Raw genomic sequence first — 56,140 nt, forward strand, 5'->3', positions numbered from 1 at the left:
GCCTCATGCTCCTTCAAAATGCCGATGATCTGTTCGTCTGTAAAACGGTTGCGCTTCATCCTCTGGTCCTCTCAATGGGCCAGAGCTTACTTCAAAATGGATTAATTCGGCGGGGCAAGGTCACAGTTAGCTTGCGTGGCGGCTTGTTGTCGCAATTTCGGACAGTAAAGGCGTCAGATTGCCTTGTGCTTCCGAATGGCTTGGCTCCACGTCATGGCGCATCAGCGCTGATCAATCCGACGACCGCTTTGGCAATGGTCGAAACGATGCGGCGGGAAGGCCATACAGCGCTGGTGAATACGGCTGCGGCCTCGGCGCTCGGGCTAATGCTCAATCGACCGTGTCAGACGGACGAGGTACCATGGGTAAACGTCGTTCGGTCGCAAGAATAGTCAGCCATGCTTCGGTCTGCCGGCGCAAGGTTTGTCGTCAATTCTTCTGATAGCGACTTTGGTGCACGGTTATTGGAAGCGATAGATCAAACAGGGGCTACACTTGCTTTTGATGCGATAGGCGGTGGACAGATGGCCTCCGACATCCTGCACGCCATGGATCGATCCAAGGCCGCATAAGTGACCGAATTTTCTCGGTACGGATCGCCGGTTCATTGGCAAGTCCACATCTATGGGCTTCTTAGTAATAAGGACCGCGTATTGCGGCAGAATATCGGTACTTCCCGGGGTGTGGGAGGTTGGCTGATGAGTTGGCAGCTGAAAAAATTTGGAGATGAAACTGAAACGCGCTTTCACCGTCGGATCGTCAACGAGTTGAAGACGACGTTCCATACTGAATATGGAGAAGAAATTGGATTGGCCGATCTCTTTCGGGCGAAAACAATTGAGCTTTACAGAAAATCAGTTTCTGGACGAAAGTTTCTTGTTGTCCCCAATGCGGTCGAGTGAAAACCTTCATTTTCGCTCCAGCCTCTATCGGTTGTCCGAACTCGATCGGCAGTATCTGGCAGTAGAGGCGCATCCATCACAAACCGCCAGGCTAATCTTTCAGCTCAGCCTTAGTTATCCACGGCTGCAGGAAGCTTGTTCAAAGATCGTACAGCTGCTCCCGATATGGGTTGCGCAGCTGCGCCGCGACAGACCGATGCGCATCAACCAACACTTTTCCACAGGTTGATAATCCTTGCTTCTGATTGCTGACGCCAAGGAACGATTGCAGGGACAATAAGACGTCTTATGGTTTCCTGTGAAGCTCCTATTTTCAAGTTGTCAACATCACAATTAAGGAATTCATCCCATGAAAATCGACTTAACCGGTAAGCGTGCGGTTGTCAGCGGCTCAACTGCTGGAATTGGCCTCGCCATTGCCACCGGCCTAGCTCAGGCTGGAGCTGAAGTCGTTGTGAACGGTCGTACTGACGAACGCGTTCGAGGCGCAATCGCACAAATTCGTACTCTTGCTCCAGGCGCGATCCTGTCCGGTGTGGCGTCTGACCTCGGTACGAGCGAAGGCGCCGCCAAGCTTGCCGCCGAAGCAGCAGAGGCCGACATACTAGTTAACAGCGTCGGTGCTGCCTTGTTCAAGCCCTTCGAGGAACTCACCGACGAGGACTGGCTGTTCATGTACCAACTTAACGTCTTGAGCGGTGTGCGCCTGACGAAGCATTATTTGCCCGGCATGATGCAACGAGGCTGGGGCCGAATTGTCTTCATCAGCAGCGAATCAGCGCTCAACCCGCCAAAGGAGATGATCGACTACGGAATGACAAAGGCTGCCCAGCTTGCTGTTTCCCGCGGCGTCGCAGAACTGGCGGCAAAGTCAGGCGTAACAGTCAATTCGGTCCTTCCCGGGCCCACGCGCTCGGAAGGCTTCGGTAACGTGCTGGAAGGAATAGCGCAGCAGACCGGCCAGTCGATCGAGGCGGTCGAAAAGGGCTTTCTTGAACAGAACCGACCCACATCCCTGCTTGGCCGCTTCTCCACGACCGAGGAGATCGCTAATATGGTCGTCTATGTCTGCTCACAGCAGTCATCTGCGACGAACGGAACTGCGCTACGGGTCGATGGCGGCGTGGTTCGCTCCATCGCATGAAGGCGTTGGCGGTCGGCCGCGATCTGGCCGCCTTTCGCCATTCTTGAAGCCAAGTTTAATCCTTCTGGAGGAAAGATCATGACAGTCGATTTTAAAGATGCCCGAGTCTTGGTTGTCGGTGCGTCAGGCGGCATTGGCGGTGCCACCGCAGACGCATTCGAAGCTGCTGGAGCGCGCGTGGAGCGTCCCGCCAGGGATGTGCTCGACATTACCAACGACCTATCCGTCGAGACATTTTTCGCCGCGCAAGAGCCGTTCGACCATGTGGTGGTTGCGGCGGCGCGCACGACAACCGGCTCGGTTGCCTCCGTCAACCTGGCAGACGCCCAGGTTTCGATGAACAACAAGTTCTTCGGTGCCTATCGCGTCGCGCGGGCTGCCCGGCTTCATGACGGCGGTTCGATCACTTTCGTTTCCGGCTTTCTGTCGCAGAGGCCGAGCGCCAGCTCAGTGTTACAGGGCGCTATTAACGCAGCGCTGCAGGCGCTGGCTCGAGGCCTAGCGCTGGAGCGCGCGCCCATACGAGTAAATGCCGTCTCCCCAGGCCTGATCGACACGCCTCTCCATGCCAAGATGACGGAAGAGGACAGGCAAACGATGTTCAGCAGGGTCGCATCCCGTCTGCCGGTCCAACGAATCGGTCAAGCGAAAGACGTCGCGCAAGCTATTCTGTTCGTCGCGGCCAATCCCTTTGTCACAGGATCGACCGTCACAGTTGATGGTGGCGGAACGATCGCACCGTAGGGATTAACGCCCGCCTCTCGTGATGGCGTCATACGGCGCCGCGAGAGGCTGTCCCTCCTAAAGGCACGATGAGAAGGAAGCGACACCGCGATGTGTCTGCGCATGCTGGGCACACGGCCTGACGCCCCTGATCATCATGGTCACACTCATAGCCGTCGCTACTATTGATGTGATGGCCACGAACAAGTCTCAGCAAATCCGCCGGCTCCGTTTTGGCGCTCCGACGGCCTGGGCTCAGGACTCGTTAAATCAGAGCCAGAAGATGACGGCGGCCGCGATGCATATGCTTGAGAAGAAGGTGTGAGCGCAACGGTCGCATCGGGTGTGAATTCGCCTCCAGTCCTTGAGCCTGCTGAACATGTTTTCGATCTTGTGCCGCTTTTTGTAGAGCGCTGGATCGTGCGGGATCGGCACCTTGCGGTTGCCCGTGATGGAATGCAGGCTGTTATGTCGCGTTGCGCCAAGGCGTCTCGAAACCAGTCGGCGTCATATCCCTTGTCGGCAAGAAGCGTCTTTGCCTTGGGAAAAGCATGCAGCATCCGCGCGGCACCTTTTTAGTCGCTCATCTGCCCTTCGCTCAAGAGCAGGATCAGTGGCCGACCGTGACCATCGCAAACAGCATGCAGCTTGGAGTTCAACCCGCCTTTGGTGCGTCCGATACGTCGGGGAACATCCCCTTTTTTAGCAGGCTGGCTGCGGTGCGATGGGCTTTCAAATGGGTCGCGTCGATCATCAATTGCTCAGGCTTGCCCCGCTTTGCGCACAGCGATACCCGCGAGGGCTAATGAAATGCTTAAAGCATTCGCTTGCATTGATCTGACCGGTTGATTTCGCAGTAGCCGGGCTACCGGTGTCGGGCAAGAGATAGATATGGCACGTCGCTGACGAGAATGATGTTCCACGGATTTAAGTGAAGAGCGAGGTGGGAAGAAGCCCGGGCTACTACTGCGCAGACGGTATTGCTATGGGGAATTCGCGATTGAGGCAAACCAAAGCGGAACGCTAGTCCAATTTGAGCGGATTTGAGCAAAACCAGAACGGCTCTTACAGTTGTAGTGATCGGGCAATGAGTCATAAGTTCCATAAGACAGATTATCCACTTTTCGTCTGTAGCGGGGGTGGGTTCAAGGATGAAGTGCGACTTGCAATAGATAACAATGGTTTATCGCTTGCAAGGAATGAGACATGGAACGCACCTACTCGCAGATTGACATGGATGAGCGGCGCAAGATCGCGCGCTGGAAGACTGCTGGCATCAGCGCCACAGTGATCGCCGAGAAACTCGGTCGCCATCGGTCGACCATTTTCCGGGAACTGCGACGCAATGCTTTTGAAGATTCCGCCATGGAAGACCTCAACGGCTATTACTGCGTCACGGCCCATGAGATGGCGCGTGACCGGCGCGCAAAGCTGCGCAAGCTTGCCCGCTTCTCCGAGCTGCGCCAGGCCGTCATCGAGCAGATCATGCATGGCTGGTCGCCACAGCAGATTGCCGGCCGGTTACAGGTCGAAGGGCAGAAAATTTGCGTCAGCCATGAGACGATCTACAAATTCGCCTATTCATCCGACGGCCAGGCGATCAAGCTCTGGCGACATCTGCCTGAGCATCGGGCCAGACGCCGCCCGAGGCACGCCAGACGCCGCCACGGTCGTCGCTTCGGCCCGGAGGTCAACATTCTCAACCGTCCGGAAGCGGTGACAGAACGCAAGCAATTCGGTCATTGGGAGTGCGATCTCATCCAGTTTCGACAGAAGTTCGGCAAAGCCAATGTAACGTCACTGGTCGAACGCGTCAGTCGATTTGCCGTCCTGTTGCGCAACAATGACCGCCAGTCGAAACCGATCATGGACAAGCTGATTGGCGTGCTCCAATCCCTACCCCATCTCGCCCGCCGCTCGATTACCTTCGACCGCGGCACCGAGTTTACCGACTGGCCGTATCTGCAGGCAGGGATCGGAGCGCAGACCTGGTTTTGCGATCCGCAATCGCCCTGGCAAAAAGGCACCGTCGAAAACACCAATCGCCGGGCCCGCAAATGGCTGTCGAGAGAGGTCAATCCGCTGTCTATCACCGAGAGCGATCTGGTCGAGATCTGCAACAGGCTAAACTCAACGCCGCGTAAATGCCTCGGCTACAAAACGCCCGCAGAGGTCTTTCGCCAGAAAGTTCTCGCCCAGATCAGGCGCGCGGGATAGCATTGGGAATGCCGCAAGTCGCGGTTCATCGTGAACTCACACCTGTTGCCGACGCGTCACCTGGTGGTTGCAAACGTCCCCATCAACTAGATCGCACGTCAGCTCGGTCGTCACCGCTCGGCCATTTACGCTAATTTAGACCAAGCGCAACAGGTTTCACGATCGCCAACGCCGGAATGCGACGGCTAATGCAATGGCTGTTGCAGCACGGTTGCCGACGGTATTGCCGAGGAGCTGCGCCGCCGGCTGAGAAAGCTGCAGCGCCAACCGACTTTGCCCACAGAGATTGTTATCCAGTTGGAGGCGTTGGTCGCCGCAACAGAATGATCGAAGCAAGGTCGACGGCCTTTAGCGTGGTGATGACCACGAGCAGTGAGAGCCGCGTATGCAACCCTCACCTCGGTCTGCACCTAGCCATGGCCGATACGACCTCCTCAAACAGCGGGACAGCCCCCAGTTCTTCGAGCGAAACGGAGAGTTTGGGTTTCCAGTTCGGGTAGCTGCTGCTGGTGCCGGGAATGTTGGTCGGCTTCGGCTCGTTGGTGAGATCGGCGAGCCGGACGGCAACGAGCATCGACGGGCTGCGCCCAATATATTGGTATGCATTTACCGCCAGGCGCAAGGCCTTCTCCTTCTCGCTGAAAGGCTCCTGCGCCTCGCCGAGTATCTCCGCGTCGGTGAAGGCACGGACCAGATCCGCCCGCTCGGCGTCTCTTTCGATCTCGTGGGCCCGTGTCATTTCCTCCGGGACCAGACCGTGCTCGGTGCGCATTGCAATGTCGTCGCCGCGCCACCAGCCGGTGAAGGTCTGGTGATCGTGGGTGGAGACGCAGGCAAGCGCCAGAGCCGGATAGGCTTCTGGCTCGACGAAGCCCTGGTTCGTCCGCTCGTAGGAGAGGATGCGGTAGGACAGGATATTGGCAAGCGCGAGATCGTCGCGCAGCCCATCAGGGATGTTGCCGAGATCCTCGCCGATGACGATCGACCCATAGTGCTGGGAGGTGTCGGCCAACACCCGCAGCAGGTCTTCCTGCGGATAGGAGACATAGGTCCCGTCAGCCGGGCCACCTTTCGTCGGAACAAGGAACAGTCGCGACAGAGCGGCGGCATGGTCGATGCGAATGGCGCCCGCATAGCGCATCGCGGCCGCCAGCAGCCTGTGGAACGGCGAAGGACTGCCGGATGCGATCGCCTGCGGCAGGAGGGCCGCCAGACGCCAGTCCTGGCCCTCGATGGCGAAGGGTTCCGGCGGGTTTCCGATGCTTGCGCCGGCGACGTAGATGTCGGGATCGCTCCAGGTGGCCGATCCGTCCAGCGCCTCGCCAACCGCAAGGTCGAGATAAAGGCCGACGCGCATGCCGGCATCCCGGGCGCGCTTCGAGGCGTTGCTGAGCTGGCTGTGCGCCAGCCACTGCAGCCATTTGTGGAAAAGCACCAGGTCGGCATGCTTTTCGGCAAAGCGTTCGACGTCGTTGTGGAAGGGGGTCTGGTAGGACGAGGGCCAGCCTTTCCATCCTGCGCTTTTGCCTTCCGCGACCATAGTGCCCGAAATCGCTTCAAACAGTGCATGGCGATGCAACTGCTGACCACCCTCCTCCGCAAAGGCAGCGAATTCGGCACTGTTGCAACCTCCCTTGCCCTCGGCCCAAAGCGCGCGCAACACTGCGAGCTTCGCCTCAGCCACCGCAACATAGTCTACCAAATCCAGGGCGCGCAGACGCTCGAGCCGCGCGGCAAGTTCAGCATTCGCTGCGAAGCCGTCCACGGCATCGACGGCGATGTAGAGCGGGTTCAGGAACTGTCGGTTCGATGGTTCGTAGGGGCTGCATCGATCGGGATCGGCGATAAAAGGCGCGTGTAGCGGGTTCAGGCCGATGAAATCGGCGCCGAGCGGCGCGAGCATGTCGCAGCACGCCTCGAGATCGGAGAAGTCGCCTATCCCCCAATTGCGGTGCGACTTGAGCTCGTAGAGCTGCAGGCTGACGCCCCAGCATGGCCGCTGCTGCAAATCCAAGGGTAGGTAACAAACGGCTTCCGTCTCGACGACGTCGGGTGCATAGAACTCGATGTGCAAGGCGGTCAGCATATCGCTAAGGGTGGCATTGGAAACGGGCACCGAATGGCCGTCGGGCGAAGGTCGGCGTAATGCGATGCCGTGCTTGCGGGCAAGGTTTTTAAGGCTTTCGTGATTTTCAGGCATGGACGTCCCAGTATTTCAGGAAGCAAGGACGTCTTCACACGTCCGGCGGCCTGGGAAAACAGAATTTGACCGCGATTGTTCCGCACTTGCATCGAGGGCGGCAGCCGCAGATGAGACAGCACCAACACCCGTCGTTGACCCGCGTGGTCCCCGGCGCTTTGCGATTGTCGGAACTTCGTGGCAAGACATCCGGATACGCAAGGTCTGCCAGACCCGAACACACCCAAGAGACAAAGAGGACGCCCCATGCAGTTTGCCCGTATCAACGATGTCATGATCCACTACCAGATCATCGGCGCCTCGGGCGACAAGCCGACGATCGTCTTTGCCAATGCGCTCGGCACCGACTTCCGCATCTGGCGCGATGTCATCATCCGGCTGGCCGGTGACTTCGCCATCATTCTCTACGACAAACGCGGCCATGGACTTTCAGACATCGGCAAGACGCCCTACGCGATCGAGGACCACGCGGCCGATCTGGAGGGTCTGCTCGACATGTTGGCTGTTGAAAGTGCCTATGTCTGCGGGCTGTCGATCGGCGGGCTTGTCGCCCAGTCCCTTTACCAGCGTCGGGCGGCACTGGTGCGTGGCCTGATCCTTTGCGGCACGGCGCCAAGAATCGGATCATCAGAAGCTTGGGATCAGCGGATCGGCGAGGTGGAAACAGGCGGTATCGAAGCCCTCGCCGAGGGCACCATGGAGCGCTGGTTCACGCCAGACTTCCGCAGCGCGGAAAGCGGCGCGATCACGGGTTACAGGAACATGCTGGTCCGCCAGCCGGTAACCGGGTACCTGGCGAGCTGCAGAGCGTTGCGCAATGCCGATTACAGCGAAACATTGACCCGGATCGCTGTTCCGACCCTATGCGTGGTCGGCGACCAGGACGGCTCGACGCCGCAGGATCTGGTCCTCGCAATGGCAAAGCGCATCCCCGGCGCGCGTTACGAGGTTGTCAAGAAGGCCGGACATCTTCTCCCGGTCGAACAGCCGGCGATGCTGACGGAGATCATCAAGGCCTTCGTTGCCGAGGTCGAGACGGCGAACTAACGGCTGGTTCGGTCAAGCCGCCACGGGCATCGCCTGCAGAGCGAAGGACCGAGCCGACTGGCGTTGCTCGGCGATGTGCAGCTTCTCCACCATGACCATCAGGTCGCGGGCAGCGCTGGAGGCGCCGTCGGCGCGGCCGAAGCTTCGCAGCAGGCGTTGCGAGACGTTTTCGAGCATGGTCTCCAGGCTGGAACGCGAGGCGTGGCGCCACAGCATCGTCGCTTCGACAAAGAGATTGCTGACATCGCGCGGCAAGCCAGCCGATTCGTAGAGCGCCCTCACCGCATGCATCCGCCCTGTGCCGAGAATCGAGCGCACTCGCCGCTCGCTGCAGCCCGACAGGTCCACGATTGCGCTGGCGAAGAAATCGATTTTGCCGGTGCAGAGCGTCTGCATCAGGAAGGCCGGTGTGAGCCGGCCGCTCTGCCGCAGGTGCTCGACAAGGCCGGCGATGTCGTCGTGATGCGCCGTGCCGGCGATGGCAACGGTTGCCGCCTCGTCCGCTTCGCGCGTGACGTGGCTGAGCCTGCGTTCGCCAAGGGTTGCCTGCACCAGGGAAAAGCCGGACAAGGCATTGCTGATCTGTTGCATCAGCATATGCCGGGCTTCGCAGGGCAACTCCGGCATGTCGAGGAGCAGGCTGCGGATATCGGCGCAGTCCCCCAACCGCTCGGCAATCCGCCGCAGTGGCGCGCGCGACCAGCAGGCGGCGGGATTCTCAAGCAGGCAAAGAACCTCTTCCCTTTCGCCGATCTCGGCGATGACGGCGACGAGGGAGACGCCAACCGTACCACGCGAGGCGATCAGGACGCGGGTGATGCCGTCGCCACGGGCTGCGAGGTCGATCAGGTCTGCCTCGGTCAGCAAGGGCGAGCAAAGAATGACCTGTGCTGCGATTTCGGGCTGGTCGGCGGCGAGCGACAGGATGACGTTGCGCGGCGCCGTCTCCGCGTGCGCCAGCGCTTCGGCCAGCGACAGGCGGACGCGCGGCGACGGATCGTCAAGCAGGTAGGTCATTGCCAGTTCCGCGGCATCACGTTCCGCGGCCGGCATGCTGGAGCCGAGATAGGCTCGCCCGAGCGCATTGGCTGCCCTCGCCCTGTCTCCAGCTTTAGCGGTTTCAGCCCAGCGAAGAAAAGCCTCTACGATCACGTGTCCGACCTCGATACTACGGGCGGCTACCGTCCGTTTTACAGTGAGTCCGAAGCTAGCGACAAAAAGTTTATGATTGGTTCACCATAGACATTAAGCCTCCGGTAATGCTGTCGAAATCGGCTGCGATGCCGCCCGGCCTGGTGCCGGCTACATCAAGAGGCTGGCCTCAGCAGTTCGAAGACGGAACTCGCTTCGCTGTAATCCATATAGCCCATTCTGCCCATCGGTCGGGCAAGCTCCATATCCAGACGGCCGTCACGGATGATGGCCTCATCGATATGGATGCCGACGACTTCGCCGAACACCATGACATTGCCGGCAGGAACACCCGCCAGCGTCATCGGATTGCGGATTTCTGTAACCCGGCATTCGAGCACGGCGAAAGCCTCCGCAACATAGGGCGCATCGATCAGCGTACCCATCCGGGCGGTCAGCCCGGCAAGCGCGAACTCGTCGACGCCGTAGGGCACGGCTGCGGAAGAGGCGTTCATTTTGTCGACGAGGTTGCGACTGACGAAATTTGCGGTGAAAGCGCCCGTTTCCTCAGCATTACGGGCGCTATCCTTGCGGCCCTGTGAGGAGAACATGATGATCTTCGGCGTATCGCAGACAGCATTGAAAAAGGAATAGGGCGAAAGGTTGAGCGAACCGTCCCTCCCCTTGCTACCGATCCAGCCAATCGGCCGAGGCGTGACGATGGCCTTGAAGGGATCGTGTGCCAGCCCGTGTCGGTTGCTGTCCGTGCTGTAGAACATCAGCCTTGCCCGCTTCCGACCCAGGTCACCGTTTCGCTGAGTTCGGGACGAGGACGTTCGGTGTTCGGGAACGTGGTCGACCCGATATGGATGAAGCCGGCTATCTTTTCGCCGGGCCGGACGCCGAGCAAGGGATGGGCGCGTTCGTCATAGGTGAACCACTCCGACAGCCAGTTGGCCACATAACCAAGGGCATTCGCCGCCATCGAGAGGTTGAGGCAGAGGGCACCTGCCGACAGGACCTGCTCCCATTCCGGTATCTTGAAATGCGGCGCAGCCGTGCTGACGACGGCAATGACGACGGGGGCGCGGGTAAAGCGCGCGCGTTCGACGGCTCTCATCTCGTCGGAAAGATCCGGCTTGGTCTTCAGCGCCATCTGCAGCAGTGCCTCGCCAATCTTGACGCGCTCGTTGCCCTGGTAGACGATGAAACGCCAGGGTGCCAGTTTACCGTGATCGGGGACACGCGAGGCAAGCCGAAGCATCTCCTCGACCTCTGCCTGGCTGGGGCCGGGTTCGCACATCTGGAACGCCGGCGTCGACCTGCGGACGGCGAGATAATCGATCAGTCTGATATCGTTTTTCATAACGAAATTCCGTAGGGGCAAACAGCCGGGTTTCACCATACATGGCGTTGCCGGGTTGTCGCTGCCGATGGCGCCGATGTCAATTCCCGTATCCGTGACAAAAGCAAGGGAATCAGCTGTACCCAGGGCCGCAAGGTCTTGAAATTGCCACCGCGTTGGTCTTCATGGTGCAGATTGATACGGGCGTCATCGATCGATTGGAATTCATGTCTGCTTCACACCATACCGGTCGGATCGGCCTGACGGCGTTGCTCTTGGTCGCCGGCAGCCTTGCCGTCCAGGCGGACGACGCATTCAAGGAGTTCAAGCAGCTCAACAGCTCGGCAAAGATGCCGAAGCTGAACGCCTTCGTCGCCCCCGGCCTCGACGGCAAGGTGGCTCCGCTCCGCGATGTTGCGCTGGATGCCAAGCTGACGACGGACGGGGCGCCGCTGCAGCAGGGCCTGTCGTGGTACGTGTTCAGTCCCGTGGCTGGCGGCGACGGCAAGCTGCCCCTGGTTGCGAGCTCCAAGGGTGGCTCGGCCGCATTCCAACTTGGCCCCGGCGACTACTTCGTCAACGTTTCCTTCGGCCGGGCCGGTGTCACCAAGAAGCTGACAGTGCCCGAAAGCGGCGAGACGCAGAAGCAGGTCATGGTGCTCGACGCCGGCGGCATCCTGCTCAACGCGGTCTCCGGCTCCGATGTGCGCATTCCGCCCGCCGAACTCAGCTTTTCGGTCTATTCCAACGAGGTCAAGGAAGACGGCACGCGCGGCCTGGTCATGTCGGACGTCAAGCCGAACACCCTGATCGGGCTCAGTGCCGGCACCTATCATATCGTTTCCGAATACGGCCAGGTGAACGCCATCATCCGCGCCGACATCCAGGTCGAGGCCGGCAAGGTGACCGAGGCGACGATCCAGCATCGTGCCGCGAAACTGACCTTCAAGCTGGTGTCGGACGCGGGTGGCGAAGCCATTGCAGACACGGCCTGGTCGGTCCTGACGGCCGCCGGCGATATCGTCGGCGAAAGCGTCAGTGCCTTTCCGACGATGATCCTCGCCGAGGGACGCTACACGGCGGTCGCTCGCAACAAGGACAAGATCTACCAGCGCGACTTCAGCGTCTCGGCCGGCAAGAACATCGACGTCGAGGTGTTGATGAAGGAGCAGCAGCCGCAGGATCTTCAGGACCCTGAAAATGGGCCCGATGAGGCTCCGCCATCAGCCGTGCCGCAGCAGCAGGTGCGTTCAGGTCCGCACCCGGCCACCACGTCACCCTCCCCGGCTTCAGCGCCCTCCGCTGCCGAACCGCCGCTGCCCGCGGGCGACGACGGAACAAGCATGGATTGAGCACGGCGGCCCGGCGTAGTGCTTGGGTCGGGTTCTGCTCAGCTTGCGCGGCTGAGAAGCGCACGCTTTTGCGGTGCCATTGAAAACACCGCGCTATAGAGGCGCGAGAGCAGGTCCTTGCGATCGCACCCTTCGCTCAGCGTGTCGAACGGGATGATGTCGCCGATGTGCGAGGTGATCGTGCTGCCGGACAGACGACGGAACTCGCGGATCAGCATGGAGATGCGCAGCGTCAGCGAGACACGGCTGGCCAGGTGGAACAAGCGGCCGTTCTGCCCCTCGAAATAGATCGGGATGACGGAAGCGCGCGCGGCCTGCACCAGCTTGGCCGGAAATATCTTCCAGGGAAGGTCTTCCGCCAGACCGAAGCCTTTCTTGGCCGTGGCGACACCGCCGGCGGGGAAGACGATGATGGTAACCCCTTCCTTCAGCAGCCGGACCGCCTCATGGCGGGTCTGCATGTTCATGGCCATCGCCTCGCGGGTTTCCTCGAAGGAGATCGGCAACGAATAGGCACTCATCTCGGGGACTTTCAGCAACTCGTCGTTGATCAGCACCCTGAAAGGCCGGCCAAGCTGCTCGGCCAGCGCCAGGATGGCAATGCCGTCGCCGATGCCGAAGGGATGGTTGGCGACGATGACCAATGGCGTGTCCGGCAGATTTGCCGGCGGCCATGCGCCGCGCACGTCCATTCTAATGTCGATGAGGTCGAGCATCTTGCCGAAGACGCGCTCGCCGCTCGCGACGATATCGCTGCGCCAGATATCGTAAAGACGCGCGTAGCGATCGCGGCCTGAAAGGCCCTCGATCGAGCGGATGAACCACCGCTTCAGGCGGGGGTCGCGTTCATTGGCATAGGAGAGGACTTTGAGCTTCACGATTGCGCCGGGGTAAACCCGCTCCTGATCAGACTGGCCTCGGTATATTACGAATCGATGTCAGTTATCTGACAGGGCCATTACGGCCCTGTCAGAGGTAGATCAGATCAGGCAGCTCTTGTCGCCTTTTCCTCAGCCTTGCGGCGGACGTCGGGCGGCGTCGCTTCCAGCGTCAGACTTTCGATTGCCGCGTCGAGCGACATCGAAGTCTGCGCCTGCGAACCAAGCCGGCGGATATTGACGGAGCGCTCCTCTGCTTCCTTTTTGCCGCAGACGATGATGACAGGCACCTTGGTGACGCTGTGCTCACGGATCTTGTAGTTGATCTTCTCGTTGCGGAAGTCGGTCTCGACCTGCAACCCGGCCTCACGCAACATCTCCGCCACCTCCATACCGTAGTCGTCGGCATCGGAAGTGATCGTCGCCACGACGACCTGCTGGGGCGAGATCCACAGCGGCATATGGCCGGCGAAGTTCTCGATCAGAATGCCGAGGAAGCGCTCCATCGAGCCGCAGATGGCGCGGTGAATCATGACCGGCTGGGTCTTTTCCGAGTTCTGGTCGATGTAGAAGGCACCGAAACGTTCCGGCAGGTTGAAGTCGACCTGCGTCGTACCGCACTGCCACTCGCGACCGATGGCATCGCGCAGCGTGTACTCGAATTTCGGACCGTAGAACGCGCCCTCACCCGGCAGGATGCCGGTCTTGATACGGCCGCCGGATTGCGCTTCGATAGTCTGGAGCACCTCCATCATCACTTCTTCGGCGCGATCCCACAGGGCGTCTGAACCGACACGCTTCTCCGGCCGTGTGGACAGCTTGACGACGATCTCCTCGAAGCCGAAGTCCTCATAGACCGAAAGAATGAGATCGTTGATCTTCAGGCACTCGGCCGCCATCTGCTCATCGGTGCAAAAGATGTGGGCGTCGTCCTGCGTGAAGCCGCGAACGCGCATCAGACCATGCAGTGCGCCTGACGGCTCGTAGCGATGGACGTTACCAAATTCCGCAAGACGAACAGGGAGTTCGCGGTAGGACTTCAGTCCGTGCTTGAAGATTTGGATGTGCCCTGGGCAGTTCATCGGCTTCAGCGCGAAGACGCGTTCATCGTCGGTCTCGTCGCCGGCGACGGTGACCTTGAACATGTTGTCGCGATACCAGCCCCAGTGGCCCGACGTCTCCCAGAGGGACTTGTCGAGCACCTGCGGCGCATTGACTTCCTGGTAGTCGCGCGCCAGGCGGCGGCGCATGTAGGACACCAGCGACTGGAACAGCCGCCAGCCCTTGCCGTGCCAGAAGACAACGCCCGGGCCCTCTTCCTGGAAATGGAACAGGTCCATCTCGCGACCGAGGCGACGGTGGTCGCGCTTCTCGGCTTCGGCGAGAATGTTCAGGTAATTGTCGAGTTCCGACTGCTCGGCGAAGGCGGTGCCGTAGATGCGCGTCAGCATCGGATTGTTGCTGTCGCCGCGCCAATAGGCGCCGGCCACCTTCATCAGCTTGAAAGCCGTGCCGATCTGCCCCGTCGAGGCCATATGCGGGCCGCGGCAAAGGTCGAACCAGTCGCCCTGGTAATAGATCTTCAGATCCTGGCCGGCCGGGATCGCATCCACAAGCTCGACCTTGTAGGCTTCGCCCTTATCGGCAAACACCTGCTTGGCCTTTTCGCGCGACCAGACCTGCTTGGTAAAGGGGCTGTTGCGCTGGATGATTTCCTTCATCTTCTTTTCGATGACGGGAAGATCGTCCGGAGTGAACGGCTCGTTCTTGGCAAAATCGTAGTAGAAGCCGTTTTCGATGACCGGACCGATGGTCACCTGCGTACCCGGCCACAGTTCCTGCACGGCTTCGGCCATCACATGGGCCGCGTCGTGGCGAATAAGTTCGAGCGCGCGGGCGTCCGTGCGGGTGATGATCTCGATCGCCCCTGTTTTGATGGGGTCCGAGAGATCCTGCACGGTGCCGTCGATGGCAATGGCCACGGCCTTCTTGGCCAGCGACTTGGAGATCGATTCGGCCACGTCACGCCCGGTAGCGCCGGCTTCGAAACCGCGCACCGAACCATCGGGAAATGTCAGGGAAATAGCGTCAGGCATCATAAGCTTCCTTATCCAGTCCCGCCAACCAATGCGGGTGGTGTGTCACAAACATGAGGGGTCGACAACGACCGATCTCGCGGCGCCTGATAGATGTTTTTGGCCTTTGAGTAAAGGAAAACCGGGCTCCGCGCTGCCTTCGAGGCGCCGACCTGCAAGCCGATTAAAGGCTACGGGCGGACTGCTTGCGGAAATACCGCCACGGCAGCCACCAATGCTGCCGGGACTGCAACTGCTCCGGCACCGGGTCGAAGCCGCTGGTGCCGCCGGGGCCGCAACGACCGACGCGAAACAGCGTCATCCAGCCGCCCGGCCAAAGGCCGTGCCGGGCGATCGCCTCGTAGCCATATTCGGAGCAGGTCGGCAGATGGCGGCAGGCGTTGCCGATGAAGCCTGACAGGGTCAGTTGGTAGAGCCGGATCAGCCCCATGCCCAAAAGCCGGTCCGGCGTCCTGCGGAACGGGCCGGTGTAGTTTCGCGATAGGGTGGCGTTCTGGCTGTGGTCGTGCGCGTCGCACATGGCTCAGGCCTCTGCAGCGACGCCGCGTTTGGCTTCAATCTGGGAGAGCGCGTCCACAACCGCCTCGAAGGTAAGCATCGTCGAGGCATGCCGCGCCTTGTAGTCCTTGACCGGACGCAGGTAACGCATCTCTGCGAACCGCCCTGCGGGACCCTCGCCGTCCTGTTGCAGCATCGCCAGCATCTCCGTCTTCGCCTGGCGCAACTCGCCAACGCTGGCACCGACGACGTGGCGGGCCATGACGGAAGACGACGCCTGCCCCAGCGCGCAGGCCTTGACCTCATGGGCGAAGTCGCTGACCACGTCACCGTCGAGCTTCAGCCAGATCTTGACGCGTGAACCGCAGAGGCGAGAATGGGCCTGCGCGCTGGCGTCAGCGTCCTCAAGCATACCGATGCGGTCAATGTTGCCCGCCAACTCGAGGATCTTGCTATTGTAGATGTCATCCATCGCACATCATGCTCCGATACGACGTCGGTCGTATCCTAACGAAAAACACACCGTATCCATGCGGACACTTTCACAGGGCTGCCGTCATACTATATGTATTTCGTTCGGCGGACACGATTTTACAACGCCCGTGTGCGAGATTGAGCGGAAACCGTATATCACGGCCGTGACAATCGGCCGAGCAGGCGGAATCTTGTCTCCGCAGTCTAGGGCAACGGATTGCACCGACAAGAGAAAAATAACGATCCGCGGCGCGGATCAGGAAACCTTAGGATGGACGCTGTGTTAAAGAATTTGGCGCTGACCGATACCCACTCGGATCGCCCGACGCAAAAGGAAGCGGAGGACGCTGTCAGGGTGCTGCTTCGCTGGGCGGGAGACGATCCGACGCGCGAAGGGCTGATCGACACGCCTGCCCGCGTTGCCAAATCCTATCGCGAGTTGTTCGCCGGCTACGACATGGATCCGGAAGACGTCCTCGGACGCACCTTCGAGGAAGTCGCGGGCTACGACGACATGGTGCTCGTCCGTGATATCCCCTTCTATTCCCATTGCGAGCACCACGTCGTGCCGATCATCGGCAAGGCGCACATCGCCTATCTTCCGAACGGCCGCGTTCTCGGTCTGTCGAAGATCGCCCGCGTCGTCGATATCTTTGGCCGACGCCTGCAGACGCAGGAAGCCATGACCGCCCAGATCGCCACGGCGATCGATGAAACCCTGCGTCCGCGCGGCGTCGCCATCATGATCGAGGCGGAGCACATGTGCATGGCGATGCGCGGCGTGCAGAAGCAGGGATCGACGACGCTGACGACACGATTCACCGGTTCCTACAAGGTCGATCCGGCCGAGCAGGCCCGATTCATGACGCTGGTGCGCGGCCGCTGATTGCGGCCGCAGACGACGATGACGATATTCAAGCAACCATCCACCGATAAGAGCGAACTCGAGGCTGACGGAGAATTCACGCCGCGCTTCGACAGCAACGGGCTGATCACCGCCATCGTCACGGATGCCCATGACGGCGTCCTGCTGATGGTCGCCCACATGAACGCCGAGGCATTATCGCTCACGCTAGAGACCAGGACGGCGCATTATTTCAGTCGCTCCCGCTCTAAAATCTGGAAGAAAGGCGAGACGTCAGGCAATCTGCAGACGGTTGTCGAAATCCGCACCGATTGCGACCAGGACGCGCTGCTGCTGAAGGTGGAAGTCGGCGGTCACGCGGCCACTTGCCATACCGGCCGCCGGTCCTGCTTTTATCGGACCGTGGAGATCGAGAACGGTAAGCCCGTCGTGCGGATCGTCGATGACCACAAGCATTTCGACCCACAGGATGTTTATGGCCATTAAACAAGTTGATGCTGCAATCGATAGGCCGGAGGCGGCCGCTCGACTATAGTCTTCAAAACAAAAGGGATGCGACGCAACAAGGGGCGCGATGCGCCCTGAAGGAAAGATAAGATGCTCAACTGGCGTTTCAATCGTCAGGGTGCCGGGCAAAGTCCGGTGAATGCCAGCGAGCCAACCGGCAACAGCCCTGCCGGGACGGCCGTCGTTCCCGTTCCGCCGATAACGGCAAAGATCGCCCTTGCCCTCGGCGGCGGGGCAGCACGGGGCTGGGCCCATATCGGCGTGCTCCGGGCGCTGGACGAGGCCGGCATCGAGGTCGGCATGATTGCCGGGACATCGATCGGTGCTTTGGTCGGTGGCTGCTATCTGGCCGGCAAGCTGGACGAACTGGAAACCTTTGCGCGCTCGCTGACCATGCGCCGCATAGCCGGGCTGCTGGACCTGACGATCGGCGGCAGCGGGCTATTCGGCGGCATGCGACTGACAAAACGCATGCAGGAACATCTTCAAGGCCTCGCCATCGAGGATCTCGACCGTCCGTTCGTCGCTGTCGCCGCCGAGCTCAACACCGGCCACGAGGTCTGGATCGCCAACGGCTCGCTGATCACGGCACTTCGAGCGTCCTATGCCTTGCCAGGTATCTTCGAGCCTGTGCGCAGCAACAATCGGACGCTGGTCGATGGCGCCTTGGTCAATCCTGTGCCCGTTTCGGTCTGCCGCTCCTACGAGCAGTCGCTGGTGGTTGCCGTGAACCTGCATTACGACCTCTACGGCCGCTCCGCCGTCGTCAAGCACAACGCCATGCTGACGCCCTCGGAAATCCACCGACAGGCGGAAGCGCCCTATTCGAGGCTCGGTATGACCGGCGTCATGGTGCAGGCGTTCAACATCATCCAGGACAGGATTTCGCGCGCGCGACTTGCCGGCGATCCGCCTGACCTCGCTTTGCATCCCCGGCTGAGCGATATCGGTCTCTCGGAGTTCCACCGCGCCGGCGAAGCCATCGATCGCGGCTATGAGGAAACTTCGGCGCGGCTGCCGGAAATTCGCCGAATGCAGCAAGCCTACGCCCGCGAGCGGTGAGGACAGCGCGTGAGTGCGCCATCCTCGCGCAGGCTCAGCCGGCAATATAGGCCTTGATCTGCTCGGCCTCGAGTTCGATTTCGCGGATATGCGCCTTGACCACGTCGCCGATCGAGATGATGCCGCTCAGCTTGCCGTCGTCTTCGACCGGTACGTGGCGGAAGCGCCTTTGCGTCATCATCTCCATGACCTCATCGACCGTGGAGTTCTCGCTGCAGCGAACAATGTTAAAACTCATGATGTCGCCGACCGCCTGATCGAGGCACTGCCTGCCATATTTGGCGACCGCCTTCACCACATCGCGCTCGGTGAATATTCCGGAAACTTCCCCGCCCACTGCGCCGATCACCAGCGCGCCGATGCGGTTCTCCGCCAGAATGGCGGCAGCTTCCATCAGCGTTGTGTCCGCACTGACCGTGACGACGGCGCGACCCTTCGAGTCCAATATGGATTTTACGGAAATTGGCATTCGATCCTCCCTGACGACATTGCAAAAATGCTCCGGCAGTGCGCCGCTCTCCTCCCAGCGCCCGTCGGAAGTCGATTTTGCACGTCGGGGGTTACGATTGCAACCGTCAGTCTTCAGCCGTCTCATCCACCAGAAGCGGACGATCGAACAGCGGGAAAAGAAAGAAGCCAAACAGAAAACCACCGACATGGGCATCCCAGGCAACCTCCTGCGACCCGTCTCCCACGAGCGGTATGCCGAACGCAATGAGGATGTTGGTCAGGAACCAGAAGAGGATGAAGATGAAAACCGTCCGGCTGCGCAGCGCGGCGACAACCGACAGGCGCGGGTTGAGATGAGCCTCCCGCCCCCGGCGTCCAAGCGTCTCCGGCGGGAATGCAAAACGACAGGCCGCCCCCATAAGCGCCGAGACGACGCCGGAGGCGCCGATCATCAGCGACATGGCACCCCAGTTGATCGCGGCGTTCAAAGCAGCGGAGGCTATGGCCGATAGGATCCAGAAGACGATGAACCGACGCAGTCCGATCCGCCGCGCCACGGGCGCGCCGAAGGCCATCAGCCACAGGCCGTTGAATACGATATGCTCGATATTGGCATGCAAGAGCGAGTAGGTTATCGGCGTCCAAAGCCATTCCCAGCCTTGCTGGGACAAAGGCACCACATAACGACCGGGCACGAAACCGAAGGTGAAGAAGAACCAGTCGAGCATGTCGCTAGAGAACAGGATCGACTGAACCAGGTATATGGCGATCAACAGCCCCAGGCTCGCGGTCAGAACCGGCGGCAGGTTGAAGATCGGCGTGCGCGGTCGTGGCCCTTCGATCATGGGCTGCTCGGTTTCAGGCGCCGGCGGCGCAGGATCTTGCATGACGTGCTCTTTGTCTGGATTTCAAAAGGCAGACATACAGGAGCACTTTCCAAAAAAGAAGCCGTCCGCTGATGCCGGACGGCTTTGGAATGCATGCTGCCATCCGATGTGGCGGATGGGGAAACTCATTCCACGAAGAGCAGGCCACGACAACCTAAACCCCTCATTAACCTTACCCACCCGGCTCTGGCATGAAAAACGCATGTTGAGGACCAAAGCGCTCGCTCATCGTCGAATCTGCGCCGAAATGGAACACGGACCGGTCATGCGCCTGAAGGCAAGCTTAGAAGTCTTTAATTATTGGGACAGCGTTCGAGGCGCGGATGACGCACCCCAGCGCGCCGACGTGGACCCTGCTGCCATCCGCCATATCCTGTCGCAGATATTCATCCTGGAAATCGCGCCGGACGACGAGCTACGGTTCCGCCTGGCCGGGACAATGGCCTGCAACCTTTTCGGCAGAGAACTGCGCGGTGACCTCTTCTCGTCCCTATGGGGGCAGGCGCACGCCAACGTGGCCGAGGCAACGGCGCGAGAGGTCATGAGCAAGATCGCTCCCATGCTGATCGACGCCATCGGCCGCACCCGACTTGAGCGCAATGTCGGCTTCGAAATCGCGCTGTTGCCGATGCGCTCCTCTACAGGTTGTTGCGACCGCCTCTTGGGATGCATCGCGCCAGACACCCATGGTGCCTGGATCGGCAGCGACGTCATGGTCGATCTCGCCGCAGAGCGACGCCACAACCTCAGCGATCAGCCATATGCTGAAACGGCCGAGGCCGTCGAGCGGCGATCGTCCGCCTGGACATGGCGGAAGAGCTCGGCCGGTCTGGAAGCCGTAGCGCGTCGGGCGCTGCATCTGATGGTGGGCGGCGAGAGATCCCTACGCTGACGCTTGCTGCCTTGGAAGTTGAACCAGAATCAGCCAGACCAGCAAAGGAACACACGGCCAGGTCCCAAACATCTGTTAAGGACTTCCTGCTACTCTACTGCGAGTAGGCAACTTCAAGAAGTCCTCCATGCATTCGTTCGAGCCAGTTCAGAAGATGCGGATCGCGCCGCGGATGGATCAGCGTACCTTTCAAAGGGTGCCGATCAACATGCAGGGTCGCCTGATGCTGGCCAACTACGATGAATTCGAATGCATGGTGATCGATATGTCGCCTGGCGACATGTACGTCACCTGCCTGGGTCGGCCACGCGCCGATGAGCGCGTCATCGCCTATATCGACCACCTCGGTCGCGTCGAGGGCCACGTCCTTTCGATCGACAGCCGAGGCTTCAACATGTCGATCAATGCCACGGACCGCAAACGCGAGAAGCTTGCCGCGCAGCTGACTTGGTTGGCAAACAAACACGAACTGGGCCTGCCTGAAGATCGTCGCCACGACCGTCTCATGCCGAAGAACGTAGCGGTCGAGCTGACCTTGGACGACGACACCGTGTTTAAATGCCGGATTCTGGATCTCTCGCTTTCGGGCGCGGCCGTCGATGTCGAGATACGGCCTGCCTTGGGCATGGCGGTACGGCTTGGCAACATGCGCGGACGTGTCGTGCGCCACTTCATGGAAGGCGTCGCCATCGAGTTCCTGACCCTGCAGTCGCGCGACACGTTGCGGGAATTTCTCTAGAACTGCCTTTACGAACACTGCCTAAAATTAATTCGGAACTTTTGGCAGCCTATTGCATTGGTGGTGTGGAACAGCCTGGGACCGGCTGCTTCGCGCTTGTTATTCGGTGACCAACAAGCTTCGGTCAGTCTCTGGGCAAAGAAATGCAGTCAAATTCCATGCGTGAAACGCACATCGATCACGCGCCCAAGAAAAGGGTGTTGATCGTCGAAGACGAACTCATCATAGCACTCGATCTCGAAGACATGGTGGCAAGTGTGGGGTTTGAGGTCGCTGGCCTTGCGAGCAGCTTGGAACACGCTCTCAATCTTGCCGCTGCCGCTGACATCGCATTCGTTGACGTAAATCTCTCTGACGGCGCCAGCGGCCCTGCCATAGGCCGAATCCTCGCGGAGGATTTCGGCATAACCGTCGTGTTCATGACTGGAAATGCAGAAGTCGTCGCCGATGGGGTGCAGGGGACGCTGGGCGTCGTGTCAAAGCCCGTCAGCCCGCGCACCGTCGAAGAGACGCTGACCTATGCTGCGGCGCGCCGCGACAATGCGGTTGCCGCCGTGCCAGGCATGCTGAAAGTCTTCACCGCTTAAACCATGCTGTTTAAAGCTGAAAAGCCCCTGCCCCCGGTAGTCCGCCGAGCGAGGGCAAGCTGTCCTGTTGAAATTTCACCATCAGCGCAAAGAAAAATGCAGGCGTCGCTTCCAAGCTTCGCCTGCACTTTTCTGTCTGCCCGTTAGAACGACTGGTAGGCCGTGACGACGGCTTCCATTTGCGTCGGGGTGAGTGCCTCGACCTGCGCAGCTGTGATTGCCTGCAGCTGGGCGCTCGACAGGCTGCCGATATCGACCGTCGACAGGCCTGCAATGGCCGACGTGCTGATCGATGCGATGTCGGCCGCCGAGAAGGCAGCAATGCCGTCCGTGCTCAAGGCCGCGATCTGCAGCGAGTTCATTCCCGCGACCTGGGCCGGCGTGAAAGCCTCGATCTGGGCCGTTGACATGGCGGCGATCTGCGCCGTGGTAAGGCCGATCATCGATCTGACGCTGAGGGCTGCGACCTGATCGGTGGACAGCGCCGTGATGCTGCCGGTTCCGAGTGCCGCAACCTGCAGGGCGCTGAGGGCACCCAACTGATCCGTGCTGAGGCTCGCCGCCTGCTGCGAGCTCAAGGCGCGCGTCTGGGCAAAGGTCAGGGCGGAGATCTGGCTCGTTTTCAGCGCCGCAAGCTGATCCGAGCTAAGCGCGGCGATATTGCCGCTCGAAAGGCCCGGAAGCGCTGCCGCACTGAGGGCGGCGATATCGTCGGTCGACAGGGTTGCAATATCGGCGCTGTCGAAGGCGCCGATCTGCGCGGCGGTGAGCACCGCGACCTGGGCCGAGGTCAGCGCCTGGACCTGATCGGTCGACATGGCCGCGATCTGCGTCGATGTCAGGCCCGCAAGCCCCTTGGCGCTGAGGCCCGCCACCTGGTCCGTGCTGAAGGCACCGACGCTGTCGCTGGACAGTGCCGAGATTTGCGTCGAACTCAGGGCGCCGATCTGCGACGAGGTCAAGGCTGCCACCTGGCTCGATGTCAGCGATGCCACCTGCCCTGTCCGCAAGGCCGCGACCTGCGCTGCACTGAGGGAACCGACCTGATCGAGGCTGAGGGCCGCGACGCTGTCGCTAGAGAGGCCCGACAGTCCAGAAGTGCTGAGTGCCGCAATGTCGTCCGGGGAGAAGGCAGAGAGTTCTGCCGTGCTCAGCGCCGAGGTCTGGTTCGATCCGAGGGCGGCGATCTGCGCGGACGTCAGTGAGTTGATCTGGTCCGTCGTCAGGGCGCCGACCTGGGCCGATGTCAGGCCGGAAATCGCCTTGGTGCCGAGTGCGGCAATCTGGTCACCGGAGAGCGACGCAACGCTTGCCGTCGCGAGCCCGGAGATGCCGGCGGCGCTGAGGGCGGCCACCTGCGCTGTTGTCAGCGATGCGATCTGAGCCGCTGTCAACGCGGCGATCTGGTCCGAAGTCAGCGACGCCATCTGGCCTGATGTCAGCGCTGCCGCCTGATCCGGCGTCAGGCTGGCGATATTCGCGCTCGACAGGCCCGACATGCCGGCGGAGCTGATGGCCGCCAGATCGGCTGCCGAGAAGGCAGCAAGATCAGCGGTGCTGAGCGCGGAGATCTGCGCCGAATTCAACGCGCCGATCTGGGCGGCGGACAGGCTGCTGACCTGGTCGGTGGTCAGGGCCGCGATCTGTGCGGAGGTCAGGCCCTTCACCGCAGCGACGGTAAGAGCGGCGACCTGGTCGTCCGTGAGGGCAGCGATGTCGGCCGTGGAAATTCCCGATATCGTAGCTGAGCTCAGAGCGCCGACCTGCTGCGTGGTGAGGCTGGCAATCTGCGCTGTTGTCATGGCCGCGATCTGCGCGGTCTTCAAGGCAGCGATCTGGCTGGTCTTCAGCGCTGCCGCCTGCTCCGGACTGAGGGCAGCGATCGCGCTCGTGGACAGGCCCGCCAGGGCCGCCGCGCCAATCGCAGCGATGTCGTCGGTCGAGAACACCGAGAGGTCGGCTGTGCTCAAGGCGGCGATCTGGGCGGAGCCGAGGCCGGCGACCTGAGCCGAGGTCAGGGCCTGGACCTGATCGGTCGAAAGACCGGCGATCTGCGTGGAGGTCAGCCCGGCGACGGCCTTGGCGCTGAGGGCTGCCACCTGGTCGTCGGAAAGGGCGTTGACGTTGGTGAGTGCCGCGACCTGCGCCGCCGAGAGCACGCCGAGCTGCGCCGTCGTCAGCGTCGACACCTGGCCAGAAGCGAGCGCCGCGACCTGAACAGTCTTCATGGCGGCAATCTGGCTTGTCTTCAGGGCGGCGATCTGGTCAGGGCTGAGCGAGGCGATGGCGGCGCTGGAGAGACCGGACAGGGCGGCGGCGCTGACGGCGGCGATCTCGTCACTGGAGAAGGCCGCAAGATCGGCGGTGGTCATGGCCGCCAGTTGCGTCGAGCCGAGGCTGGCGACCTGCGCCAACGTCAGGGCGTCGACCTGATCGACCGAGAGTGCAGCGATCTGCGTCGAAGTGAGGCCTGCGACGCCCTTTGCACTGAGCGCCGATATCTGGTCGTTGGTGAGAGCGGAAACGCTGGCGCTGGTCAAGGCGGCGACCTGTGTGGCCGAGAGCACACCGACCTGCGCCGTCGTCAGCTCGGACAGCTGGCTGGAGGTGAGCGAAGCGATCTGGCCGGTCTTCAGCGCGGCGATCTGGCTTGTCTTCAGCGCGGCTGCCTGTTCAGGCGAAAGGGCCGAGATGCCAGCGCTCGACAGGCCCGACAGGGCCGAGATAGCGATGGCTGCGATCTCGTCTGTCGACATGACCGAGAGGTCGCCAGTGGTCAGGGCGCCGATCTGGCTTGCATTGAGGTTTGCCACCTGCGCCGAGGTCAGGCCTTCGATCTGCAAGGTCGACAGGGCGGCGATCTGCGAAGAGGTGAGACCGGCGACCGCCTTGTTGTTCAGCGCGGAGATCTGGTCTTCGGAGAGCGCCGCCAGGCTGTCACTGGACAGCGCCTTGAGCTGCAGCGAGCCAAGGGCGCCCACCTGCGTCGTCGTCAGTGCCGCGACCTGGCCGGAGGTCAGGGCGGCGATCTGGCCGGACTTCAAAGCGGCGATCTGAGTGGATTTCAGCGCTGCCGCCTGGTCGGCGCTGAGCGCCGCGATGTTGTCGGTCGACATTCCGGTGAGCGCGGTGGCATTGATGGCTGCGATCTCGTCGGGCGAGAAGGTGGCGATGTCGGCCGTGCTGAGGGCGGCGATCTGCGAGGACACGAGGCCGGCGATCTGAACCGAGCTCAAAGCCTCGGCCTGGTCTGTCGAGAGCGCAGCAATCTGCGCCGAGGTCATGCCGACGATCGCACGGGCGCTGATGGCGCCGATCTGGGAGGCGGAAAGTGCTCCGATGCTGCCGCTCGCCAGCGCCTTGAGCTGGGCCGACGTCAGCACATTCACCTGCGCCGTGGTCAGTGCCGGCGTCTGGCTGCTGTCGAGGGCTGCAATCTGGTTGGTCTTGAGCGCAACGATCTGGCTGGTCTTCAGGGCGGCAAGCTGATCGGAGCTGAGAGCCGCGACATTGGCGGTGGAAAGGCCGGCGAGCGCGGTGGGCGTGATGGCCGCGACATCGGCGGTCGAGAAGGTCGCGAGATCGGCCGAACTCAGGGCACCGATCTGCATCGCGCTCATGACGCCGACGAGGGCCGGCGTCAAAGCCTGTGCTTGGCTGGTCGATAGGCTGCCGATCTGCGTCGTGGTCAGGCCGGAAACGGCCCTTGTGCTGATGGCAGCGATCTGGTCGGTGGAGAGTGCGGCGATACTGTCGGTCGTCATCATCCGCAGCTGCGAGGCGCTCAGCGCGCCGATCTGCGCCGTCGACAGCGAAGGCACCTGCCCTGCCGTCAAGGCGGCGATCTGGCTGGTCTTCAGGGCGGCAATCTGCGTTGTCTTCAACGCGGCCATCTGGTCGCTGCCGAGCCCGGCAAGGCTGGCGGCCGGAATGCCGGCGAGCGCCACGGTGCTGATGGCGGCGATGTCGGCCGTCGAGAAGGTGGCAAGCCCCGCCGCTCCGACGGCCGCGACCTGCGCGGAGGTCATCGTTGCCACCTGCGGCGATGTCAGGGCCTCCACCTGCGCCGTCGAGAGCGCGCCGATCTGGACTGTCGTCAGTCCGGCGATCGCCTTGGTGCTCAATGCGGCAATCTGGCCGGTGGACAGGACGCTGACGTCACTGGTCGGAAGCGCCTTCAGCTGCGTCGCGCTGAGGGCGGACATCTGGGTGCTCGACAGCGCCGGGATCTGGTCCGTCGTCAGGGCGGCAACCTGGCTGGTCTTCAACACGGCGATCTGGCTGGTCTTCAGCGCGGCCGTCTGGTCGGTGCTGAGGACCGCGATGTTGGCGGCTGACAGGCCGGTGATGGCGGTGGCGCTGATGGCGGCGATGTCGGCCGTCGAAAATTTGGAGATATCGTCGGTGGACAGGGCGGCAATTTGTGTGGCGCTCAGGGCCGCCACCTGGGCAGGCGTCAGCGCTTCGATCTGGCTGGCATCGAGAGCGCCGATCTGGGCCGTCTTCAGCGCCGCGACCTGGCCGGCCGCAAGGCCGCCGATCTTGTCGGTAGACAGGATGGCGAGCTGGTCCATGCTGAGGCTGGTGATCGAGGTTGCCGAGATGGCGTTCAGCTGGGCCGTTGAGAAGGCCGCGAGATCCTCGGTCTCAAGAGCTGCGACCTGCGCGCCCGACAGGGCCCTGATCTGCGTCGTCGACAAGGCCGAAATATCGTCCGTCGTCCAGGCCGCAATCGTTGTGGTTGCAAGCGAGCGGATCTGCGTGACGCTCAGCGAGGAAATGGGCGAAATCATAGGAAACCCCTTGTTCATGACAGCAAGACAACCACTTCCCGCGCCCCTCGCGGAAAATGTCGCCCACACCCCGGATCAGCACGGATCCACGGCTATTCGCACGGCTCGGCCGCCAGTCGTGACGCCTCCACCAGACTCGGTGGGGTCCCCAACTGGGGCAATCTATGGGGGCGAGAGCTTGCCTGAGGCTGTCGTTTGGGTGGGGTGTGATTGCCGAGGAGGCGAGGTCTTGCGGCAATTATTTCCGCGTTCGGACCTCAAGTTTGTGTTGAGATGGCCATAAAGCGCTCGGCGGCTTTGCGTCCTATTGTCGGCCACAAAGATCGTCGCCGTACCTGCCCGGAATCAGACATCGTCACGGAGGCGGCGTCATGTCGCCAGCGCGACAAATGCGGTTACCCGAGACTGCCGGCAAACCGCTCTGGCCAGTGATTGCGCTCTGCCAGAGCCGTCACAAAATCGATGAAGACACGGGTCTTTGCAGGGAGCTGTGATCGGCTTGCGAAGTACACCGAAATCGCGCCTGCATCGGAATACCACTGCGGCAACAGGCGGACCAGACGCCCGGCCGCCAGATGGGGTTGGGCGTCTGCCTTCGGAACCAGCGCGACGCCGACACCTAGAACGGCAGCACTGAGCATGGCAGCCGGATCGTTGACAACCAAGGTGCCGGACAAGTCCGCGACCATGGAACGACCAGCCGCATCGCGCATCGTCCATTGTCGAATGCGACCGCTCTGCCTTAAGCGCATGACAATGCTGTCCATCGCCTTCAGCCCGGTCGGGTCGAACGGCGGCAGGCGGTTCTCCATATAGCTCGGCGCCGCCACCGCAATGATGTGCGCCGGAGCCAGCGTTCGGGCGATGATGCCGGGGTTGAGATCGAAGCCTCCACCGATCGCAGCATCGTAACCATCGGCAACAAGGTCGACGGGTCTGGCATCGAAATGGCATTCCGGCTTCACGCCCGGATAGAGCGCCAGAAACTCTGGCAGATGGGGAAGGATGTGCAGCACGCCGATGGTGGGTGGGACGCTGACCTTGAGCACACCCTTCGGCTCGCCTTGAACGGCCACCCCGCCGATTGCGGTCTGGAGTGTTTCCAAACTATCGGCAACAGCCAATCGGAAGCTTTCGCCCGCCTCGGTGAGAACGAGCTTCCGCGTCGAGCGATGGAACAACCGGATCCCGAGGTTGCGCTCCAGCATGGCGACGTTGCGGCTGACCGCCGCCGGTGTCAGCGACATGCGTCTGGCCGCTTCGGAGAAGCTCCCGTGCTCGGCGCTCTGAACGAAGGACTCAAGGTTCGCCAGTGTCTCCATCGCAGCATCCTTCAAGTGATCGTTGAAGATATAACAAGCCAAGCCCCGCTAATCAAAGGGAAATGGATCGTCCATATCTGCTTCATCAAACATCGCAAGGAGCAAACAGATGACAACGACTTTTCAGCCTCTCCTGGGCAAGGTGGCTCTCGTGACCGGCGGATCGCGGGGCATCGGCGCAGCCATCGTCAAGCGCCTGGCACATGACGGAGCCGATGTGGTGTTCAGCTATTCCACCTCTGGCGACAAGGCAGAGGAGATCGTGCGCGAGATCGAAGCCTTTGGGCGTCGGTCTAAGGCTATCAAAGCGGATCAGGCCAATGCGTCCGAGGTCGCAGACCTTGTGCGACGGGCGCATGACGCGTTCGGCCGGCTGGATATCCTGGTCAATTCGGCAGGCGTGTTCATCACCGGCGGGGTCGGCGACGTGAATGCAGATATCGCGGCGTTCGATCGACAGATCGACGTCAACGTCAAAGGTGTCGCGTCCGCAGTCCGTGCCGCAGTTCCTCTGATGGCGGACGGCGGACGGATCATCTCGATCGGGACGACGGGCGCGGTTCACATTCCCTTTCCAGGTGCGGCTGACTACATCGCGACGAAAGCTGCAGTGGGCGCTTATACGCGCGGCTGGTCCCGTGACCTCGGCCCGCGCAACATCACCGTCAACCTGATCCAGCCCGGCGCGATCGATACCGACATGAACCCGGCAAACGGCCCCTTTGCAGAGACCTTGAAGGGTCTCGCCGCGCTTGGGCGCTACGGCAAGCCCGAAGACATTGCGGCGGCGGTCGCCTTCCTCGCCGGCCCGGACGCCAGCTACATCACCGGAGCAACACTCAACGTCGATGGCGGACAGACAGCCTAATCGACCATTCTCAACAGGGAGACAAATCCATGACATCCATCGGAATTATCGGCGCTGGAAACATTGGCCGCGCCATTGCGACAATTCTCGCACGGAAGGGCATCGCAGCCATGCTTTCCAACAGCCGCGGCCCTGAAACGCTTGCCGAACTTGTCGCCTCGCTCGGCCCATCGATTACCGCCGGCTCGCGCGAGGAAGCCGCATCGAAAGACATCGTCTTCATTGCCGTCAATTGGTCGAAGCTTCCCGCGGCGATGGCCGGCCTGCCCGACTGGAACGGTCGGATCGTCGTCGACACCAACAACCCGATCGAAGCGCCACTGTTCCAGCCCGCAGACCTCGGCGGCCGGACGTCGTCGGATGTCTTCGTCGAAATGGTTCCCGGTGCACGGGTCGTCAAGGCTTTTAACCATCTCCTGGCCGCCGTACTCGCCGGTGACCCGACCAGCGAAGGCGGCAAGCGCGTGCTGTTCTATTCCGGCGACGACGCCGCCGCCAAGGCGAAGATCGGCGCGCTGATTGACCGTCTCGACTTCTTCGGCATTGATCTCGGTTCCCTCGCCGTTGGCAGCCGCCTCGTCCAGTTTCCCGGCGGCCCGCTTCCGGCGCACAACCTCGTCAAATTCGGCTAAGGTTCGATATCTTCCGCGACGTCTATATTCACCAACTCAGGAGGCCGCTATGTCAGCCACATCAATCGAAATAGCACAGACGTTTTTCGACCACTGGAGCGCCAATCGGATAGACGAGGCCATCGCCATGCTGGCCGAAGACGTCCTCTACGACAACGTGCCCTTTCCCGATATCTCCGGCCGCGAGAACGTCCGAAAATTCCACCGCGATTTCGGCATCGGCAACACGTTTACTGTCGACTGGAAGGTGGTGCACATCGCGGCGGCGGGAAACGTCGTGCTGAACGAGCGGATCGACATCTTCCTCCACGAAAACGGCGGACGGATCACGCTGCCCGTCATGGGGACCGTGACCGTCGAGAACGGCATGATCACGGTCTGGCGTGATTATTTCGATCCGGCAGACTTCGACCGGCAGTTGAACGCGATCGCGAAGTAGTTGAATCACGGCACCTGACAAAGAGGTCGCCTTTGGGTCAAACTCGGACAGCGGCGCCAACAGATACTCGGATGTCCGCTATCGCCTTTCGGCACGACAACATCGGGCAGTCCGCTCCCGGCCCCGTAGCAGCGATTGCTGCGGGGCGCACGGCCATGACGAATGCCCTGTCTTTTGCCGAAGGCTGGCCACCGCGCTCGATCGGCATGGGCACCACCTTTGGGCCGAAGTTCTGGGCATCAGGTCGCCAATGATGCCAAAACAACATCAGGCGCGACTGCGAAATCAAGGAGTTTTTAAAGAGAACTGGCTGGGGAACCTGGATTCGAACCAAGATTAACGGAGTCAGAGTCCGTCGTTCTACCGTTGAACTATTCCCCAATAGAGATCCCTGTGGCATGCCTCAGGTCTTCGCCGGTGGTTGGTCATATAAAGGATTCTCTTGGCGATGCAACCCCTGTCAGCCGCTGTTTTGCGCGGTCCTGCATTTTTCTGCTAATGGGCGGCGAATGCCTTGTTCGGGCTTGGGAAAAGCAGGTTGGCGGACGGGGCTGCGAGCCCTTTCAATGTGGCATTTGCATTGATCGATGCGCCGGGCCGCGATACGTCTTGGCCTCGAGCTTTTGTCGAAACCGGATCGCACTGTAATCGCATGGCCGCAAAAACCACGTTGAATGCCAAGAACCTGGAAGCGCTGGGTGCCGAGCGGCTGGCGGCGCTTTTGATCGAGATCAGCACCGGCAATGCGGCGAGCAAGCGGCGGCTGCGGCTGGAGCTGGCCGGGGCGCAAGGGACCGGCGAGGCGGCGCGCGAGGTGCGCAAACGGCTGTCGTCGATCGACCGGGCCCGCACCTTCATCGACTGGCGCAAGATCAAGGCGCTGAAGGCGGATCTCGAGACCCAGCGCAGGGTGATCACCGGCACCATCGCTCCCAGTGACGCCGACGAGGCGATGGAGCTTCTGTGGCGGTATCTGGAGCTGGCCGGCTCTATCTTCGCGCGCTGCGACGATAGCAACGGACTTGTCATCGGCAGCTTCCACGAGGCCTGCCTCGATCTCGGCGCGATCGCCCCCAAGGCATCGAGCGCCAAGCGGCTGCCGGAGCAGGTTTTTGCAGCGATCCAGCGCAATGACTACGGCGAATACGATCCGCTGATCCCGGCCATGGCGCCGGCGCTCGGGAAGGATGGTCTGGCGCGCCTGAAGAGGCTTCTGGCCGATTGGGCGAATGAGCCGCTCGAGCAGCCGGCGGAGCGCGTCGTCATGGGCTGGGGTATGAGCGGGCCTGTCTATGAGGACGAGATCCACCGTCGCCATCGCGATACATCCGTCAGCGTCGCACTCAAACAGATTGCCGACGCTGAGGGTGATGTCGATGCCTACATCCGCCAGCAGAGCAAAGCCGCGCAGACGATGACGACGGTTGCCGCCGAGATCGCCCAGCGGCTGCTTGCCGCTGGACGCGCCGAAGAGGCGCTTGCGGCGCTCGACAAGGCGCAGGCGACGGAGCGGCCGGCCCTCGATTTCCCCTGGCAGCAGGCGCGCGTCGAGGCGCTGGAGACGCTCGGTCGACATGAGGAGGCGCAGGCCTATCGTTGGCAGTGCTTTGAGCGAGACCTCAGCGCCGAACACCTGAAGGCCTATATCAAGCGCCTGCCTGATTTCGACGATATCGAAGCCGAGGAAAAGGCCTTCGCCCATGCGCATGGATTTCCGGATGTTCATCTGGCGCTGATCTTCATGGCCCAGTGGCCGGCGCCCGCCGAAGCCGCCAAGCTGGTGCTGGCGCGGGCCGATGAAATCGATGGGGATCTCTACGAGATCCTGACGGGCGCTGCAGACTGGCTTTCGGAAAAACACCCGCTGGCAGCAACGCTGCTGCTGCGCGAAATGATCGATTTCGCGCTGGAGACGGGGCGGTCCAGCCGCTACAAGCACGTCGGCCGGCATCTGGCCACCTGCGCGGCGCTTGCCGCCCATATCGCCGATTTCGGCGCCTTTGCGGACCACGTCACCTATGCTGAGGGGCTGAAACGGAACCATGGCAAGAAGCACAGTTTCTGGAGCGCCGTCCTCTGACGCCAGGGTTGCCCGACCCGGCGCCCTCGCCTGCTTCCTGAAACGAAAGAAGGCGGGGTCTGCCCCCGCCTCCCTATCAATCCTTGTTGGGGATCTCTGTTTAGTGGCTGTCCTTGCCGACAGCATTGCCGCGACATCCCTTGAGGAAGTCGAGGTCGGCGCCGGTGTCGGCACCCTCGACATGCTGCTGGTGCAGGAAGGCATAGCCCGAGGTCGGCAGGTCGTGCTGCGGCTGCCAGGCGGCCAGGCGCTGCGCCAATTCCTCGTCCGAGATGTCGAGATGCAGGCGGCGGTTGGGCACGTCGAGCTCGATCATGTCGCCGTTCCGGACGACGGCCAGCGGTCCGCCGACGGCGGCCTCAGGCGAGGTGTGCAGCACGACGGTGCCATAGGCGGTGCCGGACATGCGGGCGTCGGAAATGCGCACCATGTCGGTGATGCCCTTCTTGAGCACCTTCGGCGGCAGACCCATGTTGCCGACTTCGGCCATGCCCGGATAACCCTTCGGGCCGCAGTTCTTCATGACCATGATGCAGGTCTCGTCGATGTCGAGCGCCTCGTCGTTGATCTTCGCCTTGTAGTCGTCGATGTCCTCGAACACGACGGCACGGCCGCGGTGGGACAACAGATGCGGCGATGCGGCCGATGGCTTCAGCACGGCGCCCTTGGGGGCCAGATTGCCGCGCACGACGACGATGCCGCCGGACTGCGTCAGTGCCTTCTCCGTCGGCAGGATGACGTCCTCGTTCCAGTTGACGACGTCTTTGACCTCGTCCCAGATTGTCTCGCCCGAGACCGTCAGCGCGTCCTTGTGAAGCAACCCTGCTTCTCCGAGACGCTTGATGACGACAGGCAGGCCGCCTGCGTAGAAGAACTCTTCCATCAGGTATTTGCCCGATGGCATCAGGTTGACGATGGTCGGCACGTCGCGGCCGCAGCGATCCCAGTCGTCAAGCGACAGGTCGATGCCGACGCGGCCGGCCATGGCGAGCAGATGGATGACGGCATTGGTCGAACCACCGATCGCCGCATTGGTGCGGATGGCGTTTTCGAAGGCGTCCTTGGTCATGATGTCCGATGGCTTCAGGTCGTCCTTGACCATCTGCACGATGCGCCGGCCCGTGAGCTGCGCCATGACCTTGCGGCGGGAATCGACACCCGGGATGGCGGCGTTGCCTGATAGCGCCATGCCGAGGGCTTCGGCCATCGACGCCATCGTCGAGGCCGTGCCCATGGTGTTGCAGGTGCCCGACGAGCGGCTCATCGAGGCTTCGGCCTCAAGGAATTCTTCCTGCGTCATTTCACCGGCCTTCACCATCTCGGAGAACTTCCAGAGATGGGTGCCGGAGCCGACGCGGTCGCCACGGAAATAGCCGTTCAGCATCGGCCCGCCGGTAACGACGATCGACGGCAGGTCGACGGAGGCGGCCGCCATGATCAGCGACGGCGTGGTCTTGTCGCAGCCGACGAGCAGCACGCAGCCGTCCATGGGCTGGCCGCGAATGGTTTCCTCGATCGCCAGTGCCGCAAGGTTGCGATACATCATAGCGGTCGGACGGAAGGTGTTTTCCGACGCCGAGAACACAGGCACTTCCATCGGGAAACCGCCGGCTTCCCAGACGCCAGCCTTCACCTTTTCGGCGAGCTCGCGCAGATGGCCGTTGCACGGCGTCATGTCAGACCAGGTGTTGAGGATGCCGATGACCGGACGTCCGTCGAACAGGTCGTGCGGATAGCCCTGGTTCTTCATCCAGCCACGGTGATAGATCACGTCGCGGCTGGTACCACCGTACCACTCCTGCGATCTCAGCCGGCGTGGCCATTCTGCTTTCTTGTGCATGTCAATCGTCCTTGGCGTGCTCCGGATCGCCCCTTTGGCGCCGGAGCCTAAAGTCTCTAGAGCTGGCGAATCGTGACGTCGGTCTCGGCGGCCACAGCCAGCGGATTGCGCAGCGGCAGGCCGAAATCGGCAACCTCGATCTCGAATACGTCGCCGGGCTGCGTCTTGATGCCGTCTGCGAAGGACAGCGTCGCGGTGCCGAACATATGGACGTGCACGTCGCCGGGGGCGCGGAACAAGCCATACTTGAAATGGTGGTATTCGAGGTTGGCAAAGGTGTGCGACATGTTCGCTTCGCCCGACAGGAAGGGCTTTTCGAAGATGATCTTGCCGTCGCGGGAAATCTTCGAAGTGCCCCGGATGTCGTCGGGAGCAGCGCCGATGCGGATTTCCGGGCCGAAGCTGGCCGGACGCAGCTTGGAATGGGCGAGATACAGATAGTTCATCCGCTCGGTAACGTGGTCCGAGAATTCGTTGGAGAGCGCGAAGCCGACGCGGAACGGCGTGCCGTCCTTGCCGATCACGTAGATGCCTGCCATTTCAGGCTCTTCGCCGCCGTCGAGCGCGAAGGACGGCGAGACCAGTGGAGCGCCGGGGGCCGCGGCTTCGTGGCCATTGCCCTTGTAGAACCACTCGGGCTGCACGCCCTTTTCGCCGGCTTTCGGCTTGCCGTTCTCGAGGCCCATCTTGAACATCTTCATCGAGTCGGTGAGGGTTTCCTCGGCCGCCTCTGAGGTCTTCTTGTGCATGGAGTCGCGCGTCGCGGCAGAACCGAGATGGGTAAGACCCGTGCCTGTCAGATGCAGGTGGGCTGCGTCAGGATGGGTGATCGGCGGCAGGAACTTGCCTTCGGCATAGGCCTTGTCGAGGTCGACGGTGTCGCCCAACCCATGGGCTGCGATGACGTCGGCCAGGCTCTTGCCGCTATCGGCGGCTTCCATGGCGAGCGCATAGACGCTTTCGGCGCCATTGACGACCTTGGCGGTTTCGCCCGGTTCGTTGCGGACGGCAACTGTTATCGCGCCGTCAGCACCTTTGATCTGGGAAATGAGCACGGACCTTGTCCTTCTATCTAATAAGCGGAAGCGGGTGTCCCGCATCACCGGCCCTTAGCGAAGAGCCCGCGAAATCACTCGCCTGACTGCAGTGGAACCGATCGCCAGAGGCGATCAGCCCTTGTTCTTGTTGTAGACGTCGAAGAAGACGGCGGCGAGAAGCACCAGTCCCTTGACCATCTGCTGGAAGTCGATGCCGAGGCCGACGATCGACATGCCGTTGTTCATGACGCCCATGATGAAGGCACCGATGACCGCACCGGTGATCTTGCCGACGCCGCCCGAAGCAGACGCACCGCCGATGAAGCAGGCCGCGATGACGTCGAGCTCGTTGCCGACACCGGCCTTCGGGGTCGCCGAGTTCAGGCGGGTGGCGACGATCATGCCGGCGAGGCCAGCGAGCGCACCCATGTTGACAAAGGTGAAGAAGCTCAGGCGCTCGGTGTTAATACCCGAAAGCTTCGTCGCCTTCTCGTTACCGCCCATGGCATAGACGCGGCGACCGATGGTCGTCTGGCGGGTGATGAAGGCGTAGGCCGCAATCAGGATGACCATGATAATGAGCACGTTCGGCAGGCCCTTGTCCGAAGACAGCTGGTAGCCGAGGAAGAGCAGCGCGCCGCAGATGATCAGGTTCTGGATGAGGAAGAAGCTCATCGGCTCGACATCGATGCCGTGGCTCTCGTTCGACTTACGACGGCGCAAGGCCATGATGAACAGCACCAGGGGCATGACGATCGACAGGATGATCGATGTCGAGTGGATCGTGCCCATGTCGAAGAAGTCGGGGATGAAGCCCGTGCTGATCAGCTGGAAGTCCTTGGGGAAAGGACCGATGTTCTTGCCGCCGAGGACAAACAGCGTCAGACCGCGGAACACGAGCATGCCGGCCAGCGTCACGATGAAGGACGGAATCTTGTGGTAGGCGATGAAATAGCCCTGCGCCGCACCGATGATGCCGCCGACGACCAGACACAGCAGCGCTGCCAGGATGAAGTTCATCTGGTATTGCACCGTCAGGATACCGGCGATGGCACCGACGAATCCGACGACCGAGCCGACCGACAGGTCGATATGGCCGGCAACGATGACCAGTAGCATGCCCAGCGCCATGATGACGATGAAGGAATTCTGCAGGACGAGGTTGGTGAGGTTGACCGGCTTGAACAGGATGCCGCCGGTGTAGAACTGGAAAAACACCATGATCGCAACGAGAACGATCAGCATGCCGTATTCGCGAATATTCCCACGCACGTAATCGAACGCGGAAACCACGTGGCTTTCCTCAGCGGCGGGGGGGGTAACAGGAGTCATTATTTCTTCTCCCCAGAGCGCATGATAGCGCGCATGATGGTTTCTTGGCTGGCTTCTTCCTTGGACAGTTCCGCAACGATACGCCCTTCGTTCATGACGTAGATTCGGTCGCATGTCCCAAGCAGTTCGGGCATTTCCGATGAGATCATCAGAACGCCTTTCCCGTCTGCAGCCAGCTGGTTGATGATGCTGTAGATTTCGTATTTCGCACCGACGTCGATACCGCGCGTCGGCTCGTCGAGGATCAGGACTTCCGGGTCGGAGAACAGCCACTTCGACAGAACGACCTTCTGCTGGTTGCCGCCCGAAAGATTGACCGCCTCCTGGAAGATGCCGGAGCTGCGAATGCGCAGCTTCGAGCGGAAATCGGTCGCGACGTCCGATTCCTTGTGGTTGTCTATAACAGTCGCATTCGAGATGCCGGCGAGATTGGCAAGCGACGTGTTGTGCATGATGCTGTCGTTCAGCACGAGGCCGAGATGCTTGCGGTCTTCCGTCACGTAGGCGAGGCCGACGTCGATCGCCTTGCGCACGGTGCTGACATCGACGAGCTTGCCGTCCATGAACACCTCGCCTGATATCCGGTGGCCATAGGATTTACCGAACACGCTCATGGCGAATTCGGTGCGCCCTGCCCCCATCAGCCCGGCGATGCCGACGACTTCGCCCCTGCGGACGTTGACGTTGATGTCATGCAGGACCTGGCGGTCGCGGTGGTGCTGGTGGAAGGCGTTCCAGTTCTTCACCTCGAGCACGGTCTCGCCGATCGCAACCGAGCGCGGCGGATAGCGGTCAGCGAGTTCGCGACCAACCATGTTCTTGATGATGATGTCTTCGCTGATCTCTTCCTCGTGACAGTTCAGCGTCTTGACCGTCATGCCGTCGCGCAGGACCGTGATCTGGTCGGCGACCTTACGCACTTCGTTGAGCTTGTGCGTGATGATGATCGAGGTGATGCCCTGGTTGCGGAACTCGATCAGCAGATTGAGCAGCGCATCCGAATCTTTTTCGTTGAGCGAAGCCGTCGGTTCGTCGAGGATCAAGAGCTTGACGCTTTTCGACAGCGCCTTGGCGATTTCCACAAGCTGCTGCTTGCCGACACCGATGTTGGTGACCAGCGTTTCCGGCGATTCCTTCAATCCGACCTTGGCGAGCAAGCCGCGTGTCTTGGAGAAGGCTTCCTGCCAGCGAATGACGCCGTTGGTTGCGACCTCGTTTCCGAGGAAAATGTTTTCGGCAATCGACAGCAGCGGCACAAGGGCCAGCTCCTGGTGAATGATGATGATGCCGATCGCTTCACTGTCCTTGATGACCTTGAAGTTGCGGACCTCACCCTCGTACACGATGTCGCCGTCATAGCTTCCGGCAGGATAGACGCCGGAGAGCACTTTCATCAGGGTCGACTTGCCGGCCCCGTTTTCGCCCACCAATGCATGGATTTCACCCTGTCGAACCTTCAGGTTCACATTCTCAAGCGCTTTAACGCCCGGGAACGTCTTGGTGATGTCCCGCATTTCAAGGATAATATTGTCCATAATCAAAATCCAACGTCGCCAGCCCGAACGTGGCACGACGATCATAAATGCGAAGTCCGGAACCCGCAATTTGCGGGTTCCGGTGGTTTATTCAGTGGTTCTTACTTCAGCTGTTCAGCCTTGTAGTAACCGCCTTCGACCAGAACCTTCTCGTAGTTGTCCTTGGTGATGACGACTGGCTTCAGCAGGTAGGACGGAACGACCTTGACGCCGTTGTCGTAGGTCTTGGTGTCGTTGACTTCAGGCGTGCCGCCGGTAGCAACGGCGGTGACCATGGCAACGGTGACCTTGGCGAGATCGCGGGTGTCCTTGAAGATCGAAGAATACTGTTCGCCAGCAATGATCGACTTGATCGAAGGAATTTCCGAGTCCTGGCCGGTAACGATCGGCAGCTTGAGCTTCTCGGTACCGTAGCCGACGCCCTTCAGCGACGAGATGATGCCGATGGACAGACCGTCGTAAGGCGACAGAACGGCGTCGACCTTTGCGTCGGTGTAGTAGGCCGAAAGGAGGTTATCCATGCGAGCCTGGGCCGTTGCCGGATCCCAACGCAGCGTGCCGACCTTGTCCATGCCGGTCTGGCCGGACTTGATCACCAGCTTGCCGCTGTCGATGTAAGGCTGCAGGACAGACATTGCGCCGTCGTAGAAGAAGAAGGCGTTGTTGTCGTCAGGCGAACCGCCGAAGAGCTCGATGTTGAACGGGCCCTTGCCGTCCTTGAGGCCGAGGCCGTCAACGATGGTGCCAGCCTGGAGAACGCCGACCTGGAAATTGTCGAAGGTTGCGTAGTAGTCGACGTTGGCCGAATCGCGGATCAGGCGGTCATAAGCGATGACCTTGATGCCGGCGTCATGAGCCTTCTGCAGAACGTCCGACAGCGTCGTGCCGTCGATCGATGCAACGACCAGAACCTTGGCACCCTTGGTGACCATGTTCTCGATCTGCGACAGCTGGTTTGGAATATCGTCGTCAGCGTACTGCAGGTCGGTGGTGAAACCGGCTGCCTGGAGCTGCTTGACGATGTTGTTGCCGTCGTCGATCCAGCGAGCCGAAGACTTCGTCGGCATCGCGATACCAACCAGGCCCTTGTCGGCGGCCATTGCTGGCATGACGAACGAAGCTACACCGAAGGCCGCTGCGGCCATCAATGAGATAATGGATTTCATTGCTCTCTCCCGTTTTATATGAATTTAGCGGACGCCAAAGCACCCACCCCGAAACTGTGGCAGGTTCCGTCGGTTGGATATTACTTCAATATCAATACGAAGTACGTCTCCTCCACGATCCCACACGTGTCATGCTGCTCCCAGCACGGCGGCAAACTGGAATCAATTCGTATAACTGTCAAATAGAATAACTGGCGCCCAGTATGCCGTTTTTGGTATAATGGCAAAAAGTACTACTTTTTCGCTCCAGATGAAGGAAAAATGCAACCTTGGAGAAAATATACAACGATTATTCCCGTGATGGTATAGAGATTCACACAGATAATTTTCGCGACGACAGCCTGCTGCGGGCCGGCTTGAAGATGAATCACTTGCGGATGATTGTCATGATAGAGGACCACGGACAGATTTCGGCCGCCGCCGAGGCCATGAATATCTCCCAGCCCGCGGCCTCGCGCATGCTGTCCGAAATGGAATCGATCGCAAAGACATCTCTCTACGAACGGATCGCGAGAGGCGTGGTGCTCACGCCGTTCGGATCGGCGCTCGCCAAGCGCGCCCGCAAGATCCTGCTCGAGTTGCGCGAGGCAAGCCGGGAAATTGCCGAACTTCGAACCGGCAAGGGTGGATCGGTCTATCTGGGTTCCGTCGCGGCGCCGGCCATCAGTCTCGTCGTACCAGCGATCCGGCGCGTCACGGAAACCTATCCCGGCATCGAGATCAACATCCAGGTCGACAACAGCAACGTCCTGGCACGCGAACTGCTGGCGGCGCGCCATGATTTCATCATCAGCCGCATTCCCGACGAATTGAACCCTCGCCTTTTCACGGCCCACCAGATCGGCATCGAGAAAGCTTGCCTAATCGTGCGCAAGGGGCATCCGCTGCTCGAAAAGGGCGTGGTCAGTCTGGAAGACCTGACGGGACAGGAATGGGTCTTTCAACCGCCGGGAACGCTGCTGCGCCGTCGCCTGGAGGACATATTCATTTCGGCCGGCGTGCCGCTGCCGGAAAACATCGTCAACACCTCATCGGTGGTCCTGACGCTCGCGGTGGTATGCAAGACCAACGCCATTTCACCGATCGCGCTCGACATGGCGGAATTCATCTGCGGCCAGAGTTCGGAGGCCGGCGAAGCCTGCATTTTGCCGATCGACTTTGCAATCGACGTGAAGCCCTACAGCCTGATCACGGCCCGAGAGCGAGCCCTGCCCCCGAGCGCTCTGCTGCTCTACGATATCATCCTGCAGGAAAGCCGAGGCATGCATGCCTGAAGCCTGACATCAGCCAGGCGCCATCTTCGACGGCTAGCATTGGCCGTATTGGGAGAAATCATGCTTTTTGGCCAATCGATATTTCAATCCGTGCTCGACCGGCTTGCGGCCGAGGAGGCGGAATTGCCGACGCAGTCCGTTGCCTCCCATCGCATCCAGGGGCTGAACACAAGCTTCGTCGCCGATGTGCGCGACGGCGTGTCCGCAGCGTCAGCGCGCCCCGGAGAGGCCTATTTCGATAATCTCGAACCTGACCCAGAACCGGCGCGGATCAACACTCCGCGACCGCAGGCAACCCCTGCCCCAACCGCCGACGTTCCGCCAGAAGAGCGCGTCGCGCCGCCCGTGATGCCTGCGCATCTTGCGCATACCTCGCCGCAGGCGGTGGCGTTGGAACTTGCGGTTTCGACAAAAGACACGCTGCAGACGCTGAGCGAAAAGCGCCGCGCCTTCGCCAGGGTCAATCATCCTGATGGGGTCGATCCACTGTTCCGTGACAAGGCCACCGCGCGCATGAAGATCGCCAACCTTCTGATCGACGAGGCGATCCGCCGGGTCGAACTTCGCGCGAAACTCTTCGGCTAGCTCAGTCCTCGCCGTCGCGATCGTCGCGCGGTGGGGGTGCGGCAGTCTCTTCGGGCGCGGGTGTGTAGTTCAATAGCAGCATCCAAGCCGCATAGACGCCGACCCCGCCAACCGCCACGCCCCAAATCGGCTCGCCCGTCGTCGCTTCGACGATCGCCCATCCGAGGCACAGGGCAACAATCCCTATCCGCACATAAAGCGGACGATAGAATTTGTGGCTCGGGTCGATCATCTTCATGCGCTGTCATCCGATGTGTTGTGCTTATCCGTCCATAGGCCGAATTTCGCGAATGTGAAACCCCGGCGTCTTGACGAACCATCGGGAAGATGGAATGAAAATTCCACAATGACATGAAGACGGTTTATTTGTTCCGTATCTGGGAGGATGGAAAATGACGGTAAGATTTGGTCTGCTGGGTGCCGGCCGTATCGGCAAGGTTCACGCAAAGGCAGTCAGCGCCAACGGCGACGCCGTGCTGGTGGCCGTTGCAGACGCATTTCCCGCGGCGGCGGATGCGATTGCGGCAGCCTATGGCTGCGAAGTTCGCACGATAGAGGCGATCGAGGCGGCCAAGGATATCGATGCGGTGGTCATCTGCACGCCGACAGATACGCATGCCGACCTGATCGAACGCTTCGCGCGTGCCGGAAAGGCGATCTTCTGCGAGAAGCCGATCGACCTTGATACGAGCCGCGTCGAATCCTGCATCGACGTCGTCGCTAAGACCAAGGGCAAGCTGATGGTCGGCTTCAACCGCCGCTTCGACCCGCACTTCATGGCCGTACGCAAGGCGATCGACGACGGCAAGATTGGCGATGTCGAGATGGTGACGATCACTTCGCGCGACCCCGGCGCGCCGCCGGTCGACTACATCAAGCGCTCCGGCGGCATCTTTCGCGACATGACCATCCATGACTTCGACATGGCCCGCTTCCTGCTCGGCGAGGAACCCGTTTCGGTCAGCGCCACGGCCGCGGTCCTGGTCGACAAGGCGATCGGCGAGGCCGGTGACTACGACAGCGTTTCGGTGCTGCTGCAAACCGCCTCCGGCAAGCAGGCAATGATTTCCAACTCCCGCCGCGCCACCTATGGCTATGACCAGCGCATAGAAATTCACGGCTCGAAGGGCATGGTTGCCGCTGAAAATCAGCGCCCCTTCTCCATCGAGGTGGCAAATGGCGACGGCTACACCCGCCCGCCGCTGCATGATTTCTTCATGACCCGCTACACGGAGGCTTATGCCAACGAGATTGCGGCCTTCATCAGCGCGGTGGAGGAAGGTACGGAAATCAGCCCGTCCGGTGCCGATGGTCTGGCCGCACTCAAGCTTGCAGATGCCGCGGTCCGCTCGGTCAAGGAAGGCAAGCTGATTAAGGTCGACTAATCCTGCGCTCTGGCGCTCCTATGCCATGTCGGGCCCAAGCGCCTGGCATGGCCCCTACCCGGCTTTGTCTTTCAATTCGAGATCGGTGTTCGCCCTCAACACGACAATGTCGTTGTCGATGATATCGAGTGCCCGGCGCATATGCCCCTCGAAAGCCAGCGACTGTTCGTCCGCCATGATGCGAACCTCCGGCAGCCCTCCCATGCGGACAATCTGGGACTGCCGCAATCCCTCTTCCATGCCCTCCCGAAGCAGGTCGTAATAGCGTGTGCCAGGACCGGTCAGGACGATCGGCATCTGTTCGTAGAGGCTCAACACCCGGGAAAGCCCATTGCCCAGCACCAGGCCTGCCTGGCGAAAGGCAAAGCCGTTGCGACGGTTTCCCTGGCGCGCACTTGCGGCGATCTTGTCGAGCTCGGCCAGCGGCACGAACTTGGCCGGAATCGTGTCCAGAGGGACCGCAAAAGCATTGCGCAGGATCGCGTAGAAGCCGGCATAGGCTTCGATGCAGCCACGCGATCCGCAGCGGCAGAGGCCGCCGTTCGCCTCGTGCAGCATGTGGCCGAAGTTCGGTGCGGAGGCCTCGCGGTCGCCATTTGCCGTGCGCCGGACGATGCCGAGGCCGATGCTATGGCCGAGCGACAAAGCCATGATCGAATCGAGGCTGCGCCCCTTTGTCTCCTCCTCGCGCTGGCTCACCGCATCGACCACAAGCAGGGTTTCGTTGTCGAGGATGATCTTTGCCCGCCAGTCGTCGTGCAGCAATGTTGCAAAATCGATCTGCTCGTCGCCAAAGATCGGCGACCAGCGCAGCACCGGCTCCAGACTGTCCACAAGCCCCTTGCTGCTGATCGAGATGACGAGCACGTCGTCAGGCGAGAGCTGCGATCGTATGACGAGGCGATGCAGGCCTGCCTGGATGGCTTCGATGAAGCGCGCAAGCCCGGTCCCGTCACGCGAGCGGCTTTCAGAAAAGCGGTCGATCAGGGTTCCGGCATAATCGACCAGCGAATATTGCACGGCATCGGACGAAATGATGACGACGATGAGATAGCCGCAGGTCCGTCGTTGGGAAAAGGCAACCCTGGGCCGCCCCCGACCGCCGGCGGACTGCTGCTCCGTCTTGACGAGGATCTGCGCGCGCTCGAGATCGCCTGTGATTGCCGATATCGTCCCCGAGGATAGCGTCGTGAAATCGGAAAGCTCGGTATGGGCCAGCGGACCATGCCGGCGAAGTGCCCGCAGGACCATCACGCTGTTGCGCTGTCGCACCCATTCGGCACTCGACTTGCCCTGCATCGGGGCGCTTCTCCCTCGTTTCCAACAGCGACCCGGCAAGCATCTAAGGTTGGCCTGTCGGTCGCGATAAAACCTGATCGTGCACTGTTGACAGGCCAGAAATTCTCTGACACTTAATTTCTCGACTGTCGAGAAAAAAGGAGATTTCTCGTCAGCGTTATCGCGGCGGCCGGGCGGGAGCTTCAAAAGGTGCGTGCGGTCGCGTTTCACTCGGGAGGGTATCATGAAAGCTTTTGTTCGGCTGGCCGCAGGCGCAGCCCTTGTACTGACGATGCAGACCACGGCCTTCGCCAAGGATCTTGTGGTCGGCGTATCCTGGTCCAATTTCCAGGAAGAACGCTGGAAGACTGACGAGGCCGCCATCAAGAAGGCACTGGCTGCCGTCGGCGCCAAATATATTTCCGCCGATGCCCAGTCATCTGCATCCAAGCAGCTGACCGACGTCGAATCGCTGATCTCGCAGGGTGCAAACGCCCTGATCGTGCTCGCACAGGATAGCGACGCCATCGGCCCTGCCATCGAGAAGGCTGCCGACGAAGGCATCCCGGTCGTCGGCTACGACCGCCTGATCGAAAACAAGGCCGCCTTCTACATCACCTTCGACAACAAGGAAGTCGGCCGCATGCAGGCCCGCGACGTGCTGAAGGTCAAGCCTGAAGGCAACTACGTCTTCATCAAGGGCTCTTCTTCCGATCCGAACGCGGACTTCCTGTTCGCTGGCCAGAAGGAAGTTCTGAAGGCTGCCATGGATGCCGGCAAGATCAAGAACGTCGGCGAAGCCTATACCGACGGTTGGCTGCCACAGAACGCCCAGCGCAACATGGAGCAGATCCTGACCGCGAATAACAACAAGGTCGACGCGGTCGTCGCCTCCAATGACGGCACTGCCGGCGGCGCCGTCGCCGCTCTCGATGCCCAGGGCCTCGCAGGCTCCGTGCCGGTCTCCGGCCAGGACGCCGACAAGGCAGCGCTGAACCGCATCGCACTCGGCACCCAGACCGTGTCCGTCTGGAAGGACTCCCGCGAGCTCGGCAAGCGCGCCGCTGAAATCGCCATCGACCTTGCCAACGGCAAGAAGATGACCGAGATCAAGGACGTCCAGACCTTCAACGGCGGTCCGAAGAAAGTCGACATGGAATCGATCTTCCTGACCCCCGTTGCCATCACCAAGGACAATCTCAACGTCGTTATCGACGCCGGCTGGATTTCCAAGGCAGAGGCCTGCCAGGGCGTGAAGGCCGGCGCTGTCGCCGCCTGCAAGTAACCACTGACGCGATCGCCAAGCGACGCCGCAACGGTCCCCCGTCGCGGCGTCGCCATCGGCACGGCACGCTCCGAAGGGACCGACCGCTGCCGTAACCTGCGTTTCCGCCCGCGCCGCGAGACCGACAAGGCAGCCGTTCGATCATCTTCGTCCGGGACAACGCATATCTGAGAACAGCGCCAGACTTACACCAGTGAAACTCGACGTATCGCCGGTCTGCGCTCAACAGTGGAGAACGGCAGAGCAATGGCCGATATGACCCATTCCACAACATCGGGCGGCGCACGCGCCACGGACGCCAACGCGCTGACGCGCTTCCTGCGCGCCACGGAAATCGATACCCGCATGCTCGGTATGGTCGGCGCCCTGCTGATCATCTGGGTCGGCTTCGACATCTACACCGGGCACCTGTTCCTGACGCCCCGCAACCTCTGGAACCTGTCGGTCCAGACCTGCGAGATCGCGGTGCTGGCGACCGGCATGGTGCTTGTTATCGTCACCCGCAACATCGATCTTTCCGTTGGCTCGCTGCTCGGCTTCGTCGCCATGATCATGGGCGTCGTCCAGGCGAAATGGCTGCCGGCCTATCTCGGCTTCGACAGCCAGTGGACCTGGGTCATTGCGCTGGTCTGCGGTCTGGCTGCAGGCGCGCTGATCGGGCTGCTGCAGGGCATCATCATTGCGTTTCTGAGCGTCCCCTCCTTCATCGTCACGCTTGGCGGCTTCCTCGCCTGGCGCGGTCTTGCCTGGTACGTGACCTCGGGACAGACTGTGGCGCCGCTCGACGCCACCTTCCGCATCATGGGCGGCGGCGCCGAGGGCTCGATCGGGGCCACCTGGAGCTGGATCATCGGTGTCGTCGCCTGTCTGCTAATCGTCCTCGGCATCGCCGGATCGCGACGCCAGCGCAAGCGCTTCAACTTTCCGCGCCGCCCGCTCTGGGCCGAGTATTTTCTCGCCACGCTCGGCTCCGCGCTGGTCCTCGGAACCATCTACGTCTTCACGATCTACTACTGGCCGGTCGGCATTGCGAAGAAATACGCCACCGACCACGGCATCGCTTGGCCGGACGGCGGACTCGAGATCCCCTACGGGATCGCCATTCCCGTGCTGATCGCCGTTGCCGCCGGCATCGTCATGACCTTCATCGCGACGCGGCTGCGCTTTGGCCGCTACGTCTTTGCAATCGGCGGCAATCCCGAGGCGGCAGAGCTGGCCGGCATCAAGACCCGCTGGGTGACGGTGAAGATCTTCACGCTGATGGGGTTCCTCGCCGCCGTCGCGGCTGCAATCTCGACGGCCCGACTGAACGCCGCTGCAAACTCGCAAGGGACCACCTACGAGCTCTACACCATCGCTGCGGCCGTCATCGGCGGCACCTCGCTTGCCGGCGGCACGGGCACGGTCGCCGGCGCCATGCTCGGCGCGCTGGTGATGCAGTCTCTGCAATCCGGCATGGGGCTCGCCAATGTCGACACGCCGATTCAGAATGTCGTGGTCGGCGTCGTGCTGGTGATCGCCGTCTGGCTCGACACCGTCTACCGCTCGCGGGCCAAGTAAGAGGAATTGCTACAATGACGGATCAAACCACCCCGCTCGTGGAACTGAAGAACATCTCGATCTCGTTCGGCGGCATTCACGCGGTCGACAATGCGTCGATCGACCTCTACCCCGGCGAAGTCGTCGCCCTGCTCGGCCATAACGGCGCCGGCAAGTCGACGCTGATCAAGATTCTCTCCGGCGCCTACAAGCGCGACAGCGGCGACATCCTGATCAACGGCGAACAAGCCGACATCCGCACGCCGCGCGACGCCAAGAAATACGGCATCGAGACGATCTACCAGACGCTCGCTGTCGCCGACAATGTCGACGCCGCCGCCAATCTCTATCTCGGCCGCGAGCTGCAGACGCGATGGGGCACGCTCGACGACGTCGCCATGGAAGCCTCGGCCCGCGAGGTGATGGGCCGTCTCAATCCGAACTTCAAGCGCTTCAAGGAGCCGGTCAAGGCACTCTCCGGTGGCCAGCGCCAATCGGTGGCGATCGCCCGCGCCATCCTGTTCAATGCCCGCATCCTGATCATGGACGAGCCGACGGCAGCCCTAGGGCCGCAGGAAACCGCGCAAGTGGGCGAACTGATCAAGCAGCTGAAGAAGGAGGGAATCGGCATCTTCCTCATCAGCCACGACATCCACGACGTCTTCGACCTCGCCGACCGGGTGTCCGTCATGAAGAACGGCCAGGTGGTCGGCCACGCCCGCACCGAGGACGTGACGAAGGACGAAGTACTCGGCATGATCATCCTCGGCAAGGTCCCGCCCGGCGCCACCGCCGGCCCCGGCGCCATGAAGGTGGCATGACGGTTCACCCATCGAAGGTCGACGGCCAACCCGGCGACCTTCCCCATCATCCTCTGACGATCGCGCACTCTTTGTCGGTTTGCGAATTTTCCGCATTGAAGCCTGCCGCGACCTAGGCTATGAACCAGCCATCGGACAGGCGGCACCAACCGCCTCAGGCATGCACCCGTAGCTCAGCTGGATAGAGTGTTGGATTCCGATTCCAAAGGTCACAGGTTCGAATCCTGTCGGGTGCGCCATATCCACTTCTCAATCACCCTAAAGCACTGTCGAATAGTCGCTTGATTTGCGCAAGCTTCGGCCGTCATCCTCTCTCCGCTGGCAGCGGCGAAAAAATCGCGCGGGTGGGATCGAAGGCGTAGTGCTGCCGATGGCGCGTCGCGTCGCGGGCGAGCTGGGCGACGGATTCGAGGATGAAGACGACCTTTTCGTCGGAAAGGAGGACGCTGAGATTGAGGCGCGTGAAGCCCGGCTTCTCTATCTCGCGACCCTCGAGGATCGCCTGCCTCATGCGCTCCGACGTTTCAGCATCTATCGACAGAAGACGATGAACATAGGGTCCGGCGCAGGCGCAGCCGCCGCGCGCCTGGATGCCGAAGCGGTCGCTCAGCATGCGGGTGATCAACTGCTGATGGACGTAGCCGCCCTCGCCGTCTCGCACGCGAAACGAAAGGATCGGCAGGCGCTGCAGGGTCTGCGATCCGAGGACCTCGATCTCGGGGATGTCTCTCCATGCGGAAAACGCCCTGCGCACCAGCACATCGTTCCGGCGCTGCATTTCGTCCAGGCCGATGACCTGCTTCACGAGGAAGGCCAGCGCCGCGCGGATGTCGCCAACGACATTCGGTGTTCCCGATTCCTCGCGGGCCTCGAGGCTGTCGCTGTAATCGTGGGCGGTGGGCGAGACGAATTTGACGGTACCGCCGCCGGACCAGGACGGCTTGTGGCTGACGACGGCATCGCGCCGGACGATCAGGATGCCCGACGCCCCCGGGCCGCCGATGAACTTGTGCGGCGATACGACGATTGCGTCGATCGCGGCATCCGGCGCCGGTGACATGGCGATCGGCAGATAGGGACCGGCGCCCGCATAGTCCCAGACCACCTTGGCGCCCGCCGCCTTTGCGATTGCCGTGATCGCCGCGACGTCCGTGGTGACACCCGTGACGTTGGAGGCAGCCGAGAAGGAACAGATCGTGAGATTTGCGGGGTCGGTGCGGAGCACGTCCTTGAGGAGCAGCGGATCCGGGCCGCCGTCCCTGCCCTCGGCGATCTCGATGACCTCGGCGCCGCTTTCGCGCCAGGGCAGAATGTTGGAATGGTGTTCGTAGGGGCCGATGAGCACGCGCACCCGCCGCCCGGCTGCCACGGCCTCGGCCACACCGAGCAGATTGACCAGCCTGTTAAGGCCGGCGGTCGCGCCCGACCCGGCAAAGATCACCGCATGGCTGCCGTCCGCGCCGCAACAATCGGCAATGACGGCCCGCGCTTCGCGTCGCAGGCGCGTCATCATGCCGCCGCAGTAGGAGGCCTCGGTGTGGCTGTTCGCGTAGTAGGGAAGCACCTCCTCGAGAATGAATTCCTCGATCTGCCGCAGCGCGCGTCCGGAAGCGACATAGTCCGCATAGACCAGGGTCTTCTCACCGAAGGGCCCGTCCATCCGAGCGTTGGAGCCGATAAGCCCTTCCCGGATCGCTGTCATCCGATCCGGCCCCCCGAGGCCTGCCTTGAACTTGGCAAGTAGGGTCGGCGACGGTTTGGAGGGCGAGAGCTCGGGCAAGGCCAGCATGGTCAGATTTCCTGTAGGCGTTGACATCCATGGTAACGCGAATGAGAGTGAATAACCTCACCATATTTTGCAGTTTTCGGGCTGATGTTGGATCATATGATTGAAGATGCCGTCAAAATCGATGAGTTTGATTTGAAAATTCTCAACCGTCTGCAGCATGACGCAGGCTTGTCGCAACGCGAACTGGCAGACCAGGTTGGATTGTCGCAGAATGCCTGCTGGCGGCGTCTGCAACGGTTGCAGTCAAGCGGCGTGCTCGGGCCATCGCGCACCGAGATCGCTCTCGAGATGCTGGGGTTCGATCTCACCACTATCGTGATGATTCGGACCCGCCACCACTCCAAGGAGTGGGCCGAGGATTTCCGCAAGCATGTCGGACGGCTGCCGGAGGTCATCGACTTCTATCGCATCGGCGGAGACTGGGACTATCTGATCAAGGTGGTGACCAGAGGTATTTCGGGCTATGATGCCTTCTACCAGAAGCTCATCACCAACTTCGACCTGGCGACCGTCACGGGCTTCTTCGCCATGGAGGCCATCATCCGCAACCGCCCGGTGGACCTCGTCCGTCTGCGATGAGGCGTGAGCCTGCGGCAACGGGGAACACCGCGTCGCGCAAATAACAAGGCTTGCGGAACGTTTCCGGACCGGCGCAGTTGAATGCTCCAATTGTGCGTTCCGGTGATGAGTGCGACCACTGGCTGTTGCGCGTTGGACCGGGCGAATAAAAAACCTTATGAATGAAATCGCCCTCGCCCAACGAGTGCCGATTTTTGCAATGCATGCTGGTGGCCTCGAGGCCCGAAGGGAGTTCATGTCTGAGACCGAAGGCAGTTTTTTCGATATCCTGGGAATCCTTGCCGTTATCCTTCTCGTCGCCGCCAACGGCTTTTTCGTTGCGGCGGAATTTTCGCTCGTCTCGGTGCGCCGCAGCCGTGTCACGGAGCTGGTTTCCCAGGGCCGGATGAACGCGACCGCGCTGCAGCGGGCCGTCGAAAATCTCGACGCCAATCTTGCAGCCACCCAGCTCGGCATCACCATCTCCTCGCTCGCGCTCGGCTGGGTCGGCGAGCCGGCGCTCGCGCATCTGATCGAACCGCTACTCGCATCCCTGCCCGGATCCTGGGCAACAGCCGGATCGCACGCGATTGCCGTTGCGATCTCCTTCATCATCATAACCGCGCTCCACATCGTCCTCGGCGAACTCGCACCGAAGAGCCTGGCGCTCCAGCGCAGCGAAGGCACGGCACTGACGATCGTGCGGCCGCTGGCCTTGTTCCTGCTGCTGCTGAGGCCGGCCATTCTGGCCCTCAATGCACTCGGCAATGGCGTCATCCGCCTGTTCGGCCTACAGCCGGGCTCCGGCGAGGGTTCGCTGCATTCGCCGGCCGAAATCAAGCTGCTGATCGCCGAGAGCCAGCAAGCCGGGCTGCTCGAGCAGGCGCAGAAGGACCTCGTCGAACGGGTGTTCAACATCGGCAGCCGCGACGTTTCCGACATCATGACGCCGAGGCTGGACGTCGACTGGATCGATGCCGACGACAAGCCGGAAGATATCCTGCGCACAATCCGCGAGTGCCAGCACGAACAGCTCCTCGTTGCCCGGCAAAGCATAGATGAGCCGATCGGCATGGTGCTGAAGAAGGATCTGCTGGACCAGCTTCTGGCGGGCCAGCCGCTCGATCCGGTGAAGGTCATGAAACAGCCGCTCGTGGTCCACGAATCGACAACGGTGTTCAAGCTGCTGGAGAGTTTCAAGAAAGCGCCCGTCCGCCTTGCCATGGTCATCGACGAATATGGCAGTCTGGAAGGGATCATCACCCAGACGGATCTGCTCGAAGCCATCGCCGGCGACCTGCCCGGCAGCGATGGCAACCAGCCCGATGTTGTCGAGCGGGAAGACGGTTCGCTGCTGATCGAGGGGCTGATGCCGGCCTACGATGCCTTCGACAAGTTGGGATTGAAGGAGCGCCCGGAAGACAGCGACTTTCACACGATGGCGGGCTTTGCCCTGCATCAGCTCGGCCACCTCCCCGATGTCGGCGAGACCTTCGATTTCGATGGCTGGCGCTTCGAGATCATCGATCTCGACGGCATGCGCATCGACAAGATCCTGGCCCAGCGCCATGACGCCCCTGCGGCTTAGGCGATAGGCTCAGTTGCCCATTGCAAGGCTCCAGAGGACGCCGCAGCTACCGCAGCCGATCAGTGTCGCAATGACCGGCCACTTCAGCAGGAAGATTGCCACCGCCGCCGCCGCACTGAGGATCAAAGCCGCAACATCGAGCGAGGCAGGTACAGGCACGTCGAGCGAAACCCAGCCAAGCGTCAGCGGGCTGGTTTCGGTGAACAGCACATGGATACCGAACCAGAGCGCAAGATTGAGGATGACGCCAACGACCGCGGCTGTGATGGCCGACATCGCGGCTGTCAGCGCGCTGTTGCCGCGCATCCGCTCGATGAAGGGGGCGCCGAGGAAAATCCACAGGAAGCTCGGCACGAAGGTGACCCAGGTGGTCAGCACGGCGGCGAGGGTTGCCGCCAGCATCGGGTTGAGGACGCCGGAATTGCGATAGGCTCCCATGAAGCCGACAAACTGGACAACCATGATGAGCGGGCCTGGCGTCGTTTCCGCCATGCCGAGCCCGTCCAGCATCTCGCCGGGCTTGAGCCAGCCGAAATGCTGAACGGCCTCCTGCGCGACATAGGCAAGCACCGCATAGGCTCCACCGAAGGTGACGACCGCCATCTCGGAAAAGAAGATGGCGATTTGCGTGAAGACGTTCGAAGGTCCGAGGAATGCGATCAGGAGGGCGACTGGCGCCAGCCAGAGCACTGCCAGCACGACGGAAATCCGCAGCGACCAGACAAGGTCCGGCTTGGCATGCTCAGGCGTGTGCTCCCCAAGAAGCGAGTCCCGGTCCTCCAGGATAGCGCCGGCACCACCCTTGTGCCCCCCGCCGGCCTTGAATGCGTCCAAGCCCGCCCGCCCGCCGGTGTAACCGACCGCAGCGGCAATGATGATGATCAGCGGGAACGGCACGTGAAAGACGAAGATCGCGAGAAAAGACAGTCCGGCAATGGCGACCATGATCTTGTTTCGCAACGCACGGGCGCCGATCCTGAAGACCGCCTGCAGGACGATGGCGAGGACCGCCGCCTTCAGCCCGAAGAACAACCCGGAGACAAAGCTGACCTCGCCAAAGGCCGCGTAGAGATAGCTGAGGCTAAGGATGGCGACAAAGCCCGGAAGCACGAACAAAGCGCCGGCGATCAGCCCGCCGACCGTGCGGTTGAGCAGCCAGCCGAGATAGATCGCCAACTGGTGGGCCTCGGGGCCCGGCAGCAGCATGCAATAGTTGAGTGCGTGCAGGAAGCGGTGCTCGCCCACCCAGCGTTTCTCGTCGACGACGATCCGGTGCATCACCGCGATCTGACCGGCTGGGCCACCGAAACTCAAGGCGGCGACCCGCACCCAGACCTTGATCGCCTCCCGAAGTGGGACAAGGTCCGCTGAACCGGCAAAACGCGCCGCGCCGTCAGTTTCCGCCATATCCGTCCCATCCTTCATAGTGATCACCGACCGGTGACGTCGTCGCAGGCGCGCCCCAATGGTTTCCGATACCATGAACCGGCTTAATCTTCGTTGCAGGATTTGGGAAGCATCCGTGCAGCATCGGCTGCCCGTTACATGTGGGCAGCGGCCTCCCATGTTTCGTCTGGCAATCTTCACATTTCTGTTTGGAGGGAACGCTTTCGTGGGTCGCAGGTTCTTCTGGTATTAACAGGAGAACGACTATGGCAGATGATCGCGAAACAGAAATTCAACGTCGGGCCCATGCAATCTGGGAGCGCGAGGGCCATCCAGATGGCGCTCACTCCGACCATTGGGCCGAAGCCGAGCGGGACTACGATAGAGACGCTGCAAGCGGCAGGCAGGCAGTCTCCGGCGAGATCGAGGGCGACGATGTGCCGAACCTCCGTGCAATGCGCGAAGCGGGCCGGGAACATTCAGATACATTCCTCGTCGCCACCGACCTTGAAGATGACGACCAGCGGCAGAACGCAAACGGCACGCGCGAGCAGGCTTGATCCACATTGCGTCACATGAAGCCCGCCGCCCCCAGCGGCGGGTTTCGTTGTATGCTCGGTAATGTTGGGTGACGGCGACTGGCGCAAGATGAACTTGTCGCCCGGCACGGCTGCTCCTATCTCCAAGCTACGCGGTCAATACCCTGTGCAGAGAAAGAGCGGTTCCCCATGAACAAGAACGACGATCCTCGGCGTGAATACTCGGAGCTTTCGGGAGAGTTCAGCGAGAATGGCGTCACCGTCCGCATCTCGATATCGCGACCCGTGGATAGCCAGCTCGATTGGACAATGGAAATAATCGATCAGGCCGATGGGGTGACGACGTGGGAGGACGGTTTCAGCACCGACCGCGAAGCGTTCGACGAGTTTCTGGCAACCATCGAGCGCGATGGGCTGTCGAGCTTCCTTGACGACACAGACCCACAAGTCCATTGACGTCTCATCGAATGGAGTTCCGATGAAGAATGTTGATGATCTGATCAGTTCGGCAAAGACAGTATACGCGAGATATGCGGCCTCACGGATGGAACGCGAAACTGTTCGCGAATGGGTGCTGGGACTAAGCGAATATCGCGAGCCCTACGCAACGGCGATCCGAGAAGCCATGGACTGGTTCAAGCCTTTAAGCTCGACAGAGCCTCATGAGAGTTTGAAGGCAAAAGACCTGGATCGCCTTCGCGCAATATTCGAGGTGGTTTCAGCCAAAATTACTTGATGCGGCTGTAAGCCCAATAGGCTGTTTCAGTAAGCCGGAGCGATGCGGTTGCAGACCGAGCTTCCGCCGATTTCGCGCGCAACGCTCATTGCCGCTTCGAGCGCGCTGAGGCTGGGTGCGGAGCCATCGAGATAAATGACGCCATGGTCCTGGCTGACTTCGATATTCGCACCATCAAGGCCGGAAGCATAAGCCATAGCGGAGGAAATCGCGGCGCATACGCCAGCCATCTGAGCTCCGACGAAGGCGCTTGTAGGAAGAATAGACATGAACATTTAACACGCTCCCGTTTCTACAGGAGTAACGTTTACCTGCCAATTTTGTTCATCGTGCGTTCATAATCACAATTTTGGTGTCTCTGTGTCATCGTACGTCATCGACCTGGATTGTGCTGAAGTCACCGGAAGTGCCGGCCGCAGAGCCTCCTGGTGCACGGTCTATTCTCAAAACGATGCTGACGGTGACCAACGGACGGCGATCCATATCGACCACTTCAACGGCAAGCCGGCTGCCGTCATCGCGCGGAATGCCGTCCAGCGCCATTTCCGAAAGCACGGTTTTCGCCTGCGCAACAGCGTCAGCCAACGTCGGATATTCATAGGGGAGATCGCCTCCCGTCATTCCGTCGTTGTCACTGATATTAAAATAGAACTTTGCCATTCACAGCCTCCGACGAGGTAAGACGCAGACCGCTATTATGTTCCAGCCATTCAACCGATCGGAACGCGACAGCCAAATTCTGCGTTGCATGCGGCGCCGGCCAAGAGGGCGTATCGAGGTCACCCCGCCCATGGTAAGCAATCCTGCCACCGGTATGGGAGACCTGTCTGCTCGCGGCGGCAATGGTCTTCTCTCTGGTCCGGGCAATGGAGGCCGAATGCGCCTGTCGCGGAAAGGAAATTTATGGATGAAAGTCTCGATGCCTTTTTCCGGCGGGACGTCGTCGCTGTCGCGCGCGATCTCATCGGCTACCGATTCGCCGTTGGCGGTGTCGGCGGACGAATCGTCGAGACCGAAGCCTACCGAACGGACGACGAAGCGTCGCATAGCTTCCGCGGACCCGGCGCGCGCAATGCGGTGATGTTCGGCCCGCCCGGCCACGCCTATGTCTACCGCTCCTACGGAATTCATTGGTGCGTCAATTTCGTCTGTCTCCCGGGCAGCGCCGTCCTCATCCGCGCCATTGAGCCAGAAAGCGGCATCGGGGACATGATCGAGCGGCGTGGGATCGCTGATGTCATGCAGCTTTGCAGCGGGCCGGGAAAGCTGAGTCAAGCGCTCGGCATCGATATCGCCCTGAACGGTGTTCGCCTCGACCATGCGCCGTTCCAGCTCCTCGAAGCGGCACCGCTGCCGATCGCCATCGGCCAGCGGATCGGCATCACGCGGAACGTGGAGGCTCCCTGGCGCTTCGGCGCTTTGGGCTCGCGGTTTGTCAGCCGCAAGTTTCCATAAGGATAGATGCCGTGGCACGGCGGAACCCTATTCCATTGCAATGCTGTGATCGACCGCCGGCGGCGCGGCGGGCTTTCTGAGGAGTATGACCAGCGGCATGACCAATAGCGACATCAGCATCAGAAGCTTGAAGTCGTCTATATAGGCGATGATGGTCGCCTGTAGCGTCACCACGCTGTCGAGGCTGGCCCGTCCGACAGCGCTCAGCGGGCTGAGCCCCTCCGCCGCCGTCGCATCGAAGGCGCGGTTAAAGGGCGTCACATAGGCGGCGATCGATTCGTGGTTGCTCTGGGTGTTTCTCACGATCAGGGCGGAGACGATGGAGATCCCGACGCTCGAGCCGATGTTGCGCGACAGATTGTAGAGCCCAGTTCCCTCGCCGCGCATATGGGCGGGCAGCGTGGCGAAGGCGACCGTCGTCAGCGGCACGAAGAGGAAGCCGAGACCCGCACCCTGGACGAAGCCGACGACGATGATAGTCGTCTGCGAGACGTCAGGCGTCCAGCCGGTCATCTCGTACATCGCCCAGGCGGTCAGCCCGAGACCAAGTAGCAGCAGCCAGCGCGTATCCACCCGCCCGATCAGCCGTCCGACGACAAACATGCACAGCATCGTGCCCAGACCGCGTGGACCCATGACAATACCGGCGGTGACAACAGGGTAGCCCATCAAGGTCTGCAGATAAGGCGTCATCAGCGCCAGCGATGCCAGATAGGTCACGCCGACAATGAAGATGAAGAACATGCTGACCGCGAAATTCTGGTCCATGAACAGGCGCGGATTGACGAAGGATTTCTCCGTCGTGAAGGTGTGGACGAGGAAAAGATAGAAGGCGCAGAAGCAGACCAGGGCTTCGACGATGATCTCCCCGGACGAGAACCA

53 protein-coding genes, 2 tRNA genes and 2 pseudogenes (1 of these 57 cut by a window edge) are annotated in these 56,140 nt (G+C 61.2%); 31 read left to right on the plus strand and 26 right to left on the minus strand.

The features are described from left to right. The 4 genes and pseudogenes from VH564_RS18735 to VH564_RS18750 form a co-directional block, all read left to right on the plus strand. Positions 1–392 (plus strand): annotated as a pseudogene (locus tag VH564_RS18735) (hypothetical protein); the annotation flags it as partial. Positions 393–698: 306 nt separating this feature from the next. Continuing rightward, a complete protein-coding gene (locus tag VH564_RS18740; protein WP_423341381.1) occupies positions 699–902 on the plus strand; it encodes a hypothetical protein in 204 nt (67 codons plus the stop codon). Positions 903–1,251: 349 nt separating this feature from the next. After that, on the plus strand, positions 1,252–2,046 hold the full coding sequence (locus VH564_RS18745) for an SDR family NAD(P)-dependent oxidoreductase (protein ID WP_423341382.1): 795 nt from the start codon (positions 1,252–1,254) through the stop codon (positions 2,044–2,046). A 78-nt stretch (positions 2,047–2,124) separates the two neighbouring features. Further along, positions 2,125–2,790 (plus strand): SDR family oxidoreductase, encoded by a 666-nt coding sequence (locus tag VH564_RS18750; protein ID WP_423341383.1) that lies wholly within the window; start codon positions 2,125–2,127, stop codon positions 2,788–2,790. Positions 2,791–3,039: 249 nt separating this feature from the next. On the opposite strand, the pseudogene VH564_RS18755 reads toward VH564_RS18750, so the two are convergent. Next, positions 3,040–3,532 (minus strand): annotated as a pseudogene (locus tag VH564_RS18755) (IS5 family transposase); the annotation flags it as partial. Positions 3,533–3,975: 443 nt separating this feature from the next. Here VH564_RS18755 and VH564_RS18760 point away from each other — a divergent pair. Continuing rightward, entirely contained in the window at positions 3,976–4,986 is a 1,011-nt protein-coding gene (locus VH564_RS18760) for an IS30 family transposase (protein ID WP_423341384.1), read from the plus strand. 394 nt (positions 4,987–5,380) lie between these two features. Here the strand turns inward: VH564_RS18760 and malQ are convergent, their stop codons facing one another. Beyond that, positions 5,381–7,186, minus strand: a complete 1,806-nt coding sequence (gene malQ, locus VH564_RS18765; protein WP_423341385.1) for a 4-alpha-glucanotransferase — start codon at positions 7,184–7,186, stop codon at positions 5,381–5,383. A 246-nt stretch (positions 7,187–7,432) separates the two neighbouring features. On the opposite strand from malQ, the gene pcaD reads away from it, so the two are divergent. Further along, positions 7,433–8,233, plus strand: coding sequence for a 3-oxoadipate enol-lactonase (pcaD, locus tag VH564_RS18770; protein ID WP_423341386.1), 801 nt, complete (start codon positions 7,433–7,435; stop codon positions 8,231–8,233). Positions 8,234–8,245: 12 nt separating this feature from the next. Here the strand turns inward: pcaD and VH564_RS18775 are convergent, their stop codons facing one another. The 3 genes from VH564_RS18775 to VH564_RS18785 form a co-directional block, all read right to left on the minus strand. Continuing rightward, positions 8,246–9,385 carry a DUF2336 domain-containing protein gene (locus tag VH564_RS18775; RefSeq protein ID WP_423341387.1) on the minus strand — a complete coding sequence of 380 codons (1,140 nt, stop codon included), beginning with the start codon at positions 9,383–9,385 and terminating at the stop codon, positions 8,246–8,248. 155 nt (positions 9,386–9,540) lie between these two features. Beyond that, the gene (locus tag VH564_RS18780) at positions 9,541–10,143 is read right to left on the minus strand and encodes a flavin reductase family protein (RefSeq protein WP_423341388.1); all 603 of its coding nucleotides are present in this window, start codon (positions 10,141–10,143) and stop codon (positions 9,541–9,543) included. Then, complete coding sequence (locus VH564_RS18785; protein WP_423341389.1) at positions 10,143–10,730, minus strand: nitroreductase family protein; 588 nt, start codon at positions 10,728–10,730, stop codon at positions 10,143–10,145. Before VH564_RS18785 ends, VH564_RS18780 begins: the two co-directional genes overlap by 1 nt. A gap of 206 nt (positions 10,731–10,936) precedes the next feature. Here VH564_RS18785 and VH564_RS18790 point away from each other — a divergent pair, with 206 nt between their 5' ends. Further along, the gene (locus VH564_RS18790; RefSeq protein ID WP_423341390.1) at positions 10,937–12,061 is read left to right on the plus strand and encodes a hypothetical protein; all 1,125 of its coding nucleotides are present in this window, start codon (positions 10,937–10,939) and stop codon (positions 12,059–12,061) included. A 38-nt stretch (positions 12,062–12,099) separates the two neighbouring features. Here VH564_RS18790 and VH564_RS18795 read toward each other — a convergent pair whose 3' ends face one another. The 4 genes from VH564_RS18795 to VH564_RS18810 all read right to left on the minus strand — a co-directional run bounded on the left by VH564_RS18795 (position 12,100) and on the right by VH564_RS18810 (position 16,005). Continuing rightward, positions 12,100–12,939, minus strand: coding sequence for a lysophospholipid acyltransferase family protein (locus VH564_RS18795; protein ID WP_423341391.1), 840 nt, complete (start codon positions 12,937–12,939; stop codon positions 12,100–12,102). A gap of 107 nt (positions 12,940–13,046) precedes the next feature. Further along, on the minus strand, positions 13,047–15,035 hold the full coding sequence (gene thrS, locus VH564_RS18800) for a threonine--tRNA ligase (protein WP_423341392.1): 1,989 nt from the start codon (positions 15,033–15,035) through the stop codon (positions 13,047–13,049). A gap of 163 nt (positions 15,036–15,198) precedes the next feature. Next, positions 15,199–15,555: a membrane protein insertion efficiency factor YidD gene (gene yidD, locus VH564_RS18805; protein WP_423341393.1), complete on the minus strand. Its 357-nt coding sequence runs from the start codon at positions 15,553–15,555 to the stop codon at positions 15,199–15,201. 3 nt (positions 15,556–15,558) lie between these two features. After that, on the minus strand, positions 15,559–16,005 hold the full coding sequence (locus VH564_RS18810) for an iron-sulfur cluster assembly scaffold protein (protein WP_423341394.1): 447 nt from the start codon (positions 16,003–16,005) through the stop codon (positions 15,559–15,561). A 273-nt stretch (positions 16,006–16,278) separates the two neighbouring features. On the opposite strand from VH564_RS18810, the gene folE reads away from it, so the two are divergent. The 3 genes from folE (at position 16,279) to VH564_RS18825 (ending at position 18,441) form a co-directional block, all read left to right on the plus strand. After that, positions 16,279–16,893, plus strand: a complete 615-nt coding sequence (gene folE, locus VH564_RS18815; protein WP_423341395.1) for a GTP cyclohydrolase I FolE — start codon at positions 16,279–16,281, stop codon at positions 16,891–16,893. An 18-nt stretch (positions 16,894–16,911) separates the two neighbouring features. Next, complete coding sequence (hisI, locus tag VH564_RS18820) at positions 16,912–17,358, plus strand: phosphoribosyl-AMP cyclohydrolase (RefSeq protein WP_423341396.1); 447 nt, start codon at positions 16,912–16,914, stop codon at positions 17,356–17,358. Positions 17,359–17,469: 111 nt separating this feature from the next. After that, positions 17,470–18,441, plus strand: coding sequence for a patatin-like phospholipase family protein (locus tag VH564_RS18825; RefSeq protein ID WP_423341397.1), 972 nt, complete (start codon positions 17,470–17,472; stop codon positions 18,439–18,441). A gap of 34 nt (positions 18,442–18,475) precedes the next feature. Here VH564_RS18825 and VH564_RS18830 read toward each other — a convergent pair whose 3' ends face one another. Beyond that, a complete protein-coding gene (locus VH564_RS18830) occupies positions 18,476–18,910 on the minus strand; it encodes a CBS domain-containing protein (RefSeq protein WP_423341398.1) in 435 nt (144 codons plus the stop codon). Between the two features lie 106 nt (positions 18,911–19,016). After that, positions 19,017–19,778, minus strand: coding sequence for a rhomboid family intramembrane serine protease (locus VH564_RS18835; protein ID WP_423341399.1), 762 nt, complete (start codon positions 19,776–19,778; stop codon positions 19,017–19,019). 202 nt (positions 19,779–19,980) lie between these two features. Here VH564_RS18835 and VH564_RS18840 point away from each other — a divergent pair, with 202 nt between their 5' ends. From VH564_RS18840 to VH564_RS18850, 3 genes are all read left to right on the plus strand, one after another. Further along, on the plus strand, positions 19,981–20,670 hold the full coding sequence (locus VH564_RS18840) for a PAS domain-containing protein (protein WP_423341400.1): 690 nt from the start codon (positions 19,981–19,983) through the stop codon (positions 20,668–20,670). A gap of 127 nt (positions 20,671–20,797) precedes the next feature. Then, the gene (locus VH564_RS18845) at positions 20,798–21,409 is read left to right on the plus strand and encodes a PilZ domain-containing protein (protein ID WP_423341401.1); all 612 of its coding nucleotides are present in this window, start codon (positions 20,798–20,800) and stop codon (positions 21,407–21,409) included. Positions 21,410–21,552: 143 nt separating this feature from the next. Next, positions 21,553–21,996: a response regulator gene (locus VH564_RS18850; protein WP_423341402.1), complete on the plus strand. Its 444-nt coding sequence runs from the start codon at positions 21,553–21,555 to the stop codon at positions 21,994–21,996. Positions 21,997–22,139: 143 nt separating this feature from the next. On the opposite strand, the gene VH564_RS18855 is transcribed toward VH564_RS18850, so the two are convergent. Both VH564_RS18855 and VH564_RS18860 read right to left on the minus strand, forming a co-directional pair. Further along, positions 22,140–26,789, minus strand: a complete 4,650-nt coding sequence (locus tag VH564_RS18855; protein WP_423341403.1) for a beta strand repeat-containing protein — start codon at positions 26,787–26,789, stop codon at positions 22,140–22,142. Between the two features lie 395 nt (positions 26,790–27,184). Beyond that, positions 27,185–28,111: a LysR family transcriptional regulator gene (locus tag VH564_RS18860; protein WP_423341404.1), complete on the minus strand. Its 927-nt coding sequence runs from the start codon at positions 28,109–28,111 to the stop codon at positions 27,185–27,187. A 109-nt stretch (positions 28,112–28,220) separates the two neighbouring features. On the opposite strand from VH564_RS18860, the gene VH564_RS18865 reads away from it, so the two are divergent. The 4 genes from VH564_RS18865 to VH564_RS18880 all read left to right on the plus strand — a co-directional run bounded on the left by VH564_RS18865 (position 28,221) and on the right by VH564_RS18880 (position 30,304). Next, on the plus strand, positions 28,221–28,979 hold the full coding sequence (locus tag VH564_RS18865) for an SDR family NAD(P)-dependent oxidoreductase (protein ID WP_423341405.1): 759 nt from the start codon (positions 28,221–28,223) through the stop codon (positions 28,977–28,979). A gap of 29 nt (positions 28,980–29,008) precedes the next feature. Further along, complete coding sequence (locus tag VH564_RS18870) at positions 29,009–29,611, plus strand: NADPH-dependent F420 reductase (RefSeq protein ID WP_423341406.1); 603 nt, start codon at positions 29,009–29,011, stop codon at positions 29,609–29,611. Between the two features lie 49 nt (positions 29,612–29,660). Continuing rightward, positions 29,661–30,050 (plus strand): limonene-1,2-epoxide hydrolase family protein, encoded by a 390-nt coding sequence (locus VH564_RS18875; protein WP_423341407.1) that lies wholly within the window; start codon positions 29,661–29,663, stop codon positions 30,048–30,050. Positions 30,051–30,121: 71 nt separating this feature from the next. Next, positions 30,122–30,304 carry a hypothetical protein gene (locus VH564_RS18880; RefSeq protein ID WP_423341408.1) on the plus strand — a complete coding sequence of 61 codons (183 nt, stop codon included), beginning with the start codon at positions 30,122–30,124 and terminating at the stop codon, positions 30,302–30,304. 53 nt (positions 30,305–30,357) lie between these two features. Here VH564_RS18880 and VH564_RS18885 read toward each other — a convergent pair. Continuing rightward, positions 30,358–30,431 (minus strand) — tRNA-Gln (locus VH564_RS18885). A 271-nt stretch (positions 30,432–30,702) separates the two neighbouring features. Between VH564_RS18885 and VH564_RS18890 the strand changes: the two genes are divergently transcribed. After that, positions 30,703–32,130 carry a DUF6880 family protein gene (locus VH564_RS18890; protein WP_423341409.1) on the plus strand — a complete coding sequence of 476 codons (1,428 nt, stop codon included), beginning with the start codon at positions 30,703–30,705 and terminating at the stop codon, positions 32,128–32,130. A 100-nt stretch (positions 32,131–32,230) separates the two neighbouring features. On the opposite strand, the gene araD is transcribed toward VH564_RS18890, so the two are convergent. The 5 genes from araD to chvE form a co-directional block, all read right to left on the minus strand. Further along, positions 32,231–33,970: an L-arabinonate dehydratase gene (gene araD / locus VH564_RS18895; protein WP_423341410.1), complete on the minus strand. Its 1,740-nt coding sequence runs from the start codon at positions 33,968–33,970 to the stop codon at positions 32,231–32,233. A 56-nt stretch (positions 33,971–34,026) separates the two neighbouring features. Next, on the minus strand, positions 34,027–35,025 hold the full coding sequence (gene araD1, locus VH564_RS18900) for an AraD1 family protein (RefSeq protein ID WP_423341411.1): 999 nt from the start codon (positions 35,023–35,025) through the stop codon (positions 34,027–34,029). Positions 35,026–35,139: 114 nt separating this feature from the next. Next, positions 35,140–36,339 (minus strand): multiple monosaccharide ABC transporter permease, encoded by a 1,200-nt coding sequence (gene mmsB, locus VH564_RS18905; protein WP_423341412.1) that lies wholly within the window; start codon positions 36,337–36,339, stop codon positions 35,140–35,142. Beyond that, positions 36,339–37,874 (minus strand): multiple monosaccharide ABC transporter ATP-binding protein, encoded by a 1,536-nt coding sequence (gene mmsA / locus VH564_RS18910; RefSeq protein ID WP_423341413.1) that lies wholly within the window; start codon positions 37,872–37,874, stop codon positions 36,339–36,341. Before mmsA ends, mmsB begins: the two co-directional genes overlap by 1 nt. Before the next feature lie 101 nt (positions 37,875–37,975). Continuing rightward, positions 37,976–39,040, minus strand: a complete 1,065-nt coding sequence (gene chvE / locus VH564_RS18915; protein WP_423341414.1) for a multiple monosaccharide ABC transporter substrate-binding protein — start codon at positions 39,038–39,040, stop codon at positions 37,976–37,978. Between the two features lie 269 nt (positions 39,041–39,309). Here chvE and VH564_RS18920 point away from each other — a divergent pair, with 269 nt between their 5' ends. Continuing rightward, positions 39,310–40,314 carry a LysR family transcriptional regulator gene (locus tag VH564_RS18920; protein WP_423341415.1) on the plus strand — a complete coding sequence of 335 codons (1,005 nt, stop codon included), beginning with the start codon at positions 39,310–39,312 and terminating at the stop codon, positions 40,312–40,314. A 60-nt stretch (positions 40,315–40,374) separates the two neighbouring features. Then, complete coding sequence (locus VH564_RS18925) at positions 40,375–40,899, plus strand: hypothetical protein (RefSeq protein ID WP_423341416.1); 525 nt, start codon at positions 40,375–40,377, stop codon at positions 40,897–40,899. A 1-nt stretch (position 40,900) separates the two neighbouring features. Here the strand turns inward: VH564_RS18925 and VH564_RS18930 are convergent, their stop codons facing one another. After that, entirely contained in the window at positions 40,901–41,137 is a 237-nt protein-coding gene (locus tag VH564_RS18930) for a hypothetical protein (RefSeq protein ID WP_423341417.1), read from the minus strand. A gap of 154 nt (positions 41,138–41,291) precedes the next feature. On the opposite strand from VH564_RS18930, the gene iolG reads away from it, so the two are divergent. Beyond that, positions 41,292–42,284: an inositol 2-dehydrogenase gene (gene iolG, locus VH564_RS18935; RefSeq protein ID WP_423341418.1), complete on the plus strand. Its 993-nt coding sequence runs from the start codon at positions 41,292–41,294 to the stop codon at positions 42,282–42,284. A 54-nt stretch (positions 42,285–42,338) separates the two neighbouring features. Here iolG and VH564_RS18940 read toward each other — a convergent pair whose 3' ends face one another. Beyond that, entirely contained in the window at positions 42,339–43,583 is a 1,245-nt protein-coding gene (locus VH564_RS18940) for an ROK family protein (RefSeq protein ID WP_423341419.1), read from the minus strand. Between the two features lie 223 nt (positions 43,584–43,806). Between VH564_RS18940 and xylF the strand changes: the two genes are divergently transcribed. The 4 genes from xylF to VH564_RS18960 all read left to right on the plus strand — a co-directional run bounded on the left by xylF (position 43,807) and on the right by VH564_RS18960 (position 47,446). Next, positions 43,807–44,847: a D-xylose ABC transporter substrate-binding protein gene (gene xylF / locus VH564_RS18945; RefSeq protein WP_423341420.1), complete on the plus strand. Its 1,041-nt coding sequence runs from the start codon at positions 43,807–43,809 to the stop codon at positions 44,845–44,847. 246 nt (positions 44,848–45,093) lie between these two features. After that, the gene (locus tag VH564_RS18950; protein WP_423341421.1) at positions 45,094–46,407 is read left to right on the plus strand and encodes a sugar ABC transporter permease; all 1,314 of its coding nucleotides are present in this window, start codon (positions 45,094–45,096) and stop codon (positions 46,405–46,407) included. Positions 46,408–46,421: 14 nt separating this feature from the next. After that, positions 46,422–47,207 (plus strand): ATP-binding cassette domain-containing protein, encoded by a 786-nt coding sequence (locus VH564_RS18955; RefSeq protein ID WP_423341422.1) that lies wholly within the window; start codon positions 46,422–46,424, stop codon positions 47,205–47,207. A gap of 162 nt (positions 47,208–47,369) precedes the next feature. Next, positions 47,370–47,446, plus strand: a tRNA-Arg gene (locus VH564_RS18960). 65 nt (positions 47,447–47,511) lie between these two features. Here VH564_RS18960 and VH564_RS18965 read toward each other — a convergent pair. Beyond that, the gene (locus VH564_RS18965; RefSeq protein WP_423341423.1) at positions 47,512–48,996 is read right to left on the minus strand and encodes an aminotransferase class V-fold PLP-dependent enzyme; all 1,485 of its coding nucleotides are present in this window, start codon (positions 48,994–48,996) and stop codon (positions 47,512–47,514) included. Between the two features lie 96 nt (positions 48,997–49,092). Between VH564_RS18965 and VH564_RS18970 the strand changes: the two genes are divergently transcribed. Then, complete coding sequence (locus VH564_RS18970) at positions 49,093–49,575, plus strand: Lrp/AsnC family transcriptional regulator (RefSeq protein ID WP_423341424.1); 483 nt, start codon at positions 49,093–49,095, stop codon at positions 49,573–49,575. 235 nt (positions 49,576–49,810) lie between these two features. After that, entirely contained in the window at positions 49,811–51,142 is a 1,332-nt protein-coding gene (locus tag VH564_RS18975) for a hemolysin family protein (RefSeq protein WP_423341425.1), read from the plus strand. Between the two features lie 9 nt (positions 51,143–51,151). Here VH564_RS18975 and chrA read toward each other — a convergent pair whose 3' ends face one another. Next, on the minus strand, positions 51,152–52,549 hold the full coding sequence (gene chrA, locus VH564_RS18980; RefSeq protein ID WP_423341426.1) for a chromate efflux transporter: 1,398 nt from the start codon (positions 52,547–52,549) through the stop codon (positions 51,152–51,154). Positions 52,550–52,794: 245 nt separating this feature from the next. Between chrA and VH564_RS18985 the strand changes: the two genes are divergently transcribed. From VH564_RS18985 to VH564_RS18995, 3 genes are all read left to right on the plus strand, one after another. Further along, positions 52,795–53,088, plus strand: coding sequence for a DUF2934 domain-containing protein (locus VH564_RS18985; protein ID WP_423341427.1), 294 nt, complete (start codon positions 52,795–52,797; stop codon positions 53,086–53,088). Positions 53,089–53,256: 168 nt separating this feature from the next. Further along, positions 53,257–53,523, plus strand: coding sequence for a hypothetical protein (locus VH564_RS18990; RefSeq protein ID WP_423341428.1), 267 nt, complete (start codon positions 53,257–53,259; stop codon positions 53,521–53,523). Between the two features lie 22 nt (positions 53,524–53,545). After that, the gene (locus VH564_RS18995) at positions 53,546–53,803 is read left to right on the plus strand and encodes a hypothetical protein (RefSeq protein WP_423341429.1); all 258 of its coding nucleotides are present in this window, start codon (positions 53,546–53,548) and stop codon (positions 53,801–53,803) included. Positions 53,804–53,829: 26 nt separating this feature from the next. Here VH564_RS18995 and VH564_RS19000 read toward each other — a convergent pair whose 3' ends face one another. Continuing rightward, positions 53,830–54,033, minus strand: a complete 204-nt coding sequence (locus VH564_RS19000) for a BON domain-containing protein (protein WP_423341430.1) — start codon at positions 54,031–54,033, stop codon at positions 53,830–53,832. A gap of 133 nt (positions 54,034–54,166) precedes the next feature. Next, positions 54,167–54,463, minus strand: a complete 297-nt coding sequence (locus tag VH564_RS19005; RefSeq protein WP_423341431.1) for a DUF6894 family protein — start codon at positions 54,461–54,463, stop codon at positions 54,167–54,169. Between the two features lie 243 nt (positions 54,464–54,706). Between VH564_RS19005 and VH564_RS19010 the strand changes: the two genes are divergently transcribed. Continuing rightward, positions 54,707–55,258 carry a DNA-3-methyladenine glycosylase gene (locus VH564_RS19010; protein ID WP_423341432.1) on the plus strand — a complete coding sequence of 184 codons (552 nt, stop codon included), beginning with the start codon at positions 54,707–54,709 and terminating at the stop codon, positions 55,256–55,258. Between the two features lie 27 nt (positions 55,259–55,285). Here the strand turns inward: VH564_RS19010 and VH564_RS19015 are convergent, their stop codons facing one another. Next, positions 55,286–56,140 carry the 3' portion of a DHA2 family efflux MFS transporter permease subunit gene (locus VH564_RS19015; RefSeq protein WP_423341433.1) on the minus strand. It continues 693 nt past the right edge of the window, so 855 of the gene's 1,548 nt are visible here — the last part of the coding sequence; the start codon falls outside the window, past its right edge; the stop codon is at positions 55,286–55,288.

This window comes from Rhizobium sp. HT1-10, from assembly GCF_049472505.1.
Taxonomy (GTDB): Bacteria; Pseudomonadota; Alphaproteobacteria; order Rhizobiales; family Rhizobiaceae; genus Rhizobium.

Excerpts from the sequence above, each read along its gene's own strand:
- VH564_RS18740 (WP_423341381.1), top strand. The coding sequence starts at position 699 with ATGAGTTGGCAGCTGAAAAAATTTGGAGATGAAACTGAAACGCGCTTT.
- VH564_RS18745 (WP_423341382.1), top strand. The coding sequence starts at position 1,252 with ATGAAAATCGACTTAACCGGTAAGCGTGCGGTTGTCAGCGGCTCAACT.
- VH564_RS18750 (WP_423341383.1), top strand. The coding sequence starts at position 2,125 with ATGACAGTCGATTTTAAAGATGCCCGAGTCTTGGTTGTCGGTGCGTCA.
- VH564_RS18760 (WP_423341384.1), top strand. The coding sequence starts at position 3,976 with ATGGAACGCACCTACTCGCAGATTGACATGGATGAGCGGCGCAAGATC.
- malQ (WP_423341385.1), bottom strand. The coding sequence starts at position 7,186 with ATGCCTGAAAATCACGAAAGCCTTAAAAACCTTGCCCGCAAGCACGGC.
- pcaD (WP_423341386.1), top strand. The coding sequence starts at position 7,433 with ATGCAGTTTGCCCGTATCAACGATGTCATGATCCACTACCAGATCATC.
- VH564_RS18780 (WP_423341388.1), bottom strand. The coding sequence starts at position 10,143 with ATGTTCTACAGCACGGACAGCAACCGACACGGGCTGGCACACGATCCC.
- VH564_RS18785 (WP_423341389.1), bottom strand. The coding sequence starts at position 10,730 with ATGAAAAACGATATCAGACTGATCGATTATCTCGCCGTCCGCAGGTCG.
- VH564_RS18790 (WP_423341390.1), top strand. The coding sequence starts at position 10,937 with ATGTCTGCTTCACACCATACCGGTCGGATCGGCCTGACGGCGTTGCTC.
- thrS (WP_423341392.1), bottom strand. The coding sequence starts at position 15,035 with ATGCCTGACGCTATTTCCCTGACATTTCCCGATGGTTCGGTGCGCGGT.
- yidD (WP_423341393.1), bottom strand. The coding sequence starts at position 15,555 with ATGTGCGACGCGCACGACCACAGCCAGAACGCCACCCTATCGCGAAAC.
- VH564_RS18810 (WP_423341394.1), bottom strand. The coding sequence starts at position 16,005 with ATGGATGACATCTACAATAGCAAGATCCTCGAGTTGGCGGGCAACATT.
- folE (WP_423341395.1), top strand. The coding sequence starts at position 16,279 with ATGGACGCTGTGTTAAAGAATTTGGCGCTGACCGATACCCACTCGGAT.
- hisI (WP_423341396.1), top strand. The coding sequence starts at position 16,912 with ATGACGATATTCAAGCAACCATCCACCGATAAGAGCGAACTCGAGGCT.
- VH564_RS18825 (WP_423341397.1), top strand. The coding sequence starts at position 17,470 with ATGCTCAACTGGCGTTTCAATCGTCAGGGTGCCGGGCAAAGTCCGGTG.
- VH564_RS18830 (WP_423341398.1), bottom strand. The coding sequence starts at position 18,910 with ATGCCAATTTCCGTAAAATCCATATTGGACTCGAAGGGTCGCGCCGTC.
- VH564_RS18835 (WP_423341399.1), bottom strand. The coding sequence starts at position 19,778 with ATGCAAGATCCTGCGCCGCCGGCGCCTGAAACCGAGCAGCCCATGATC.
- VH564_RS18840 (WP_423341400.1), top strand. The coding sequence starts at position 19,981 with ATGTTGAGGACCAAAGCGCTCGCTCATCGTCGAATCTGCGCCGAAATG.
- VH564_RS18845 (WP_423341401.1), top strand. The coding sequence starts at position 20,798 with ATGCATTCGTTCGAGCCAGTTCAGAAGATGCGGATCGCGCCGCGGATG.
- VH564_RS18850 (WP_423341402.1), top strand. The coding sequence starts at position 21,553 with ATGCAGTCAAATTCCATGCGTGAAACGCACATCGATCACGCGCCCAAG.
- VH564_RS18855 (WP_423341403.1), bottom strand. The coding sequence starts at position 26,789 with ATGATTTCGCCCATTTCCTCGCTGAGCGTCACGCAGATCCGCTCGCTT.
- VH564_RS18860 (WP_423341404.1), bottom strand. The coding sequence starts at position 28,111 with ATGGAGACACTGGCGAACCTTGAGTCCTTCGTTCAGAGCGCCGAGCAC.
- VH564_RS18865 (WP_423341405.1), top strand. The coding sequence starts at position 28,221 with ATGACAACGACTTTTCAGCCTCTCCTGGGCAAGGTGGCTCTCGTGACC.
- VH564_RS18870 (WP_423341406.1), top strand. The coding sequence starts at position 29,009 with ATGACATCCATCGGAATTATCGGCGCTGGAAACATTGGCCGCGCCATT.
- VH564_RS18875 (WP_423341407.1), top strand. The coding sequence starts at position 29,661 with ATGTCAGCCACATCAATCGAAATAGCACAGACGTTTTTCGACCACTGG.
- VH564_RS18880 (WP_423341408.1), top strand. The coding sequence starts at position 30,122 with ATGTCCGCTATCGCCTTTCGGCACGACAACATCGGGCAGTCCGCTCCC.
- VH564_RS18890 (WP_423341409.1), top strand. The coding sequence starts at position 30,703 with ATGGCCGCAAAAACCACGTTGAATGCCAAGAACCTGGAAGCGCTGGGT.
- araD (WP_423341410.1), bottom strand. The coding sequence starts at position 33,970 with ATGCACAAGAAAGCAGAATGGCCACGCCGGCTGAGATCGCAGGAGTGG.
- mmsB (WP_423341412.1), bottom strand. The coding sequence starts at position 36,339 with ATGACTCCTGTTACCCCCCCCGCCGCTGAGGAAAGCCACGTGGTTTCC.
- mmsA (WP_423341413.1), bottom strand. The coding sequence starts at position 37,874 with ATGGACAATATTATCCTTGAAATGCGGGACATCACCAAGACGTTCCCG.
- chvE (WP_423341414.1), bottom strand. The coding sequence starts at position 39,040 with ATGAAATCCATTATCTCATTGATGGCCGCAGCGGCCTTCGGTGTAGCT.
- VH564_RS18925 (WP_423341416.1), top strand. The coding sequence starts at position 40,375 with ATGCTTTTTGGCCAATCGATATTTCAATCCGTGCTCGACCGGCTTGCG.
- VH564_RS18930 (WP_423341417.1), bottom strand. The coding sequence starts at position 41,137 with ATGAAGATGATCGACCCGAGCCACAAATTCTATCGTCCGCTTTATGTG.
- iolG (WP_423341418.1), top strand. The coding sequence starts at position 41,292 with ATGACGGTAAGATTTGGTCTGCTGGGTGCCGGCCGTATCGGCAAGGTT.
- VH564_RS18940 (WP_423341419.1), bottom strand. The coding sequence starts at position 43,583 with ATGCAGGGCAAGTCGAGTGCCGAATGGGTGCGACAGCGCAACAGCGTG.
- xylF (WP_423341420.1), top strand. The coding sequence starts at position 43,807 with ATGAAAGCTTTTGTTCGGCTGGCCGCAGGCGCAGCCCTTGTACTGACG.
- VH564_RS18950 (WP_423341421.1), top strand. The coding sequence starts at position 45,094 with ATGGCCGATATGACCCATTCCACAACATCGGGCGGCGCACGCGCCACG.
- VH564_RS18955 (WP_423341422.1), top strand. The coding sequence starts at position 46,422 with ATGACGGATCAAACCACCCCGCTCGTGGAACTGAAGAACATCTCGATC.
- VH564_RS18965 (WP_423341423.1), bottom strand. The coding sequence starts at position 48,996 with ATGCTGGCCTTGCCCGAGCTCTCGCCCTCCAAACCGTCGCCGACCCTA.
- VH564_RS18970 (WP_423341424.1), top strand. The coding sequence starts at position 49,093 with ATGATTGAAGATGCCGTCAAAATCGATGAGTTTGATTTGAAAATTCTC.
- VH564_RS18975 (WP_423341425.1), top strand. The coding sequence starts at position 49,811 with ATGTCTGAGACCGAAGGCAGTTTTTTCGATATCCTGGGAATCCTTGCC.
- chrA (WP_423341426.1), bottom strand. The coding sequence starts at position 52,549 with ATGGCGGAAACTGACGGCGCGGCGCGTTTTGCCGGTTCAGCGGACCTT.
- VH564_RS18985 (WP_423341427.1), top strand. The coding sequence starts at position 52,795 with ATGGCAGATGATCGCGAAACAGAAATTCAACGTCGGGCCCATGCAATC.
- VH564_RS18990 (WP_423341428.1), top strand. The coding sequence starts at position 53,257 with ATGAACAAGAACGACGATCCTCGGCGTGAATACTCGGAGCTTTCGGGA.
- VH564_RS18995 (WP_423341429.1), top strand. The coding sequence starts at position 53,546 with ATGAAGAATGTTGATGATCTGATCAGTTCGGCAAAGACAGTATACGCG.
- VH564_RS19000 (WP_423341430.1), bottom strand. The coding sequence starts at position 54,033 with ATGGCTGGCGTATGCGCCGCGATTTCCTCCGCTATGGCTTATGCTTCC.
- VH564_RS19005 (WP_423341431.1), bottom strand. The coding sequence starts at position 54,463 with ATGGCAAAGTTCTATTTTAATATCAGTGACAACGACGGAATGACGGGA.
- VH564_RS19010 (WP_423341432.1), top strand. The coding sequence starts at position 54,707 with ATGGATGAAAGTCTCGATGCCTTTTTCCGGCGGGACGTCGTCGCTGTC.